Annotated in this window: 39 protein-coding genes and 4 pseudogenes (1 of these 43 running past the window's edge); 18 read left to right on the plus strand and 25 right to left on the minus strand. The window is 59.2% G+C overall.

Going from position 1 to position 57,671, the window contains the following annotated elements; genetic code table 11:
- Nucleotides 1-112 precede the first annotated feature (112 nt).
- From NKI20_RS16570 to NKI20_RS16585, 4 genes are all read left to right on the plus strand, one after another.
- On the plus strand, nt 113-526 hold the full coding sequence (locus NKI20_RS16570) for a hypothetical protein (protein ID WP_352832005.1): 414 nt from the start codon (nt 113-115) through the stop codon (nt 524-526).
- Nucleotides 527-963: 437 nt separating this feature from the next.
- Nucleotides 964-4,545 (plus strand): TerB N-terminal domain-containing protein, encoded by a 3,582-nt coding sequence (locus NKI20_RS16575; RefSeq protein ID WP_352832095.1) that lies wholly within the window; start codon nt 964-966, stop codon nt 4,543-4,545.
- Complete coding sequence (locus tag NKI20_RS16580) at nt 4,542-5,864, plus strand: ATP-binding protein (protein WP_352832007.1); 1,323 nt, start codon at nt 4,542-4,544, stop codon at nt 5,862-5,864. The genes NKI20_RS16575 and NKI20_RS16580 overlap by 4 nt, the downstream gene beginning before the upstream one ends.
- On the plus strand, nt 5,845-8,103 hold the full coding sequence (locus NKI20_RS16585) for a DEAD/DEAH box helicase (RefSeq protein ID WP_352832009.1): 2,259 nt from the start codon (nt 5,845-5,847) through the stop codon (nt 8,101-8,103). Before NKI20_RS16580 ends, NKI20_RS16585 begins: the two co-directional genes overlap by 20 nt.
- Before the next feature lie 273 nt (nt 8,104-8,376).
- Here the strand turns inward: NKI20_RS16585 and NKI20_RS16590 are convergent, their stop codons facing one another.
- Both NKI20_RS16590 and NKI20_RS16595 read right to left on the minus strand, forming a co-directional pair.
- Complete coding sequence (locus NKI20_RS16590; RefSeq protein ID WP_352832011.1) at nt 8,377-8,838, minus strand: hypothetical protein; 462 nt, start codon at nt 8,836-8,838, stop codon at nt 8,377-8,379.
- Complete coding sequence (locus tag NKI20_RS16595; RefSeq protein ID WP_352832013.1) at nt 8,835-10,985, minus strand: AAA family ATPase; 2,151 nt, start codon at nt 10,983-10,985, stop codon at nt 8,835-8,837. Before NKI20_RS16595 ends, NKI20_RS16590 begins: the two co-directional genes overlap by 4 nt.
- Before the next feature lie 448 nt (nt 10,986-11,433).
- Between NKI20_RS16595 and NKI20_RS16600 the strand changes: the two genes are divergently transcribed.
- The 10 genes and pseudogenes from NKI20_RS16600 (at nt 11,434) to NKI20_RS16645 (ending at nt 26,047) form a co-directional block, all read left to right on the plus strand.
- On the plus strand, nt 11,434-12,693 hold the full coding sequence (locus NKI20_RS16600; RefSeq protein ID WP_352832015.1) for a metallophosphoesterase family protein: 1,260 nt from the start codon (nt 11,434-11,436) through the stop codon (nt 12,691-12,693).
- Nucleotides 12,690-16,160, plus strand: a complete 3,471-nt coding sequence (locus tag NKI20_RS16605; protein ID WP_352832017.1) for an AAA family ATPase — start codon at nt 12,690-12,692, stop codon at nt 16,158-16,160. The genes NKI20_RS16600 and NKI20_RS16605 overlap by 4 nt, the downstream gene beginning before the upstream one ends.
- A gap of 539 nt (nt 16,161-16,699) precedes the next feature.
- Nucleotides 16,700-16,801: pseudogene (locus NKI20_RS16610) on the plus strand (hypothetical protein); the annotation flags it as partial.
- Between the two features lie 173 nt (nt 16,802-16,974).
- The gene (locus NKI20_RS16615) at nt 16,975-17,943 is read left to right on the plus strand and encodes an AAA family ATPase (RefSeq protein ID WP_352576281.1); all 969 of its coding nucleotides are present in this window, start codon (nt 16,975-16,977) and stop codon (nt 17,941-17,943) included.
- A gap of 278 nt (nt 17,944-18,221) precedes the next feature.
- Nucleotides 18,222-20,468: a S8 family peptidase gene (locus NKI20_RS16620; protein ID WP_352832020.1), complete on the plus strand. Its 2,247-nt coding sequence runs from the start codon at nt 18,222-18,224 to the stop codon at nt 20,466-20,468.
- Between the two features lie 25 nt (nt 20,469-20,493).
- Nucleotides 20,494-21,678 carry a caspase family protein gene (locus NKI20_RS16625; protein WP_352832023.1) on the plus strand — a complete coding sequence of 395 codons (1,185 nt, stop codon included), beginning with the start codon at nt 20,494-20,496 and terminating at the stop codon, nt 21,676-21,678.
- Complete coding sequence (locus NKI20_RS16630) at nt 21,675-22,901, plus strand: hypothetical protein (RefSeq protein ID WP_352832025.1); 1,227 nt, start codon at nt 21,675-21,677, stop codon at nt 22,899-22,901. The genes NKI20_RS16625 and NKI20_RS16630 overlap by 4 nt, the downstream gene beginning before the upstream one ends.
- A 10-nt stretch (nt 22,902-22,911) precedes the next feature.
- Complete coding sequence (locus NKI20_RS16635) at nt 22,912-23,955, plus strand: ComEC/Rec2 family competence protein (RefSeq protein ID WP_352832028.1); 1,044 nt, start codon at nt 22,912-22,914, stop codon at nt 23,953-23,955.
- 472 nt (nt 23,956-24,427) lie between these two features.
- Entirely contained in the window at nt 24,428-24,724 is a 297-nt protein-coding gene (locus tag NKI20_RS16640) for a helix-turn-helix domain-containing protein (protein WP_352576291.1), read from the plus strand.
- A 6-nt stretch (nt 24,725-24,730) separates the two neighbouring features.
- Nucleotides 24,731-26,047 (plus strand): type II toxin-antitoxin system HipA family toxin, encoded by a 1,317-nt coding sequence (locus NKI20_RS16645; protein ID WP_352832097.1) that lies wholly within the window; start codon nt 24,731-24,733, stop codon nt 26,045-26,047.
- Between the two features lie 265 nt (nt 26,048-26,312).
- Here NKI20_RS16645 and NKI20_RS16650 read toward each other — a convergent pair whose 3' ends face one another.
- The 14 genes and pseudogenes from NKI20_RS16650 to NKI20_RS16715 form a co-directional block, all read right to left on the minus strand.
- The gene (locus NKI20_RS16650) at nt 26,313-27,623 is read right to left on the minus strand and encodes a tyrosine-type recombinase/integrase (protein ID WP_352832031.1); all 1,311 of its coding nucleotides are present in this window, start codon (nt 27,621-27,623) and stop codon (nt 26,313-26,315) included.
- 331 nt (nt 27,624-27,954) lie between these two features.
- A complete protein-coding gene (locus tag NKI20_RS16655) occupies nt 27,955-29,268 on the minus strand; it encodes an HlyD family type I secretion periplasmic adaptor subunit (protein ID WP_352832033.1) in 1,314 nt (437 codons plus the stop codon).
- Nucleotides 29,243-31,018 (minus strand): type I secretion system permease/ATPase, encoded by a 1,776-nt coding sequence (locus tag NKI20_RS16660; protein WP_352774569.1) that lies wholly within the window; start codon nt 31,016-31,018, stop codon nt 29,243-29,245. The genes NKI20_RS16655 and NKI20_RS16660 overlap by 26 nt, the downstream gene beginning before the upstream one ends.
- A 397-nt stretch (nt 31,019-31,415) precedes the next feature.
- Nucleotides 31,416-32,216 (minus strand): calcium-binding protein, encoded by an 801-nt coding sequence (locus tag NKI20_RS16665; RefSeq protein WP_352632591.1) that lies wholly within the window; start codon nt 32,214-32,216, stop codon nt 31,416-31,418.
- 693 nt (nt 32,217-32,909) lie between these two features.
- Nucleotides 32,910-33,447: pseudogene (locus NKI20_RS16670) on the minus strand (beta-barrel domain-containing protein); the annotation flags it as partial.
- 612 nt (nt 33,448-34,059) lie between these two features.
- Nucleotides 34,060-34,327, minus strand: a pseudogene (locus NKI20_RS16675) (hypothetical protein); the annotation flags it as partial.
- Between the two features lie 30 nt (nt 34,328-34,357).
- A complete protein-coding gene (locus NKI20_RS16680; protein ID WP_023736274.1) occupies nt 34,358-35,308 on the minus strand; it encodes a LysR family transcriptional regulator in 951 nt (316 codons plus the stop codon).
- A 66-nt stretch (nt 35,309-35,374) separates the two neighbouring features.
- Nucleotides 35,375-36,163, minus strand: a complete 789-nt coding sequence (locus tag NKI20_RS16685) for an ABC transporter permease (RefSeq protein WP_023736275.1) — start codon at nt 36,161-36,163, stop codon at nt 35,375-35,377.
- A gap of 3 nt (nt 36,164-36,166) precedes the next feature.
- Nucleotides 36,167-37,078, minus strand: a complete 912-nt coding sequence (nodI, locus tag NKI20_RS16690) for a nodulation factor ABC transporter ATP-binding protein NodI (RefSeq protein ID WP_023736276.1) — start codon at nt 37,076-37,078, stop codon at nt 36,167-36,169.
- A gap of 43 nt (nt 37,079-37,121) precedes the next feature.
- Nucleotides 37,122-37,367 (minus strand): annotated as a pseudogene (locus tag NKI20_RS16695) (carbamoyltransferase N-terminal domain-containing protein); the annotation flags it as partial.
- 35 nt (nt 37,368-37,402) lie between these two features.
- Nucleotides 37,403-38,011: a nodulation methyltransferase NodS gene (gene nodS, locus NKI20_RS16700; RefSeq protein ID WP_023770905.1), complete on the minus strand. Its 609-nt coding sequence runs from the start codon at nt 38,009-38,011 to the stop codon at nt 37,403-37,405.
- A gap of 35 nt (nt 38,012-38,046) precedes the next feature.
- The gene (nodC, locus tag NKI20_RS16705; protein ID WP_352832040.1) at nt 38,047-39,405 is read right to left on the minus strand and encodes a chitooligosaccharide synthase NodC; all 1,359 of its coding nucleotides are present in this window, start codon (nt 39,403-39,405) and stop codon (nt 38,047-38,049) included.
- Nucleotides 39,406-39,419: 14 nt separating this feature from the next.
- Nucleotides 39,420-40,079 carry a chitooligosaccharide deacetylase NodB gene (gene nodB, locus NKI20_RS16710; protein WP_023766912.1) on the minus strand — a complete coding sequence of 220 codons (660 nt, stop codon included), beginning with the start codon at nt 40,077-40,079 and terminating at the stop codon, nt 39,420-39,422.
- Nucleotides 40,076-40,669: a NodA family N-acyltransferase gene (locus NKI20_RS16715; RefSeq protein WP_023736281.1), complete on the minus strand. Its 594-nt coding sequence runs from the start codon at nt 40,667-40,669 to the stop codon at nt 40,076-40,078. Before NKI20_RS16715 ends, nodB begins: the two co-directional genes overlap by 4 nt.
- A 238-nt stretch (nt 40,670-40,907) precedes the next feature.
- Here NKI20_RS16715 and NKI20_RS16720 point away from each other — a divergent pair, with 238 nt between their 5' ends.
- Nucleotides 40,908-41,933, plus strand: a complete 1,026-nt coding sequence (locus NKI20_RS16720; RefSeq protein WP_023736282.1) for a LysR family transcriptional regulator — start codon at nt 40,908-40,910, stop codon at nt 41,931-41,933.
- Nucleotides 41,934-42,438: 505 nt separating this feature from the next.
- Here NKI20_RS16720 and NKI20_RS16725 read toward each other — a convergent pair.
- Both NKI20_RS16725 and NKI20_RS16730 read right to left on the minus strand, forming a co-directional pair.
- The gene (locus NKI20_RS16725; protein ID WP_352832044.1) at nt 42,439-43,470 is read right to left on the minus strand and encodes a LacI family DNA-binding transcriptional regulator; all 1,032 of its coding nucleotides are present in this window, start codon (nt 43,468-43,470) and stop codon (nt 42,439-42,441) included.
- A gap of 290 nt (nt 43,471-43,760) precedes the next feature.
- A complete protein-coding gene (locus tag NKI20_RS16730) occupies nt 43,761-45,089 on the minus strand; it encodes a dicarboxylate/amino acid:cation symporter (protein ID WP_032923201.1) in 1,329 nt (442 codons plus the stop codon).
- A gap of 1,279 nt (nt 45,090-46,368) precedes the next feature.
- Between NKI20_RS16730 and nifA the strand changes: the two genes are divergently transcribed.
- The 3 genes from nifA to NKI20_RS16745 all read left to right on the plus strand — a co-directional run bounded on the left by nifA (nt 46,369) and on the right by NKI20_RS16745 (nt 50,621).
- Complete coding sequence (gene nifA / locus NKI20_RS16735) at nt 46,369-48,132, plus strand: nif-specific transcriptional activator NifA (RefSeq protein WP_352832048.1); 1,764 nt, start codon at nt 46,369-46,371, stop codon at nt 48,130-48,132.
- 218 nt (nt 48,133-48,350) lie between these two features.
- Entirely contained in the window at nt 48,351-49,490 is a 1,140-nt protein-coding gene (gene hisC / locus NKI20_RS16740; RefSeq protein WP_352657238.1) for a histidinol-phosphate transaminase, read from the plus strand.
- Between the two features lie 90 nt (nt 49,491-49,580).
- Nucleotides 49,581-50,621 (plus strand): LLM class flavin-dependent oxidoreductase, encoded by a 1,041-nt coding sequence (locus tag NKI20_RS16745; protein ID WP_352832052.1) that lies wholly within the window; start codon nt 49,581-49,583, stop codon nt 50,619-50,621.
- Between the two features lie 601 nt (nt 50,622-51,222).
- Here NKI20_RS16745 and NKI20_RS16750 read toward each other — a convergent pair.
- The 7 genes from NKI20_RS16750 to nifB all read right to left on the minus strand — a co-directional run.
- Entirely contained in the window at nt 51,223-53,115 is a 1,893-nt protein-coding gene (locus NKI20_RS16750; protein WP_023736290.1) for an ABC transporter ATP-binding protein, read from the minus strand.
- A gap of 22 nt (nt 53,116-53,137) precedes the next feature.
- On the minus strand, nt 53,138-54,982 hold the full coding sequence (locus NKI20_RS16755) for an ABC transporter ATP-binding protein (RefSeq protein WP_352832055.1): 1,845 nt from the start codon (nt 54,980-54,982) through the stop codon (nt 53,138-53,140).
- 72 nt (nt 54,983-55,054) lie between these two features.
- On the minus strand, nt 55,055-55,960 hold the full coding sequence (locus NKI20_RS16760) for an SIR2 family NAD-dependent protein deacylase (protein WP_352832058.1): 906 nt from the start codon (nt 55,958-55,960) through the stop codon (nt 55,055-55,057).
- 33 nt (nt 55,961-55,993) lie between these two features.
- Complete coding sequence (gene nifT, locus NKI20_RS16765) at nt 55,994-56,206, minus strand: putative nitrogen fixation protein NifT (protein ID WP_023813715.1); 213 nt, start codon at nt 56,204-56,206, stop codon at nt 55,994-55,996.
- Nucleotides 56,203-56,523, minus strand: coding sequence for a nitrogen fixation protein NifZ (locus NKI20_RS16770; protein ID WP_352832061.1), 321 nt, complete (start codon nt 56,521-56,523; stop codon nt 56,203-56,205). Before NKI20_RS16770 ends, nifT begins: the two co-directional genes overlap by 4 nt.
- An 88-nt stretch (nt 56,524-56,611) precedes the next feature.
- The gene (locus tag NKI20_RS16775) at nt 56,612-56,806 is read right to left on the minus strand and encodes a 4Fe-4S dicluster domain-containing protein (RefSeq protein WP_023672218.1); all 195 of its coding nucleotides are present in this window, start codon (nt 56,804-56,806) and stop codon (nt 56,612-56,614) included.
- 31 nt (nt 56,807-56,837) lie between these two features.
- Nucleotides 56,838-57,671: the 3' portion of a nitrogenase cofactor biosynthesis protein NifB gene (gene nifB, locus NKI20_RS16780; RefSeq protein WP_352832064.1), read on the minus strand. It continues 642 nt past the right edge of the window; 834 of the gene's 1,476 nt are visible here — the last part of the coding sequence; its start codon lies off the right edge, out of view; it ends in the stop codon at nt 56,838-56,840.

Here is a 57,671-nt window from a genome sequence, read left to right on the forward strand (position 1 = left end):
GAGAAGCGAGTGACCCGCGGGGCGACATGGTCCGGAAAAAAGACAGGAAACGCTTGACCTCACCGACCCCAATCAGAGAAGCCTGCTAGAGCAGGTCAAGGCGCTCCAGGCAATGCGACCGCGTGAACTCCACGGGGAAGCGACGCAATTCCCTGTCTCGATCGCTCGGCTCCAGGCGAAGTCCAACGATCATTTCGCGGAGGGGCCACTTCTCATCGATCCCACGCGAACCGATCCGGAGCCGGAACTGAAATGGCGCTCGGATTGTGTCTTCAGTGTTGCGGAGCCTGCCGACACCGCCGTTGGACCGAGCGCAATCGGCGCTGCAACGATCAAGTGCGTCGCGCTGAACCGGATAGATCTGGTCGAAAACCGCACTCAGATTCTAGAACGTCTGCGGACGCAGCGAATCCAAATCATGGACGCGCTAGAGAAGAAGGCAAATAAAGGCGTCCCGCCGCAGGTGATGGCTTCCCCCATTGACACTGCATTGCTGCGCATCGGTGACATGAAGCTATCCGGTTAGTCGAATCAGCCCTATGCAGGGATGGTCCGTGCGCTCATACGCGGTTTCGCTGCCGAGTTCAAAAATTGGGCCGTCGCAAGGGGCATCCAATTGGATGAAACCCACAAAGAGTATGGATATTCCGAATCCGCTGTCACCATTGAGCAAGCCATGCCGTGGGTCTTGAGGAAGAACGTAGCCATGAAGCTCGTCATCTGATTGGCAGGTTCCTGGCTTCTCCCCCGGTAGCGCAGGCGGCTTCGACCTCAAAGGCACCCGTCATCGCAAGTGATTGCTTGGGCAGGGTTCGCCCACAAACGTCCGCTCCCGCTCGAACCGGAAATACTTCTGCGTGAGTTCTCAAAAGAACTCATCCCAGTTATGCTCAGAACCGGAGGGCGGGGCAAACGGGAATGAGGTTGCCATTTCATTGGACTGTGGCTGTCGCCTTGGCGACAGTGCTGAGTGTTGCAAACACCGCAACTGCCCAGGAATCCCGATATTCTGCGCGGCAGGTTCAACAAGCCCTTGCTGAACATGGGTACGATCTCGGGACCGCAGACGGAATCTGGGGACGTCGGTCCCTTAGCGCGCTGAAGGCTTTCCAGAAAGCGAGCAACCTCCCTCAGACCGGTATTTTGGACGAAGCGACGTCAGCTGCGCTTTTTCCGCAGCTCAAGGTGACACATCACCCCTTGACGCCCATAGCCACGGATGCACGCCCGTCGACTTTGGAGCAGCCTAATGTTCCAACGAAGACAACTCCAGAGACAAGCAACGTGGAAGCCGGCAAAGCTGGTGGCGATGTCCGCCAGGCGCCGCCTTTGCCGGCGCACACCGACGGGGCTTCAGCCAAATCCGATCGTTTAGCGCCGGAGCCCAACAAGGTCAGAGAGGGGCCAACCACCCCAACGCCGCGTTTGATCTATTTGGGCCTGCTAGGGATCGCCGCCGCGTTCTTCTTCCTGCGGAGACGAAATCCAGCCGCGGAGTCGGCTCCAACGGCATCCGAAAGCAAGCGCAGCGAACCTGATCGCACTCCGAACCGGTCGGCCAGAACCGATAGGCATCGCCTCCATGTCCCGACCATTCGCATGGTTCCAGCCAACAATGCTGCTGGAGAGCAGCCAGTCGACCAAAAGCCGGTCCTGCCGGCGGATATTGCGGCTTCTCTCGCGGTACACAACGCCGCCGTCCACGATTTCATCCGTCAGAGAGGAGCGATCCGACGGCTCAAATCAGGCGCCAAACCTTCAGCCGGGCAGCCGTTCGTTCCCGCAAAAACGGGTTGGCAAAGCATTGAAACCACCAAGGTCATTCCGGTAGCGACCACAAACGAGGGATCGCTCGCATCGTACAATGCTCAGACAACGGAATCCATTCGACAAGGCGGTCGTGTTCTCATTCCCCCTACGGCCGCAACGGATCAGACGCAGCCGTCGGATTCCGAAAGCAAGGACAGCCAACTTGATAGCGGTCTCGACCAATCGGCCAGAAGCAACAGGCACCTCTTGGTTCGGAACGATCCGATCGTTCCAGCCAATATTGTAGTTGGAAGACAACCGGTCGAACAGAAACAGGCCTTACCATCAGATATTGCGACTTCCGTTGCGGCACATAATAGAGCTGTCCACGACTTCATCAGACAACGCGGAGCCATTAGACCACCCAAACCAGTGCCCAATCCTTCAGCCGCTCCCGCAGAAGCGGGTTGGCAAAGCGTTGAGGACACCAAGGTCGCGCCCGCAACGCCAACAACCGAAGGATCGCCCGCATCGGATAATGCTCAGGTTTCGGATCCCATTCGGCAGCGCGGCCCTATTCTTGTTCCCAACACGGCCCGGACGGACCAGCCGCGGTGGTTCGACCGGCTACCCGCAGTGCGAGCGAGCCCCGTCGCGCGCCAGTCGGCACATTGGATTCCTGCGAATACAGCAGCAATGGTGGGAAGCCATGACATTCCCGTGGGCATGATCTATTTAGGCGAGCACCTGCCGAGGCAGGGCAGTTCAACCGACCCGGAGAACTGCCTGATCGACCCGAGATTGACCGTGGGCGCTCACGGCGATCCGCTAGGTCAGACGATCGGCTACTGGCCATCCTACTCGAGCATTTCGCCCGCGGCGCGAAAATCCTATCTGGACTGGCTTGCCGGATCGCGATCCGATCCCGGCGCCTATATCGGATACGTGTTCCTCTACTTCTACGGTCTCGAACGCCGCCTCATGTTGGAGGAAAGTCCACCCGACGCCGATGGTGTCGTTGCCGAGGTTTGCCGGCTATTGCAGGTGTATGGAGGGAATGGCTCCTTCAAGCGTTATGCTGGTGAGTTGCTTTCGGCTTACCAGCTAAAATCGGCTCAGTTGCCGGAAAAGTTTGATCTGGAGGTCGAGGAAAATAGCTACGAGATTCCGATAATGCTGAAAGTCGCCCTCGGCATGCGGGTGCGCAGCGGAGAGGCGATTGAGCCGGACCTTTTGTTGGCTTACGTCCTTGCCGACCCCGAAACGAGGGTGCGAACGCCGGCGCGACGGGCACAGACTCTCTTGCGAGAGCTGTTCGCGGATGCGGTGGAGAAGCAATATCCAAATGGCGTGCGCGTTCCGGCCGCCGGAGTGCGAAAACTGAAGGTCAACTACCGTGCCTGCAGCGGGACGTTCGATCTTGCAATCCGCCCCTTTGGCGGTGACCTGCCGGACATCACAAACCGCAGCGAACCGATAGGCGGTGCACGCCGCATCTTCGACGACTGCACGGATCGGCTCGACAACTACAGCCGCGTGCTCGGCCGTTCGGAGGGACTGAGGCCTAGCCTTGCGGCTGTGGCTCAGCTGCCTTTGGGTTTGCGCGTGAAAAATTGTGAAAAGCTCGCTGGCAGCCCATTGAGGCGACTCCAGGAACTGGCGAGTAGTGACGCCCCAATATCCATCCAGAAACTGGCTGAATTGGCTGGGATGGATCCCGACAAAATCACCGCGCGGGCAAAGCAGAAGGAACTGTCCGTAGTTCTGGCTGCCTTTGGCTATGGCAATACCTCCGACCCTTCCTTTTCCCTGAAGTCGGCAAAACCAGACGAGCCGGCGATGGTCTTTGCTCTGGAACGTGAAGGCGAAGCTGCTCCCGAGCCGGGCGACCACTACCGCCCCATGCAACTGTCAATCATGCTCGGTATGGTGATTGCTTTCGCCGACGGTGTCCTCCACCCCTTGGAGGAACGCAGGCTCTTCGACAAGATTGACGAGGCGCCCGGCCTGTCGATGAACGAACGTGTACGCCTCAAAGCCGAACTCAAGGTCTGCGCAGCCGATGCCAGCCGCGTAGTGGATTGGACCAAACGCATAGGAGACGTGCCAGAGGACCGCCGCGAAGACCTTGCCGATGAATTGGTGGCTGTCGCCGCGGCAGACGGAACCCTTCACACACGAGAAGTGTCGCAGCTCGAGAAACTGTTCCGGCTGATGGATCTGGATAAAAACTCCCTGTATTTGCGACTGCATGGGAGTGTTGCGCCGCAGAACAAGCCGCGAGATAGGGATGACGATCTTTTCCTGGTTATTCCCGCCGGGATCCAACCGTCGGGCGTTCCCGTGTCGGCGGCGCCTCCTAGCGCACCTGCGATGCGTGTCGACATCTCGCGTCTCGAAGCGATCCGACGCGAGACGCGGACAATGTCAAGCGTCCTGGCCGATATCTTTGTGGAGGAAGGGGAGCCGTCCATCGAGCTGCAGCCCGCGATTGAGGAAATCGAGACGTCCAATGGAGATGTGCGCTTCGACGGACTGGAGCGACGCTATGCGTGGCTTCTGTCGCAACTCATCGAGCAGGAAACCTGGACGGCTTCGGATTTTGAGCGTTTGGTGCGCGGTGCCGATCTGATGCCGGGCGCGGCGAAGCAAGCACTAAACGATTGGTCCCTCGACCGCTTCGACGAACTGATCCTCGACGGCGAGAACCCTGTCATCGTCAACGCCAGCCTGTTTTCCGAGGCTACTCCCCAGTCTCCGTCGCTCACCGTCTCTGTCGAAGGAATATCAGCATGACGACAAAAACCCCACCTATCAAACCAAGAGATCGAGACACCATTATCAGCGCCTTGCGTGCCGGTGTCGTGCCGCGCATCGGTCTGCAGCATATTCAGGTGGGTCGCCAGCGCGAGATCGAAGCGCTGATCCAGGACATCGAGCGGATCGGCAACGGCGGGTCGAGTATCCGTCTCGTCATCGGCGCCTATGGTGCCGGCAAGACCTTCTTCCTGTTTCTCATCAGGCAAATCGCTCTTCAGCGCAAGCTTGCCGTCTGCCAGGCCGACCTTTCTCCGGATCGCCGCATCCACGCCACCGGTGGGCAGGCGCGTACGCTCTATGCCGAGCTCGCCACCAGTCTTGCGACCCGTACCGCTCCGGACGGAGGCGCGCTCCGAAACATTCTGGAAAGCTACATACAAAAAGCATCCGAACGCGCTTCCTCAAGCGGGACGACTATTGAAACTGCCATCAAGGAAGGCCTTGGCGATCTTCGCGAGATGGTCGGTGGCTATGATTTCGCAACCGTCATCGTTGCCTATGCGCGGGCCTACGAGGAAGGAAACAGCAATTTGCAGGACGCCGCGCTGCGTTGGTTGCGCGGCGAATACACGACCAAGACAGAGGCGCGAGGCGATCTGGGCGTGCGTACCATCATCGACGACGCGTCCTTCTACGATGGCCTGAGACTGCTCGCCCGTTTCACAAGGCTGGCTGGCCTCGGCGGCCTGTTGGTCTGCCTCGACGAACTCGTCAATCTCTACAAGCTGCAGAGCGCCCAGGCCCGCAAACAGAATTACGAGCAGATCCTGCGCATCTTCAACGATGTCTTGCAGGGTACGACGCAGGGTATCGGCTTCATTCTGGGCGGCACGCCGGAATTTCTGCTCGACACGCGGCGCGGCCTTTACTCCTACGAGGCCTTGCAGTCCCGCCTTGCGGGAAACAGTTTTGCCGGCAACGGCCTGGCCGATTACTCCGGTCCGGTGGTCAACCTGCCGAACCTGACGCCGGAGGAACTCTACCATCTCCTAGAGCGGTTGCGCGACGTCTTCGCGGCGGGCGATCAGGAAAAATGGCTGGTGCCGGATGAGGCACTCCACGCATTCATGGACCATTGCGCCAACCGTATCGGCGAGGCCTATTTTCGTACCCCGCGCAACACGGTGAAGGCCTTCGTCGATCTGCTCGCGATTCTCCAGCAAAACCCCGGCACAGATTGGAAAGACATGCTCGGCGCAGTGGACGTCGCGGAAGATCGAGGCGGTGCAGGCGACCAGCCCATCGACGACGTCGAAGGGGGAGCGGACGACGAACTTGCAACCCTCCGCATTTGACACGCTTTCCGAGCCCGTCAAGCGGTGGATTTGGCAGCGGAAATGGCGGTCGCTAAGGGATGTCCAGGAAAAGGCTATTCCGGCCATCTTCGCGGGCGGCGACGTCGTGATTTCCGCGCGCACTGCCGCCGGCAAGACCGAAGCCGCCTTCCTGCCATTGTTGACCCGGCATGCCGAACACGCAGGGAACGCCGACGGGTTCGCAATCCTCTATGTCAGTCCGCTAAAGGCGCTGATCAACGATCAGCACCGGCGGCTGGAAAGCCTGTGCGAAGGCAGCGGTGTACTCCTGCACAAATGGCATGGCGACGTGTCGGCGGACGCCAAAACCCGTGCACGAAAACGACCTTCGGGTATCGTGCTGATCACTCCGGAATCGCTTGAGGCGTTGCTCGTCCGCAGAGGCGGTGAGGTAGCGCGAATGTTTTCACGCCTCGATGCGGTGGTCATCGATGAGTTGCATGCCTTCATCGGCACCGAGCGCGGTATGCAGTTGCAGTCGATCCTCAACAGGATCGAGGTAGCGACCGCGCGAGACCGCATCGATCGAATTGGGCTTTCAGCAACACTCGGCGACATGAGCCTGGCTGCCGAAGCGCTGCGGCCCGGCAAAGGGGCCAGCGTCACGGTCGTGGAAGGCAAAGACGAGGGGAACGGGGTCCGTTTGCAGATCCGGGGTTATCTGCTGGACGGCACCGCCCCAGGCGATCTCACGGCCACCACGGACGATAGCGATCCGCCGGCAAAGCCGGCCGAACCTTTTGAACAATCGACGGTGCCAGCGGCGCTTGCGGCCGACTTGTTTCGTCTGCTGCGCGGCCAGAGCAACCTGCTGTTTGCTGGATCTCGCGCCAATGTCGAGGTTTATGCCGACATGCTGCGTTCGATGTGCGACCAAGCGAGCTTTCCAAATGAGTTCTTCCCGCATCATGGCAATCTCGCAAGGGCCATGCGCGAGGAGGTCGAAGCGCGGCTTCGAGACGATCCGGGCCCGACTACGGCGGTCGCGACCACCACCCTGGAACTCGGAATCGACATTGGCGAGGTGGAGACAATCGCGCAGATCGGACCGGGCTTTTCGGTCGCGTCACTTCGCCAGCGCCTCGGCCGATCCGGCCGCAGGCCCGGAAAGCCGGCAATGCTGCGTATGTTCGTCATCGAGCCTCCCATTGGTGAGGGACGACACCCAATTGACCGGCTTCGCCTGGATCTGGTTCAGTCGATTGCGATGGTTGAGTGCCTGAGAGCGGGATGGTGTGAGCCGCCATTGCCAGCTGGGCTGCATCTTTCAACGCTCCTCCATCAAGTGATGGCACTGATCGTGCAGACCGGGGGCATAAGCCCGACGGTCGCCTGGAAATTGTTGTGCGAGCGCGGCCCCTTCCGGGCCGTGGACAAGACGCTGTTTGCCGAATTGCTTCGGTGCATGGCCACGCCTGAAAACCAGTTGCTTGAGCAGTCGCCGGAAGGCTTGCTCATGATCGGAGAGACCGGGGAAAAGATCACGGAATCGTACGAATTCTATGCTGTTTTCGCCACGGAACGGGAATATCGGATCATTCACGATGCACGCACGCTCGGCACCTATCCGCTGAGCTCTCCGCTTGCACGTGGCGAGACGATCATTTTTGCGGGGCGCCGCTGGCAAGTCATCGAAATTGATGATCGCGCTCGGGTTATCATGGTAAAGCCGACACGGGCTGGAAAGCCACCGCATTTCAATGGCAAGGGGGCGGCCATCCACGATCACGTGGTGGCAGCGATGCGCGCGGTTCTCGTATCCGATGAGGCCTACCCCTATCTCGATCCTGCCGCGAAGCTACTGCTGGATGAAGCGCGCAGTTCGCACCTGGACCTGCAACTGGATCGCCGTTCAATCATTGCGCATGGAGAGGGGGTCCTGATTTTCCCCTGGGTCGGAACCAGGAAGCTGCAGACCCTAACCCTGGCATTGCTGGCCCGCGAGTTCAAAGCATCGCATTTCGGGCATGCCATTGAGCTTCAGGAATGCGAGGCAGCGAAGGTTATGGAAGCTCTGCAGGATATAGCTGGCTCGCCGGCACCAAGCGGGCAAGAACTTGCTGCACGACTAGCACAGCCCGCGTTGGCCAAGTTCGACACGTTCCTGAGCGATCACTTGATGACATTGGTCACAATGGTGGAAAGAATCAGCGCCAAGGACTTGCCCCTGATCGCCGCCAACGCGCTGGGAAATCATACGACGCATGAAGTCGCATGACCGCCGGGACCGGTTGCCCGCACTCGCCTCTGGCAGCCTTTCGCACATGTCCGAGCCTGTTATAACGGGCACGTCGACTCGCACCTGCGCTCACCAGACTTGATCAAGTGTAAACCAGCATCGATCATCTGCCGGAGCACAAGCAGGAGCAACTGGCCGTTTGGTCGAAAGGAGGCTCTCGTCTGGTCGTCCGAGCGCATGGTCCATCCGCTCTCGCCAGTCAGCGGCTCGACACAAGGCGCGAACCCGTTCGCGCCCATTCCGTTGTAATTTCTAGTTCTTAGGCTTATCCGGTTTCGCCTTGGTGATGATCGCTTTGGCACGCTCGACAAGCTGCCCCAGCTTTTCGATGGTCGGAGGAGCTTCTGTGCCGGCCTCCGTATGGCTATGGCCTTCCATCATGGCCGAACACATCTCGAATACGTCGATGATTTCTTCGATCAGGATCTGATCCCACATGACGCGACGAAGTGCTGTCACCATGATGCGGTCGTCCCAACGTCTCACAACTTGCTTGAGCAACAGGTGCGGCACCACTTCCTCGATTGTGCGCCGTAGCTGCCCGGCGCCCTTGCGCACCAGATCTACCCGAGCCGAGCCGAGGAGCTGTTGCGCTTGGGCCAACGTTTCTTCCGCCAGCTTGGTTTTGAGATACTGGGGCGTGGAAATTGGGGCGTCGTTAAGGCTGACGAATCCAGGTTTATCGTTGGCGCCTCTTTGAACCCAGTGCATCATTGGTTCGATCTGGGCTTTTCCGCTGCGCCGCAAACCTTGGTGAAAAATAAGAGATCGTGTGTGAATATGATGACCTGCCGGCTCTTTGCCTCCTCAACCAGTCGGCCAGCGATACGTTCCTTGCGCTGATGGTCCTGGGAATTTACCGGATCATCAAAAATTACCCCGGCATTGAGCTCATTGAGAGCGGCCTCAGTCAGAAAGTCCGCCAAGGCAACGGCCCTTTGCTCACCCTCACTCAGGATTTGATCCAAAGCGAATTCCTTGATGGCAAGCGAGCGGATCGTTTGCCCCTTTTGGCCCTTGGTGCGAAACTCAACCGGGATGGCACATTCGAGTCCGGAGCATTCTTGTCCGAGTCGCGATCTGTAGGTTTCTGCAATGACCCTTGAAAACAGTTCCCCCTCTTTCTCGGTGAGGCGGCGGGGGCTCAAAGCCGGCTTGGCCTTAGAGTCAGCGACCTCACACCATTTGAGATCCGATACGTATTTTTCGATGTCATCGAGATTTTTGCTTAGAACTTCGCGATGACGAAGCTCCACCCTCTCTGCGTCGAGCTTGGCGATGGCATCCGCGACACTGAGAAGCTTCAAATCTGCTATATCCGCGTCAATCTTTGTAATCACAGCCTCAAATGCTGGCGTCAAATCCATGGTGCCGTCGCCTGGAAATGTCTCTCCTGCCTTTTGCAAGGCTACAACGATGGCATCCCGGTCAAGCTTGAGGATGGCAAGGAGCTGAAGAATCTGCTCATCGAGCGAGGGATGCGCAGCCTTGAGATATGTTCGCGCAACCGTGTCTTCGCCGAAAATATCGAGGGTTAGGCTCTCGAAACCTTTGATCTTGGCCTTGATCTGGGTGTCCAAGGCCATCAGCGCCGTTCGGTCCGTACTGGTGAGGAATTCCCAATATCGCCCGAAGAGTTCAACGGCCTGGTCGCCTAACGGCTGCTGGCAAAGCAAACAACTGTCACCGTCGTTTGGATAATGATCGTGTTCAACGGCAGCCGACTTGTAAGCGGCTGTAATGAGTTTTTCCCATTCCGGCCCACCGGCACCCTTCAGCTTTTCCGACTTGAACGATGCCGTACCGGTTGCCGCTACTTTCTTGGCAGTGTCGTTGAATTCCCTAAGTAGGCTTTTTGCCCCATCCCGCTCAGTCTGCGAAAGACCTGCGCGTACCTGCTTTAACGTGTCACGCAGAACCTCGACCGGCATACGCGCTTCCGTGAGCCGTCGAATGCTCTCCTCCGGCGAGGTGGACTGCAATTCCAACGTCAAACGCTGGATTTCCTCAAGTCGGGCATCTTCGTCCTTGCCGTACTCGGCTAGCTTCCGTAGAGCCACCAGGTCGGTCTTTGGCCCCAGTGCAGCAACCGCCGCCGAAGCGGCCGTTACGTTTCCGATGAAAGCGTTTACGAAGCGATTTTGCTTTGGTCGCACATCGATGGCGGCGGCCAGCTTCTGAGCCAACAGACCATACACCCTCGCCATCTCGGGAAATACGTCAAAACCTGCCGGCTTGAAGCCAAGAGGTCCTGAGTCAGACAAATGCTTTCCCGCCACCGAACTGTCGAAAACTGCAAAAGACCTCTTCAGCTCGGCATGCTCCGTCGTTCCATCGAAGACGAGTGGGATTTCGTTGCCAGCGTGATCGACCAAGACAATGGTGGCCGAGGCTTTTCTTGGAGCGGTATCGTCATAAATGTCGGGAATGATCGCGTGCCGAGTTCTGCTGAAACACACATTCGTCAGGATGCGCGCAAAGCCGCTTTTTCCAGCACCATTTCCACCATAGATGAGCGTCAGTTGGGGCGAAAAAGCCAACTCGGCAGATGGGGTCAGCGCATTTACGCCGCTGACGTCATGAATTCGCAAGAGCCGGGGTTTTTGGGAGGCGAGCCCGCTCGCTTTGCCGGTTATTGTTGCCGGAATCTCGAGCTTTGGACTTGGTTCGTCCGCCAGTCCGAATCCATGCAGGAAGACACTATAGACCTGCCCGATCTGCTCAGCAGTAAGAACGCCATAGCGCACCGCCCAAGCAAGTGTCAGCTTTTGCCAGGGCGAGAAATCCTTCGCCCAAATCTCCAGCTCATCCCAAACCGTCACCTGAGAGGGCGGGGCCGCCTGCACGTCCTGAACTGTCAATTTGTCTCCCCCGATCAGCCGTCACTCCGATAAGTAATCGGGCATAAAGTCAATATCCAACCGGATCAGGCGATACTATTTCTTGTATCCAACACTTGAACGTCCAGTACATGCCGACTGTGGTTTTTGTGACGCCATGAACCTAAGCCTCAGGTTTCTCCCTTGGCACATCGTGCTCGAACTGGCGTCGCTCGCAGGCATGCAAGAACGGCTTCGGTCGAGCGGTCGAAAGCATGACTGACGATCAACGAAAGCCGAGCGGCGTGAACCCATGCTCGGCAATGATGTGGTGGAGCAGGCAACGATACCGTCACCCGTTGTGGCCGGACGCCAAGCTCGGCCAGTTTCAACTCCATCCAGCGCGATAGAAAGCCAATACAGCGTACCTTGAAATTCTTCTATCGGACCACGATCGAACATCGGTATGTTTGTGATCGGAGACCGCGCAATGGCATTTCGATTCGTACACACGGCCGACATTCATCTCGACTCGCCGCTGCGTTCGCTGGCGATGCGAAACACCGACCTTGCCCAACTCGTCGGAGACGCCAGCCGTCAGGCGTTTGTCTCGATCGTGGATCTCTGCCTTGCGGAATTTGTCGATACCCTGGTCATTGCCGGCGATCTCTATGACGGCGATCAGACCTCGATGAAAACGGCGCGGTTCCTAGCGTCACAGATGACACGACTTCACCAGGCCGGCATCAAGGTTTTCAAGATCCGTGGCAATCATGACGCCATGTCGCGGATATCGAAGCAGTTGGTGTTCCCGGACACGGTCACGATCTTCGGCGGCCGTCCCCAGTCAGTGCTGCAGACAGCCGGCGGGCTCGACATTGCGTTCCATGGCTTGAGCTTTGCCAGCCCCAAGGCGCCGGACAGTCTGCTTCCCAAGTATTCAGCTCCGCGTGAAGGTACGGTCAATGTCGGCATCATGCATACGAGCCTGGCCGGATCGCCGGGCCACGACGTCTACGCTCCCTGCAGCGTCGCTGACCTTCATGGCCATGGCTTCGACTACTGGGCGCTTGGGCACATCCATGTCCGCCAAGTCCACGCCGGGGCGAGCACCGTGGTGATGCCAGGAATTCCACAGGGCAGGGACATCAACGAGGCCGGCGAGAAATCCGTCACCCTGGTGACGATACGAGACGATCGCACCGTCGAGATCGAGGAAAGGCTGACCAGTATCGCGCAGTTCGAGCGGTTGAGCGTCGACCTGACCGGAACGGTGGAATGGTCCGAAGTCGTCGGGCGGCTGCGCTCCGCGCTCGAAGATGTGCGCGCCTCCGTCAGATCCCGTCATCTTGTGGTCCGTCTCGGTTTGACCGGGGCGTCACCCTTATCCTGGGCGCTGATACGTGACCGCGACCTGCTGCTCGCAGAAGCCGAGCAGGTCGCGGAACACACGGGGGACACCTGGGTGGAGAAGCTCGAGCTCAATGTCTCTCCATCCGCGGGCGAAACATCGGAGGGCGTCGCTGATCCGATTTTCGAACTCGCTCAATCCATGCGCGCCGATGCCAGCTCAGAAGCTTTCCGTGCCGAGGCGAGGGCGTTGGTCCAGAAGGTGATCGCGGATCTTTCGCCCGACGGGCGAGATTTCGCCGGAAAGGATGAGGCTGGGCTGGAGTTGTTCCTCGATAGGATGCTTGCCAACGGCGCCGACCTGGTCACCGCCCGCCTCAAGGCCGGTGGATCACAATGAGGCTCCGGCGACTTGATCTCATCCGTTACGGCAAGTTCACCGACAGGACGATCGACTTCGGACAGAAACCGGAATCCGGACCCGACCTGCATATTGTCTTCGGCCTGAACGAGGCCGGCAAATCGACGGCGCTTTCCGGGTATCTCGACCTGCTGTTCGGAATCGAGGAACGCAGCCGCTACAATTTCCTGCACGAGTACAGCGCAATGCGCATCGGCGGTGTGGTCGAACTCGGCGGCGCGGAGCACTCGTTCACACGCACGAAACAGCGCACCAACTCATTGCTGAACGAGACGGGCCAACCGGTCAGCGAAATGGCGATATCAGCACATCTCGCGGGGCTGTCTCGCGACGCATACGAGACCATGTTCTCGCTGGACGACGAAACGCTGGAAGCAGGTGGAAAATCAATCCTGGAATCCCGCGGCGACCTGGGCAAGCTGCTGTTTACGGCCAGCGCCGGCCTCGGGCACGCAAGTGATACATTGAGCGTACTCGAGGCCGAAGCGGACAGGCTCTATCGCAAGCAGGCACACGGGACCGAGCTTGCGCTGTTCAAGAAGCGGCTTGCGGAACTGAAGGCCGGTAAGGACGCGATCGACACCTTGGCGTCGACTTATGAGAGCCTTGAAGCCGAGCGTCTCGACGCGACAGAAAAATACGACCGCAGCATCGCCGAACGGTCGGTGCTGTCGGCTCGGCTCGATACCATCGCGAAGTATCTACGCGCGATCCCGATCCTTGCCGATATCCGACGTAAGGAAGCCCAACTGGCTGACTTGCCTGAGATCGCTTCACCGTCACGGACCTGGACGGGCAGCGTCGCCTACATGATCGAGACCGACGCCAGTCTGAGAACACGGCTATCTGCGAGTGTGGACGAGCTCGAGCGGGTGACGACCAAAATCGCCTCGGTCGATGTGGACGCGGTGATCCTGGCGATTTCCGAACGGGTTCGCGGTCTGGCCGACCGCAAGGTGCGCTACGTCTCGGCCGGTCTGGACCTGCCAAGTCGCAGGACCGAGCTGCAGATCCTCAACAATGCCGTGACGAGCTGCCTTGCTGCCCTCGGACGATCCTGCGAGCCAGAACCTGCCAGACTGCTCTTGCCTGCTGCAACCATCGGGGCTGTCCGCACCATGGTCGAGCAGCGATCCGGGATCGTTACTAGCATGCGCGTCGCGCGCGACGAGGCTGCGGCAGCCGCTGATGCGCTTCAGGCGGCACGCGAGCGGGTTGGCGAAGAACGGGCCGTGCCCGAGCCTGCCAGGGCAAGACTGGCCTCGGCTGTGTCAACGGCAAGGGCGAGTGGGCACTTGAGGGAAATCAAGGCGGCACGCGAGGCCGTGGATGCCGGCGCAATTCGATGGGAGGCCGCGATCGCGCGCTTGCATCCCTGGTCGGGAGATGCTCAGGCATTGGCCAGGGTCGCCATTCCGAATGCTGGACAGCTTGGCGCATGGAAGGCGCTTGCAGCAGAGCTCGGAAAGAGCAGGGGCGTCGTTTCCGAACGTCTTGCCGAGCACCAGGACAATCACGACTTGCTTTCGGTGCGGCTGGATGCCCTTCGCTCCTCGGTCGATGTCAGCGACGATGAATCCGCCGCCGTCATTCGTCGCGCCCGGGAAGAGGCCTGGGCACGGCATCGCGATGACCTCACTGGGGACACGGCGGACGAGTTCGCGGCAGCACTGGCTCGAGATGACAGTGTCGGAGCAGGCCGTCTGGCCAACGCACGGGAGCTCGTTGAGATTCGCACGGCAAGCCGCAGCCTCGCTGAAACCGCTGCCACCATCGCGCATGCGCGCGCCCAACTTGCACGCAACAGCTCGGACCGGGAGGTCGTACTCTCGGAAATTCGCGCAGCGGCAAGAGAGCTATTCGGAGAGTGCCTGGAAATTTCCTCCGAACGGCTGATTGAGCTGATCGAGAATCGCATTGCTGCCCGGATCGAAGCGCTCGTGACCTGGGACGAGATCGAGCTTGCCCGCAAGAAAGCCGAGCGGGCGGTTGATGAGAGGGACCAAATACGCCTGGAGCTGAGCGGGGCTCTGGCGAGTGTCGGCGTTGGTTCAGATCCCGCCGACAGCCTTGAGACGGTCATGGCCGTGGCAGAGTTGTTCCTTGACAGGCAATTCAAGGTGGACGCCGAGCGTACCGAGACGCTCAAAACGGTTAGCACACGGCACGAGGATCTGGCCGCCAGGCGGCGAGCCGTCGACGTTTCAGAACGACGTGAGGACGAATGGCTGGCCGGCGTTGCCGAAGCGCTCAAGGGCACCTGGCTCGAGAGCGGCATATCGGCGGCCGGCGTCGGCAGCGTCCTCGATCAATTGGCTGAACTGTCCAAGAGTCTTCAAGACCGGCACGCCATGCAGCTCCGCATCGAGAAGATGGAGGCGGACAGAGAAAATTTCCTGGTCGAGGTCAATGCCGTTGCAGCCGAGGCGGGCGACGTGGCGGACAACGAAGAACCGGAACAGCTAGCGATCCGGCTTGCCGAGCGCCTGGAGCGTGCCGATCGTACGCGCGAGGCGAAGGCAAATCTCGTCAACGACCTGCAGCGCCTGCAGGAAGCGCGTGAGATCCTCGATGGGGAGATTTCGGCAAATGAGCGCCGCAAGAGCGAGGTTCTGAGCGTCTTTGGCGTGGCCACGCTGGCGGACGTCGTGCAACGCGACGAACTCCTGCGCAACAGGGATCGCCTGCGCGCTACGGTCGCCGAACTCGAGGAACAGGTGTCGGCCGAGCTCGCGGTGGAAGGGTTCGAGCAGGCGCGTTCGATTTTGGATGTTCTCGATCTGAATAGCCTGGCCATCGAGAAGGCTGAAGGCGAGCAACGGCTTCGGGATCTTGACGAAGCGATACAGCAACAACTCATTCGGCAGACGCGAGCGGCCGACAAGCTGGACGATATCGGCGGCGACAGCGCTGTTGCCCGCATAGATGCCGAACGACGCACCGTCCTTCTGGAGATCCAAGAAAAGGCCATCCGCTACATCGAGCTGAAATTGGGCGTCATGGCCGCCAGGAACGCTCTGCGCGTCTATCGGGAGCGCCATCGATCCGGAATGATGGCGCGGGCATCCGACGCTTTCGCGCTTATGACGCGCGGCCAGTACTCAGGCCTGACAACCCAACCGGTCAAGGGTGGCGAAGTGCTCATCGCATTACAGCGCGACGGGCAGTCCAAGGTCGCGGACGCGCTGTCGAAGGGCGCGCGTTTTCAGCTTTATCTGGCCCTGCGGCTTGCAGGATATTACGAGTTCGCTCAGTTTCGGCCCTCCGTGCCCTTCATTGCCGACGACATCATGGAAACCTTCGACCATTTCCGGTCAGAGGAGGTTTTCCGGTTGTTTGGAGAGATGGCGAGTGCCGGTCAGGTAATCTACCTCACGCATCATCAGCACCTGTGCGAGATCGCCAAGACTGTTGTGCCTGGCGTAGCGATTCATAATCTCGGATGAGATTGGACTTTATTTGATGCGTTGCTGACATACCGTGCCGTTCGATGTTTTACCTTAGCTAGTCTAATCGACATTCCAAGCGCCGGCCTTCGCGTTCGCTTTGCGCCCAATGCACGAACATGAAGTAATCGCGGGAGCGGTGGCCACCAAAGCTGTGGCGGCGATGTTAGGAACTCTAGCCAGCTGGCTGTCCCCCGATAGGATGAAGAACGGGCTCACGATCGACACCGGGCCCAGGCATCGAACGGAGGACAGCCATGAAGCAGTATATCGGTCTCGACGTATCCATGAAAGAGACGGCAATATCGATCCGGCAGGACGAAGGCGAAGCTCTCCCTGTTGAAGTCTCTCTTCGAGAACCAGTATCCATGTATCCCGTCCGAAGCCAGATGCCATCTCCGGCAGCGTTTGCTATGCTGAGGGCCAGGGCTAGCTGCCGTGTGCCGCTGGCCCTCGGTCGAGATCGATCTTGATGAATTCGCCCGCGTGCCTATCCCCGCCCCGATGGATGGAAGGGTTCTACTGGCCTTTACACGTCGATGCTCAAGGAAGGCGATGAAGTCGCTTGCGCAGCAGGGGAACGCAGCCTATCGGTCAGAGACGTAAGCGCAGCAGCGGGCGTTCCCAAATCAACGCTTCATCGACTTGTATCCGAAGGCACCGTATCGCAGCCATCCCGCGAAGCAGTGGCCCGTTGGCTGAAGACCGTGGACGCGTCACCGTCGGCGATTGTAATGAAAGCCAAAAACTTAACGATCTGCTCAAGCAGCTCGATGTATTGATGCGCGAAGCCAAAACGCAGAAGGGGTAACGCATGACGACTTCTCGACAGGTATTGGGAATGGTTCAGAGCCATATCGCCGGGGATGGCGTTCGTTTTCTGTCGATCGCGGAGCAGATCGCGCTAGAGGCCGAAAAGGCCGGGCGAGGCAAATTCGCAGAGTCCCTGCATAAGTTCGTGATTGCCGCACGTAGCGAAAAGACCTCGCGCACGATCCAATTGGCGAAGCCCCGGGGCGATCTCGCCGAACTCCTCGATGTCACATATCCGGACATCCTGCTTCCGGACGTCGTTCTGCGCCGGGATTTGCGTGATGGTATCGACCGCATCGTCGACGAGCACAAGCGACTTGTCGAACTCGAAGCTTACGGCCTGAAGCCGCGCCGCAAACTTCTTTTCGTCGGCCCGCCCGGCACAGGAAAGTCGATGACCGCTCATGGGATCGCTTCCGAGCTTGGACTTCCCCTCTTCACCGTTCAACTCGATGGCGTCATCACCAAGTTTATGGGTGCCTCCGCGTCCAAGCTGCGATTGATCTTCGAATCCATGACTGGCGTTCGGGGCGTCTATTTCTTCGACGAGATCGATGCGATCGCGGCAAGTCGGGCGCACGAGAACGACATCGGGGAGGCCCGGCGTCTGCTGAATTCGTTCCTGCAACTCGTGGACCGCGACCAGTCGCACAGCATCATCATCGCAGCGACCAATCACAGTTCCCTTCTGGATCGCGCCGTCTTCCGGCGGTTCGACAGCGCTTTTCGATACGAGCTGCCCACGGGTGACGAAGCGCGCCAGGTCATTCGAAACAACATCCTGGCGTTCGATGCGGGTTCGGTCGATTGGGAATCCATCGAGAAGCATACCAGTGCTCTGTCACAGGCAGATCTCGCGGCGGCCGCTGTCGATGCAGCGCGAAAAGCCGTGCTCGAAAACGGCGGAAAGCTTACGACCAAAGAATTGGTGTGGGCGCTTGAGGGACGGATGCAAATTCACTCGAACTAAGGGTGGCATCAGGTGTATTCGTGAGGCAGGGAATCACTCCAAGGATTAGGATATAGATGCCGCTTCAGCCTCATCTTCATCTACGAAACCTTACCTTGGCTGCTACTCCGTTTCGGCCTCATCGTAGCGGACGAACAAAGAGAGATCCGGCGACTATTCCGGATAGGGCGGGCCATGCCGGTGCCCTGAAAGCGAATTTCGCAAAGATAGCGGACCGTCTTGCGGAGCATACTCCCGCGCAGGAAGAAGCCGGAATCCCCAAGAACAAGCAGGGAGTGGTGATCACCGCCACGGGGTTCGGAACACAGAAGCTATGGATCGGCGAAATGAAGGCGTCCAGCCCTGGCGTTAGCCTGCTGTCCGTCTCGGCCGCCCACGATGACGAGCCTGCGTCAGCGAAACTGTTCGTGACAAGGAACAGCCTGGAGACGATTTCGAACCAGATCGACGCGTACTCAGCTTTTGAAGCGCGCCGTTCGAACGTCAGCTCAACGAAGAAACCTGCACGCTTTCAGTTGTTCGAAAGCACGTCGGAATTCAAGCCTGCTTCGCTGGAAGACATCTGGAGCGGACCTATCGACGACATGCCCAAGAGGAAGTCCGAGTCCGTCGAAACCTGGATCCGTTCCGACAGGGCGGCTTACTTTTATAGGGTGGCAGAGCGGCTGGGGATTTCCATCATCGGGAATCCTACAAAGTTCACGGACAGCATCGTCGTCGACATGACCCTGAACGCGGTCCAGATGCAGGCACTGCTGGATTCCACGGGAGCTGTCATCGAGTTCCGTCCCTCGTCCGATTTCGTGCACGATTACCGACGCGTGGACGGCGACGCACGCAATGCTATTTCGAATGCGGTCGCTCAACGGATCGTTCCCGCCCCAGCCGGCGCGCCTCGCACCGTAATCCTCGACTCGGGCGTATATGCAGCCAACCCGTTGCTGCGAGCCTCGATATCTCGGGCCAACCTCAAAACCGTGGATGTGGATTGGGGAACGGACGACAACAGCGGCCACGGCACCGCGATGGCGGGTGTGGCATTATTCCCGAACCTCGAGGCGGCTGCTACCTCTCGCGCGCCGATCATCCTGACGACCGCGTTGGAGTCCGTCAAGGTTTTCCGACCGTTGTCTTCCACGAACCTGATCGTTCCGCGCGACGCGATCCAGGAGGCAGTCAAACTGGTGGAGCGTGATTCCGGAGTGGAGCGTGTCTTCTCGCTGTCGGCGACAATTCCTGGCGAAGACGAGAGCGGACGGCAGAGCGCCACTTCGGCTGCCGTCGACCAGCTGGCATGGAACGACGGAGTTCGGTCGAGGCTTTTCTGCGTGGCGGCCGGCAATGTTCCCGTGAGCCGGAAGACGCCTTATCAGGTAGTTCATTACGGCGGGCGCAACGCGGATTTCCCGGTTCAATCTCCCGGGCAGGCAGTCAATGCGTTGTCGGTAGGCGCCTATACCGACAAGGACATCAGCGTCGGCACGCCGGTTGCGCCGAAGGGCGACCTTTGCCCGGTCTCGCGCACCAGCCAGAAGTGGGACAACAAGTACCGCACCTCCAACAAGCCGGACGTGGTTTTCGAAGGTGGCAACCACATTTTCGATCCCGGCAAGAAGACGTCGCGTGGTTCCGCCGACACACGCGTTTTGACGACGGGTCGGGCAGCCGGGCAGGAGTTGGATCTCACAGGCGAAACCAGTGCAGCGACAGCCGGGATCGCCGGTCTCGCGACCCGTGTACTTTCCCGATATCCTCAAATGCGATCGGAAAGCGTCCGAGGCCTGATCGTGAACGGCGCGTCTTGGACACCAGCGATGCAACGGCAGGCAGAGGGCGGCTCCGAAGATCGCAAGCGGGTACTCGACACGTTCGGCTGGGGAGTTCCGGACGAGCGGCACATTCAGGAAAGCGACAGCAACTCGCTTACTCTCGTCATTGAAGACGAAATCACCCCGTTCGAAACGCGAGACGGTCGATGCGGCCTCAAGGAAATGAAGTATTTCGACCTTCCGTGGCCAAAACGTGAACTCGAACGGATCGGCAATGCCGAAGTCAGGCTTGCCTGCACCCTATCGTATTTCATCGAACCCGACCCTTTGGCGGACAAACGCGCTAGGAAGGATCGGTACGCGTCGCACAGGCTGCGGTTCCGATTCAACCAGCCCGACGACACTGCCACAACTGCACAAAGTCGATTGAATCAACTCGTCGACCTGGATGACGACGAAATTGAGGTCCCGAATCTCGATGACGGTCGTTGGTTCATGGATTGGCGCCGCAGCGACATAGGTACCGTTCATAACAACATATGGACGGGGCCTGCGCACGAGCTGGCGGTCCGCGGCGGCGTATGTGTCTATCCAGTCAAAGGCTGGTGGGCTGATCGCAGTTCGCCCGAGTGTCGACGTTCCACACCGTTCAGCCTAGTCATCTCGCTACGCACCGCGCACGCCGACGTCGACCTTTACACTGAGGCGATGGCCAACGTGCCGGCCCACGCGATCATCGTTTCGACAAACGTATGAGCGCTGCCCAAGTATGGTCTCGACCATGACCGATGCTGCACTCGTATTCGAGGGTCCCGTGCCAGACGGTCCCGGAACTCACGTCCTGCTGATCGGCGTCTCCGCTTACGATCATCTGCTGGGAGGCACCGACGAGAAACCGCACCTCGCCAACGACATGGGGCAGCTGGCGTCGCCTGCCAAGTCGGCGCGCGCCCTCGCCGAATGGTTTCTGACGGAGTTCGAGAACGCCGACACTCCCCTTCAAAGCCTCTCGCTTTTGATCTCGGATCCTTCGCCTACGCCGTTCAGCTTTCCCGGGAACCTGAGCGAGCCGAAGGTACCTCCGACCGCGACGATCGGGAGCGTCACCGCTGCGATCGACGGCTGGCTCGGCCGTTCTGCGAAGTCTCCTGACAATATGGTGGTATTCTTCTTCGCAGGGCATGGTGTATCTTCATCGGACCCCCTGCTTTTCCTCCAGGATTTCGGGGCCCGGTCATTCGATAAATACGCGACTTCCGTAAATCTTGAAGACTTCCTCGGTGGAATGCGAACGATGGTCCCCGGAAAGCAGCTGTTCCTTATCGACGCCTGCCGGACAACGGAGAAGACATCCGTCGAACTCGCCGGCGAGCACCGGGGTGTAGGGCTGGTTTCCGCCGTTGACCCCACCGGAACCGGGCGAAAGCTGGCTCTCCAAAGCGTCCATCATGCTTCCACCGAATTCGCCGTGGCTTATGGGGCGACGGATGGGGTTAGTCTGTTCACCGAAGCGTTGCTTCGCGCCCTGCGCGGCGGAGGTGCGCAACCTCATCTGCAATGGCATGTTGGCACGAGTGGCCTGGAACAGGCGTTGGGAGCATATGTGTCACGGGCCGCGCAAAAGCACTCCGTGATACAGGTCCCGGAGAGATCGCGTGGCCAGTTCTTCAAGATTTCCAAACCCGCGAAAGTGGACGTACCGCTCCATATCTCTCTCGATCTCGCCGAAGCCTGGGGACACCTGGACAACATGGAGGCGCGCTGTGCGACGGGCATCTCGGCGAGCTTGACCCACGATCCCGCGAATCCGATCGAGGAATGGTCGTGTGTCGTGCCTCTGCGCGAGCACATGGTCGCAGCCGCCTTCAAGCAGGGTGCTGCCTACAATCACGCAGCCGAAGTGGTGATGGTCGCTCCGCCGGAGACGGTCTACACCCTGACGATACAAGCCGGGGCCGTGCCATGAAGGGCACGTTGAAACTCTACTTCGCCCGTGGTGAAGGTATCCGGGATTTGCCGTCGGGTATCGCTGTCCGGATCGAGAGAGCGGTCTCCGAAAGCGATGGCGAAGCGACCGCTTGGTCAGTCCTCGTCCCTACGTCTCCTCACGGCCTCTCCGTTGAAGTCGATGCGGGAACCTACAGGCTACAGGCCTGGCTCCCATCCGGACAAATCCTGCAATACAGGGCAAACGTGGAAGAAGCCTCCGAAACTCCGGTGGAATTGAGGCCGCCAATGTCGCGCGCGACCGCCGACACCCGGCACCGCCTCGGAATGTACAGGGTAGATCTCAGCAAAGAGTACGACCCCTTCGAGTTGCAGCCCGCGTTCACTTCCGGATTCGACGACGAACCGATGGAGACGTTGGATATATGCACAGAAACCCCGTCCTTCGTGTCCTGGACCGACGTACATGACCGCATTGTCGAAGTTGACGGAGAAATCGGGCACGGCTTGGACGTGAGTTTCGATGCTGGCACCAATGCCTTGTCCATCAGTGCCGGCGACGGCCATGACTACTTCGGGTCGCAGTTCGAACGTTGGTGGGTTCGTGTGCGTCACGATCGCGGGGAGAGCCTCGGAATTCTGCCGCTGGCCTGGTTGGCCGGCGCGACCCAATCTCCCGGGGCTTCGGTTGAAGTCAGGTTCGAGCGGGTAAGTAATCATCTCGGCGTCACCGTACGCGACTCCAGACTGGATGCGTTGCTCGAGTATCTCAAAGCGGGCAGGCTTTCGGCCGCAGCGGCATCGGTCGCAATGTTCTCGGATGACAACACGATGGTTCATGCCATCCGGGACAAGCGTTCCAATCCCCTGGCGGCATGCGCGGCCGCCTATGTGAGCCTGGCGACGGCGGACAGGAAGCAGATCGAACACTGGCGGAACTGGGCGCCTAACTTGATGAATTTCTTTCCGTGGATGCCGGACGGTGCGATCATCCGAGCCTGCACGCTGATGGATGGCCCGGTCTCCAGCGATACGCGGTCCGAAATCCTTCAACTTGCCAAGGAAGCCTTTAACCGCGGGCTGCCGTTCTTCACTGTCGGGTTCAGTCACCTGCGCGACATCTTCACGATCTTCTCGGCTGACGATGCCGAAGCAAAGCAGATGTTGGGCCGCGTCCGCTCGATGAGTTCTCGATGCGAGATCAGCGAGGCCTTCACGACACTTCAGTTCCCACGTCATTGAAAGGGATGTCATGTTCCGCGTCAGGATGCTGCCTGCCGATGACGGCGACTGTCTTCTTCTGGATTACGGGACGGAGGATCGACAGCATCATATCCTGATCGATGGTGGACGTGGGTCCAGCTACGCCGCATCGATCGTCCTGGCGCTGAAGGATATACACGCGCGCGGTGAACGCATCGATCTCCTCGTCCTCAGTCACATCGACGCCGACCATATCGAAGGACTACTGCCCCTGATCGAGGATCCTGACCTGCCAGGATCCGTGGCGCAGGTCTGGTTCAACGGTTTCGACCAGCTATCGGATCTGGAAATCTTGGGGCCCAGACAAGGAGACGCCTTCTCGGACGGTCTTCTTAAACGAGCATGGCCCTGGAATGCCGACTTCAATGGCAAGGCGGTGGCAATCCGCGAAGCGAAACTGCCAGTTATTAATGTAGTAGGCGGGATGAAGATAACCCTCCTGACACCGACGATGAAAGCGCTATCCCGGCTACGCTCGGACTGGATCGAGTATCGTCAGTCCAAGACCCTGCCTGTCGATCCCGATCCAGTCCCAGCCGGGCTTGAGATCCTTGGCCCGAAGCTCGCGACCGTCCCTGGAAACGTCGCGGCGCTGGCGGACGCGCCGGATGTGGAGGACAGAACCGTCCCGAACGGATCGAGCATTGCATTCGTCGCCGAATTCGAGGGCCGACGAGTCCTGTTGGCTGCGGATGCCCACCCGTCGGATCTCTTGGAAGGGTTGCGGAAGCTCGACACCGAGGAACTTCACCTGGTGAAGCTCTCGCATCACGGAAGCAAGGCGAACACGACCATCCCGCTGGTAAGGGCCATGGCAGCTAAGCGCATCGCGATTTCGACCAGTGGCGCTCGAAACCGACACCCGAACCCGGAAGCGGTCGCGAGGCTGATCAAATACGGTCCAAAGGAACTGCATTTTTATTTCAACTATCGGACACCATATACTGAGGTCTGGGATTCACAGGCCATGCGCGATGCCTTCGGCCACGAATGCTTCTTCGGCGAAGGATTCGAGATGAAGATCGACGTATGAGATCAAGAGGCGAGGCGACGCTCAGCCCTGATTCTTCAAGTTTTCAAACGCGGGATGTCCTGCGAGAGCGATGTCGCAGGCCCCCGTTCCGACCGCACGAACCATCCGTAAACATTCCTGCGAAGGATTTTCTCGACATTCGGCATCTTAGCCTTCAGATCCTGCAAACGCTGGAACGGCGTCGGCTGCCGAATGGCAGCTACCCGCTCAGTGCTGCCCAACAGCAGACAGTCCGGTCACGGCACCAACAACGTCGTTCCAGTTCTCGACCAGCGCGCGGTCTTGGTACCGTGTCGAAAGGTTTGATCGCACATGCCGAAAATGTTTGCATGGCGCAATAAGTTTATATCGGGTCGTATATGGGGACTGCCGATATGGCAACCTATATAGCGGTAATTGATATATAAACGTATATTGACACCCGTCATATACGGTCCTATATCGGGCTAGCTCATGCAGAATGGTATAGGCCATGAAGATCAGAACAGCTCGCGACATTGGTATCCTGATCAAGGAGGCCCGCACCCGGCGCGGCCTGTCCCAGGCTGCCTTGGCCAAGATGATCAACACCACGCAGACGTGGGTGTCGTGGATCGAGAACGGCAAGCCCAGCGCCGAGATCGGCAACGTGCTGCTGGCGCTGACCACGCTTGGTGTGGAGCTGGACTTTCAGATCCCGCCGGCGCCGACGTCGGCTGCTGATCATCATCATAATGCCGATGAACGGCATGTCGACGATGACGACGACGAGATTCCCTACAAGCTCTAGGTGACGATGATCATGGTGAACCCCATCGACACCCTCGACGTCTATATCGCTGGCAGACCGGTTGGGTGGCTCCACCACCTGCAGGGCGGCAAGCTTTCGTTCTCCTATCACGAGGCATGGATGGAGGGCCGGGTGGCGATCCCGCTCTCCCTGTCCATGCCGACGATCACCAGGACCTACGAGGGCAAGGTCGTTGAGGCATTCCTCTGGGGTCTGCTGCCGGATAATGAGCAGACCCTCGCCAGATGGGCGCAGAGGTTCCAGGTCTCCGCGCGAAACCCGTTTGCCCTGCTCAAGAATGTCGGCCGCGACTGCGCCGGCGCCGTCCAGTTCCTTCGTCGTGGCGACCAGGTTTCCCGCGGCGAGAACGTGGAGTTGCTCACCGAGGCGCAGATCGGCGACCGCCTGCGCGACCTGCGCAAGGATGGTGCAGCGACCCGGCGAATCGGCGATCCTGGTCAGTTCAGTCTCGCTGGTGCGCAGGCAAAGACGGCGTTCCATTTCGACAAGGGCAGCAATCGCTGGGGGATCCCTCTAGGCGACACGCCCACGACACACATCTTCAAGCCGCCTTTGCCGCACTTGCACGGGCATACCGAGAACGAGCATTTCTGCCTGCAGCTTGCATCCAAGCTCGGCATGGACGCTGCACATAGCCAGGTTCTCGACTTCGCAGGCGAAAAGGCGATCGTTATCGAGCGCTACGACCGCCGCAACATCGACGGCAAGACCATCCGCATCCATCAGGAGGACATGTGCCAGGCCCTGTCGGTGATGCCGACGCTCAAGTACGAGAACCAGGGTGGGCCAGGTATCACGACGATCTCCAGAAAGGTGCTGTCGGCCTCCCTCGACCCCGTCCAAGACCGTCAGATCTTCATGGCCGCGAACGTCTTCAACTGGATCATCGCCGGCACGGACGCGCACGCAAAGAACTACTCGATGCTGCTCGGTGCCCAGGGCGAGGCCCGCCTAGCTCCGCTCTACGACATCTCCTCCATTCTGCCGCACCTCGGGGGAGAGATCCAATCTGAGATGCGCGACCTTAAACTGGCGATGAAGATCGACAGAGTCTATCCCATCGAGGAGATCATGCCGCGCCACTGGGGGCGCTGTGCGTCCTCAGCAAAGGTTGGCAGCGAGTACACGGTGCGGACGATCCGCCATCAGCTCGCGGTGATGCCCGATATGGCATCGGAGTGCGCCCAAGAGCTTCGCCAGGAGGGGATCATCCATGAGATCGTTGGTCGCCTCGTCGACGCGATCGCGACGCGCATCAAGGGCTTGTCCCGGATCTATGGAGAGGAAGGTTGTGGAGGTTAAAGTCGGGCGGGGATAGCGGATCCACGGACTAATGCCGGCGAAATGGACGGACCGCACACTGCCCACGGGATTCTCGCTCTAATAGCGCCCCGGCTCCGGGCCGGGTAGATGGCCGGTTTCGGAACCGGCCATCGGCAGCTTGAATGACGGAAATGGGGTCGGCTGCAGAACGGCAGCTTCCCGCCGAACGCGGTCAACTTTCTCTCCAGGAAATCTGACAATGCGGGCCTACGATTTGGCGTCGAGTTGTGGCGTTTTTCGACGGTCAGTATGATTTCCGGCGGTTGGAGATTTGTATCGGCGTTTGATGAACGGCCGCTGTTGGGTTCAAAGTGGATGGTCGCGTTGGTGTGTGGACAGCAGGCTTGCGGCGTCCCTCGATTGAGATCACCCGCAGGTTTTTGCTCTTGAGTTCATCCAGATAATCGGCCCACCACTGCATCATCTTGACGCGCTCGTCCCAATGCTCTGCCCGGGCGTAGGCGCGCCGAACGTCGTTGTTCTCAATGTGGGCCAGCTGCCGCTCTATCGCGTCCGGATGCCACTTGCCGCATTCGTTCAGCAGAGTTGATGCCGTTGCTCGAAAACCATGCGCGGTAGCTTCTTCCTTGCTATAACCCATACGACGCAGTGCGGCGTTAAGCGTATTGTCGGAAATCGGACGCGAAGCCGATCGAACACTGGGAAACAGCAGCGATCCATCACCAGAGATTCCTCTCAGTGAAGTCAGGACGCTGATCGCTTGCTTTGATAGGGGTATGCGGTGCGGCCGTCGCATTTTCATGCGTGCTTCAGGGATCGTCCACACCGAGCTTTCAAAATCGAACTCTTCCCATTCAGCGGCGCGAAGCTCGCCGGGGCGGGGAAACAGCAGCGCTATCAGCTTCAGACCGGCTCGGGTTGTAGGCTGTCCGTCAAATGCATGGATCGCCCTCAGCAAACCGCCCAAGGCCTTCGGATCGGTAATCGCGGCGCGAGACGTTACCTTCGGACTGATGAGTGCGCCTCTGAGGGCGAAGGTCGGATCTGTCTCGGCGCGTGCGGTCGCGATCGCGTATCGAAACACGCTGCCGATGGTGGAGCGCAGTCGCCTGGCCGACTCATATCGACCGCGAACCTCGACGCGACGGAGGGCGGTAAGGATGCTGGCCGTATCGATCTCCCGAATGCACTTGTCGCCGATTATCGGGTAGGCAAAATCGAGCAGCCATTTGACCTTGCTGATCGTCCGGTCGGCACGTCCCTCCTTCTTTAGCTTGTCGACATATTCCTCCGCGATTGAGCGAAAGGAGTCCTTTGCCGAATCGGCCTTCCGCAAGCTGCGTTCCTTTCCAGGGTCGACGCCAGCTAGCAGGAGCCTTTTAGCATCATCGCGCGCCTCCCGTGCCTCGGCGAGAGAGATAAGGGGATAGCTGCCCAGCGCGAGCAGTTTCTGCTTGCCGTCAAAGCGGTAGGCGAGCCGCCAGAGGCGAGAGCCCGTGGGCTGTACCCATAGCTGCAGCCCGCCCCCGTCAGACAATTTCACGAGTTTGGAAGCAGCGCGGGCGTTTCGACATTTCACGTCGGAGAGGGGCATTCGTCAGGTCTCCCTAGGCTGTTTCGATACCATCAGGATGTCCAATACCAACGGAAATACCATCCCCCCGCCCCGTTGGACCAAATGCGCCCTAAGCGCTCCCTGTCCCGCTTAATTGCGCAATGCGACTGCAAAAGATCAACAATTCCACGGGCTTGCAGAAACTGCAGCATAGAAGGTTCGGCGAAAAGGAATGTCGGGAGAAGGGGGAATGGTGCCCAGAGGCGGAATCCAAGTGAGGAAAGTATGCCAGTACTTTCAGGATGTTGCTACCCACGTAGCCTGCGAACAACCAACATAAATACCAACAATATATTTCCGTGGATTACTTTCATTCCTCGTGGAATGCCCGACTGATTTGGTCCGACAGCGGCTTCACAAAATAGGAAAGCGCCGTACGCTCGCCCGTCTGGACCATCGCTTCGGCCGGCATGCCGGGCACGAGCGTCAGGTCGTTGAGCTTCGTCAGTTCCGCATGCGGAACCGATAGACGCACCAGGTAATACGAAATGCCGTTTTTTTCGTCCGTCGCCAGATCGGCTGCGATCCGGCTGACATATCCGTTCAATTCCGGCGTGGTTCTCAGATTGAAGGCTGACATCCGCAGCACGGCCTTGTGACCAAGCTGGATTTGGTCGATGTCCTTCGGGGTGATCCGTACTTCCAGCGCAAGATCGTCGCCTTCCGGCACGATTAGCATGATCGGATCGGCGGGCGTAATCACTCCGCCGAGCGTATGAACTGCGAGTTGTTGAATGGTGCCTGACTGCGGCGCGACGATATCGATCCGTCGCAGTTCCTGTTCAGCCGCCACCTTGCGCTCACCATACTCCCCGATCTGCGCCTGAACCTCTCTGAGCTCCTGGCCGACTTCGGTCTTGAAATCCTGATCGATCTGCGGGATCTGCAGGCGCGTTTCGGCTATGCGGGCTGCTGTCTGTGCCTGATGTGCGATCTTCTCACCGCGTTCGCCACCGAAAGTGGCAACCTGGATCTTCAGGCTGTTCAACCGTTGGTCCGAGACAATGCCTTGGTCGCGCAGCCCACTCAGAACAGCAATTTCCTTAAGGAGAACCTCGATCCTTTTTTCACAGGCAATTTCCTGCGCCTCGAATCCTTCGATCTCGTGGTGATATTGAGTAATGTGTTCCGCCAGTTGCGCCTGCTTTCCGTCGCGGGATTGTCTGCGGAATTCGAACAGCAGCGTCTCGCTATGTATTGCCGAAGCTACGTCCGGAACATCTCTTCGGACGAGCAGCCAGTCCGGGAAGGCGATCTCCGCGAGATCGTCACGTTCAGCATCGAGTCTTGCCTGGTAGGCGGCGAGCTCATCGAGCCGCTTGGTGACTATGGCGAGATTGGCGCGCGTCTGGGTGGCATCGAGCCGCATGAGGATGTCGCCGGCTTTCACTTTATCGCCTTCGCGCACCAGGATTTCTCCCACCACCCCGCCGGTCGGGTGCTGCACCTTCTTGACATAGGAATCGACGACAAAGTGTCCGGACGCGACAACCGCACCGGAGAGATTCGTGAAGGCCGCCCAGGCTCCGGCTCCTCCCACAAAGATTACGCTCGCCAGAAGGCCCGCCACCAGGTGGCGGCGAATGGAGCTGGAAACGTCATTGTTCTGATGAATGCCGGACACCGGGATCCTCCATGTCAGCGCGCTCTCCCACATGATCCTGTGTAGATTCGATGGCCTTGACGCCAGCGCCTCGTGCCATCGCTGTCCCCTTCAGGACTTTGGAAAGTGCTTCATCACGCGCACCGAATGCTCGCTGCCGTCCACCTTCCATCACCAACACCAAATCCACGGCGCGGATGGCGCTCGGCCGATGGGCGACGACAACCGCAATGCCCTTGCGCTCGCGCACGGAGGCGATCGCCTTAACGACCGCAGCCTCGCCTTCCGCATCGAGATTGGCATTGGGTTCATCCAGCACAACAAGGAAAGGGTCTCGATAAAGAGCACGGGCAAGACCGATACGCTGGCGCTGCCCGGCGGAAAGTGCCGATCCGGCCTCACCGATCGGAGTTTCGTAGCCGTGCTCAAATCGGAGGATCAGTTCGTGCGTGCCCGCTGCTTTCGCCGCGGCGACAATAGCCTCAGGGTCAGGATTATCTTCAAAACGAGCAATGTTTTCGGCAATGGTGCCGTCGAACAGTTCAACACCTTGCGGCAGATAGCCGATATGACGGCCTAGTGCTTCCCGGTCCCATTGATCGAGGCTTGCGCTGTCGATGCGAACCTTTCCGGCGACCGGCGCCCATGCGCCGACGATGGCGCGCGAGAGTGTCGACTTGCCCGAGCCCGATGCACCGATGATCCCGAGTGCGCTTCCCGCCTGAATGGCAAACGCAAGGCCGGTCACGGTCGGCTTCCTTTCGCCGGGCGGAACGATTGTCACGCTTTCGAGGCGCAGTTCGCGTTCAGGTGCAGGCATTGGCATAACAGGAGCGGATTCAGGAACCTTTTCCAAGAGGTCCTCCAGCCGCGCCCAACCCTGGCGCGCCATGAGGAAAGGTTTCCAGCTTGAAATGGCCAGATCGACCGGAGCCAGCGCACGCCCCATCATGATCGAACTGGCAATCATAACCCCGGCCGTAGCCTCCTGTCTGATGACAAGGTACGCGCCGACGGCAAGAATGGCCGATTGCAGCAGCACGCGCAGCGATTTTGAAATGGCACCCAGCCCACCTGCCACGTCCCCAGCTTTCCGGTTGGCGGCCAGACACTTGGCATTGGCCTTTTGCCATCGGGCAGCGATCCGCTTTCCAAGGCCGAGAGCTTGCACGACCTCGGCATTGCAACGCGCTGCTTGCAGCAGACCATTGCGTGCCATGTTGTGGGCAACGGTATCGCTTATCGGCCGTTGCGAGAGAGTGTTGGCAAGGAGTGTCAGAGATGTGAGGCCGACCGCCCCGATAAGTGCCGTCATGCCGATCCAGAAATGAAGGAGGAAGCAAATGCCAAGATAAAACAGCATCCATGGCAGATCGAAGAACGCTGTCGGACCGTTTCCACCCAAGAAGCCGCGAACATTGTCGAGATCGCGAAGCGGCTGCAAGCCGTCGCCCGGCATGCGCGTTGAAAGCGGAAGGCGAACGATCGCATCGTGAACGCGTCCGGAAAACTCTCCATCGAAACGCTCGCCAATCCGCAGCAGCACGCGGGCGCGCAAAATGTCGAGCAAGCATTGGAACGCATAAAGCCCCGCAGCAAGCACGACGAGCCCCACCAGCGTCGATACGCTGCCACTTGCCAGAACGCGGTCATAGACCTGAAGCATGAACAGCGGCGAGATCAGCGCAAGCACGTTGACCGCGCCGCTGATCAACACAACGCCCCAAATAGCGGAACTCAGAGGGAAAGGTCTCAAAGCTGAATCCTTCAAGGAATGGCTTCTCACGTAAGTTCCGGAGGCTGGCGACTCAGCCCCATATTGCTCCCCGACCGGCGACCGACTGCATCCGCTCGCTGGTTCAGGATCAGTGCTCCCGCCGAATATGTTTGGTCCCGGCATTTAATGGAGCGGGTCAACAAACCGTCCGGCTGAAGGTTTGGAAGGGCAACGTCATCGTGGCCGGCCGCAAGGGCCCGGACAGGCTTCCGCCTCCACACTTTCAGGAGATTTAGGTGCACGACCAGCGCGACGCGCAGGGCTTCGTCAAGCTATCCACGCTGCAACTGCTCCCGGGCGCCCCTCGGCCGCCCCGGCCCATGGCAAGTAGCGGAAACGGGAAAGCGCCCGCCCAGGGGGGCGGGGCGCGGTTCCGTATCGGTTTTCTGGATCAAACGAAGGTGAAGTCCGACGCGGTCAGGCCTAGGTCGGCCACGGTGACCACACCGCCCAGGTGGGCGAACTCGTGCGCGCTGCCGTCGGCGGTGACATAGGCCAGAGTTGCGACTCTGTCGGTGTAGCTGCTTTGGTAGACAATGATGTCGCCGGCGTGCTCGCCGGAGATCGCACGCGCTGCCTCATTAGCAGAGTTGAAAGATTCGCCAGTGATTACCACGACATGTTCGCCGTTCGCACCCGAGGCCGCGCCACTGTAGAAGCTGCTCACCGGGTAGCCGGACTGTATACTGGCGTTGTTGACGAAGTTCGCGCCAAAACCGTCGTTGTAGAGGCCCACCGCATCGAAGGCGAACTTGTCCTCCGCCGGGTTGAAATCGGTGATAGTGGTAATGTCCGGCTTCGACCCGACACTCGGATCGACCCCAGGCACCGGATTGTGGAACTGGAACACGAACGTGTCATTGTCGGTGCCCCCGGTCAACGTATCCTGGCCGTCACCCACGTAGAGGACATCCTGGCCGGGACCGCCGCTGAGCCTGTCATTGTCCTCACCGGAGATGCGCGCGTTGAAGCGGCCGTTGTCGCCGGAGAGATCGTCCCAGCCATCTCCGCCGAAGATGCGGTCGTTACCCTCGCCGCCAAGGGCTCGGTCACTGCCCGGGCCAGCCGAGATCTCGTCGTTGCCGCCACGACCGTCAATCCAGTCACCGCCCTGGAAACCCTCCATCCAATCTTCACCCTTGGTGCCGAGGAGTGTTTCGGCATCCGGGCTACCCTTGATAATGTTTGCCATCGAAAAATACTCCTGATGATGCACCCTGCCTGACGCGTTCATATTGCTCATCGGGTAATTAGAGAAATCGATTGCTTGGATAGACACACATTTACGAAATGGATGCATTCACGTTCACTTCGCCCTTCCGCTGAGCAGTAGCGGGCTCGCAGGCGGCGGGGACGCGCCCAGACGATCGACCCGAACATTCACACTCAAGCGGACGAGGAAAACTTGGTAACCGGCCGCCCTGGTTGGGCCCAAATCTCTCTCTGTTTGCTCGACGCCGGCATACCCGGCCGTAAGCGCTGGACGTGGACAAGTTCCGGTGGCGGCGGGTACGGCGCGGCCTCAGCGATGAATGGGGGCCGGAGACGGTTCCTTCCCCGACACGCATGCTGCTACCGCGCAACAAGGGGAGGGCAATTTGCCGCCAATGGCCTCGTGATAGCGCCTTTCGCCGACAGGCTGTCGAAGTTGACGAAGCCGAGCTGAAACGACAACTGACGGGTCCTCACAGCTGCGTTACGCATTCGCTCACCGTCAAGCCGGCCTCGGAAGAACAGGCATAGGGCTGTGTTGCCGAGTATCTCGCCAGCACTGCCCATTGCGAGCAATGGAACATTAGGGAGCGCGTTCGCGCGAGCCGCGAGTTCAAGGATCTCGGAACGACAGCTTCCGCACGTCGGCCGCACGGGCTCTACGCGACGCGGCCTACGCCAAGCTAATAGAATTACTTTCATGCTCGTGGAATGCCCGACTGATTTGGTCCGACAGCGGCTTCACAAAATAGGAAAGCGCCGTACGCTCGCCCGTCTGGACCATCGCTTCGGCCGGCATGCCGGGCACGAGCGTCAGGTCGTTGAGCTTCGTCAGTTCCGCATGCGGAACCGATAGACGCACCAGGTAATACGAAATGCCGTTTTTTTCGTCCGTCGCCAGATCGGCTGCGATCCGGCTGACATATCCGTTCAATTCCGGCGTGGTTCTCAGATTGAAGGCTGACATCCGCAGCACGGCCTTGTGACCAAGCTGGATTTGGTCGATGTCCTTCGGGGTGATCCGTACTTCCAGCGCAAGATCGTCGCCTTCCGGCACGATTAGCATGATCGGATCGGCGGGCGTAATCACTCCGCCGAGCGTATGAACTGCGAGTTGTTGAATGCTGCCTGACTGCGGCGACGATATCGATCCGTCGCAGTTCCTGTTCAGCCGCCACCTTGCGCTCACCATACTCCCCGACCTGCGCCTCGCTGGACGAGGACAAGTTCCGCTGGCCGCGGGTGGAGAACGGCGTGATCCGGCTTGCCGCGCCCAACTGATGGCGCTCGTCGAAGGCATGGACTGGCGCGCTTAAGCCGAACGGAGACGGCGTCCGACGTTGGCCGGATAGGCCGTGGCGAAGTGACTCAGGCGCAAAAGGCGGGCCTCTGGCCGTGCAAAATAAGCTTTTGTCGGCGTCATGAAGAGAAGCGCTTTGGCCCGTCTCCACGAAATCGTTCCGCTCAAGGCGATATTCGTCCCCATGGCGGCGGAGAAGGCCGAACTGCAACAACTCCGGAGCGAACACTCAAGGCCGAGATCGTCCGGATGGCGACACTCAACGAGCGTGCCCAGGAGAGGCTCGCCGACCTTCAGGGATCGTCAAGCAGCTGGAGCGCGGCGCTTCGGTCGCAGCTCCGAGAAGCTCGAACGTGCCCAGCAGGCCTTCGCCTTCGAATCCAGACCGGGCTCGGCGCGATTGAGTCCGAACTCGAGGCCGCAAGGCCGCAAGACCGACAGGCGAGCCGCGACGTGCTGCGCGACCGCGCAAGGCGTTCCCGGTGCATCTGGAGCGGGTCGAGATCGTCATCCGGCTCGACCCATGGGGCAAGAAGCGCTCCCGCAGCCAATCGTCCAGTCCGTCAAACGCCGTCGGCCGCACGGGCTTGCGAAACGGAACAGTCCCGCCCTCGCTTAGATGCCGATGCACGGTGTTGCGCGCGCACCCGAATTCCTTCGCCCGTCGGTTCCCCGCCAACCTCATGCCGCCGCAGCATCGCTGCCACCTCTTCAGGCTGAAGGATCTGCTCTCCCTGCATCGTTCTCGACAATGCAGGAATCGCCCAATCCCAATCCCAATCGCGATCCATGCCTCCTCTCATAACCGAGGGGTCAGTTTCTCAATTCGGCCGACAACTGAGACGTCCGGTGCTCTTAGGCAGGGCAATCATACGAGATGCCTCCTGCAACATCATTTCCCGCATCCATAGGCTTGCCGGATCATTATTGTGAAGCGCAGGCCATTGGACGGCCTCCGTGAATGCGGCAGGAAGTGGCGGCGGAAGTTCGACAATCCGCAAGGGTGTTAATTTCGCGAAATGCTGCGCCAGCCGCAACGGCATGGTCCCGATGCGGCTGGTGCCTGATAGAAGGGGCGGGATCATGCTAAAGCCGTGTACGACGACCTCGATACGTCTCTCGAAACCGTTCTCGAGCAAATACCATTCCTCGATGGAGGGCTGCCGGGTGTCCCCGAATTTAAGCACAACCTGCCCCATCGACAAGTATCGGTCGAATGTAAGTGGCTCTGACAGCTGCTTGTTCGTGCCGCAGCCTACGCATACGAGCATATCTTCGAACAGGGCTGCGCGAGGATGTTTCGACATGAACACTTCCGGCATAATCAGAAAATCAACGTCGCCGCGCCGGAGAAGCTCCTCGGGGTCGTCGGAAATAGGCAGACATTCGAAGCGGACGGCGGGAGCTTCCCGCGCAGCACGCTTTACGATTTTCTTAAAAAATACGAGTGTGAGGTAATCGGAAAGGATGATGCGGAAGCGACGATCCGATCCGACCGGGTTAAAGGGGTCCCAGGAAATAATCGACAGCTGGATGTGCAGCAATGCCTCCCGGACTGCTGTGGCGAGCCCCTCCGCGCGCGGTGTCAAAATGAGTTCGCGGCCGTTCATCGTAAATAGCTCATCGCTGAAATAGGCGCGTAACCGACCGACGGCGGCGCTCATGGCCGGCTGACTCAGGTTAATACTGCGGGCTGCGGCGGTGACTTTACGCTCCCTGATCAAAGCGTCCAGCACAACGAGGAGATTTAGATCGAGTCCCTTAAAACGCATGCATTGACCTATCCGGCGCGTGGATGGGTATCGCCCAAACAATCAATTTCACGAATGGTGAGAGCGTCAACGCATCAGCCGACGACGAAACAGAGCAACCGATAGGAAGAACGGCAAAACCGTGTATATGCAAAGCGCGCCGATATGCAGGCCCATGCTGCCGGCGGGACGGCCAAGCATCGCCGGACGAATGAGGTCAATTGCATGTGCGAGCGGCAACAAGGAGGCGACGTCCTGAAAAGCGCCGGGCAATTGGTTGACCGGAAACATCGCGCCGCAAAGGAACAGCATGGGTGTTATAACAAGCGTATTATAAAATATGAAATATTCATAACTGGGCGCAAGCGCCGTGACGACCATCGCTAGACTCGCGAAGGCGAGGCCACTGAGAGCGATGACTGGCAGCAAGCAGAGGATGGATGGCCACGATGCGTAGCCTAGCGTGGTCGCAACAATAGTGATTGCTGTGCCCGCCATCAGGGCCTTGGTGGCTGCCCACGCCAATTCGCCGAGTAAGATATCGCCGAGCGTCAGCTGAGTGCATAGCATTCCTTCCCAGGTGCGCTGGTCGCCCATGCGGCCGAAACTCCCGTAAACCGTTTCAGCGGTCGCCGATGCCATCGCGCTTGTGGCAACCATGCCAGCCGCGAGAAACGCAATGTACGAAGTGCCCTCAACAGGACCTATCATTGTTCCGATTCCAAAGCCGAGACCGAACAGATAGATCATCGGATCGGCAAGGTTGCCGAGCACCGATGCAAGCCCGATTTTCTTCCATCCAAGATAGTTGCGGCGCCAAACCGCGACCCAATTCCACGCATTGGCGGGCATGCCCGCCGCATAACGTTCGCCCATTGTTCAGTCCTCCATCTCGCGCCCGGTTAGCCGCAAAAACACATCCTCGAGATTGGGAGGACGCTGCAGAAGGCGTAGACCCGCGCGCCCGCGTAGCTGCGCCAGCACCTGCTCCGGATCGGGTGCATAGCAAAAAAGCGTCTCACCGCTCACCTCAATGCGCTGTGCGTACGGCCGGATCAGCGCACCCAGTTCATGCGGATTGCCGCCGTAGACCTCGACCACGTCACAGCCGATCTGCTCGTCAATGAGTGCGGACGGGCGGCCTTCGGCGATCTTGCGCCCCTCCTCCATAACGCACAGCCGATCGCACAGCCGCTCGGCCTCTTCCATGAAATGGGTAGTCAAAAGAATAGTCTTGCCCCGCGCCAGCAGCGATCGCAGCCGTTCCCAGATCAGGTGGCGGGCCTGCGGATCGAGGCCGGTGGTCGGCTCGTCCATCACCAGCAAGTGCGGGTCATTGATGAGCGCACGCGCGAGCGTCAGGCGCCGCTTCATGCCGCCGGACAGTTCGGCGACGCGCGCATCCGCTTTGTTCTCGAGGCGGGCGAACTCAAGCAGCGATGGTATGACCGCATCGATCTGGCGTCTGCTCATTCGGAAGTAGCGCCCGAACACCAACAGGTTCTCGCGTACAGTGAACGCGGTATCAAGATTGTCGAACTGCGGGACCACGCCGATGCGCATACGTGCCAAACGCGCGCGCGCCGGCACTGGAACGCCGAGCACAGTAATCTTCCCCGCATCGGGCGATGTCATGCCGAGGACCATACGCGCAATCGTGCTTTTGCCCGCGCCGTTCGGTCCCAAGAGCCCGAAGCATTCCCCCGCCGCAACGCGGAACGACAGTCTGTCGACAACGAGCTTGTCATAAGTTTTGCTTACGTCAGTAAGATCGATCGCTACCATGGACATGGGTTCATTTTACCGAGAGGGACGCCAAGACTGGCGGTTGCTTGGTTGCCTGCCGGACCTGAAACTGTGACTCGTGTTCGCCATCCCAGCCGTCGATAACGAACTGATCGACATCACAAGGATTTAGCCCCTGTTCCGGTAAAGCGGCGACAATTGCGTATAGATTATCGATGGCTTGGTAACGCGGATCGTTGTGCCGCTTTTCCTGGTCAACGCAGAAGACGAGCCGTCCATCCTCGACCAGGGCGATCGCCCCATCATGGGTCAGCTTGATACCAAAGATGCGCATAGTGTCTCCAGGTTAACGGCGATAGATTCGATTCATCAGGAAGCGGAAAGCGGGTTTCGGAAACGGACGAGCAAGCAGTCTTCGTTGACCGACTCGCCCCGACACTCAAGACGCTCTACCTCGATCAACGTTTCGTTCAGCATGGCGATGACCGGCTCAGCACCAGCGGCGTGGCCCCAGCGACGGCAATTAGCATCCCTTGCCGATCCGAAGATCAGATGCCCGCCAGGCGCAAGCACCCGCACCAGGTTTTTGACGGCCGCGCGCATCTCGGCTATGTCTTCGAGATAGTAGAGGACCTCCGCCACAACGATCAGGTCAAACAACTCGTCGGTCGAAAACTGTTGAACATCGGAGACTATCCAGTTGATGCGCGACGGCTCGTTTATCCGTTGACGTGCTCGAGCAATCGCTTGCGCCACGACATCGATGACGGTGAGCCCTTGGCAGTAGGGGGCTAGTTTTTCCGTGAATGCGCCGGCAGCGCACCCGACTTCGAGGGCATTTGAAATGGAGCCTTGGGCAAGCGCCAGCTGGAGCATTTGCGTGTGGCGCTTCCGCTCGAACGGATTGCCGTCGAGAAGCCACGGATCGTCTGCGGCCAATTCCCGATCAAGCAACTGATGATTCACGTTCTGGGTCAAACTCGTGCACCTCTCGTCCACTAGGTAATTAGCGATCACTCGTCGCCGCAAATGTTGCCCGACAGCACTAATTCCGAAGAATCCCGCGCAAGATTGAGCCTGCGAAGCGGAGCCGCATGCGGCGAGAATTCTGCCCTGCTGGAACCAGTGATCGGAGTTTGGGTGGGGGCCTGTTTTCCCCCAGTGTTCGATGTAGCGACAGCAGAGCCTCGCGACAGCCAATCGCTATTGCTCAATGTACACAGCGCGTAGGCTTTCAACGGAAGCAAGAGAAAGATGTTGATGAACGTGTGCAGCGAAAAGCCCAGAAATCGAAACTGTCGGGCACGAAATGCTACCACGCTGCATCGGAGCAGGGTCATGGACACAATCATCAGTCCTGTCCACCAAGGCACAGAGCCTGTCAGTGCGAAATGTGCGAGGCCCGTTAATACCGATATGGCGAGGAGTAGCGCGCCGAGATTCTGTCCGACCACGTCCAACGTGAGATAGCTATTCAGGCTGGGCAGCAAGCGCAGCCCAAGCAGCGTGTCCCGGAATGTGCTTCGTGCCCAACGGAGTTGTTGGCGCAGATACGGTCCTAGTCTGTTCGGGACGACTGTGGCCGCGATGGCGCTCGGAACGTACTCGGTTCGAAAGCCTGCTTTCAGCATCAGGATAGTAAGATGGCGATCCTCACCGAAGTCGCTTGGCTTGCCCCGAAAAAACTGCGACTCGTACTGGTCCAGTAACAAAAGGAGCGCAGACCGGCGGTACATGGCACATGGGCCGCAACAGCACATAACGGCACCGAAGCGAGCCTGCGCCGCGCGCTCCTCGTTGCAAGCCAGCCAGTACTCCATGTCTATCAGCCTGGTCAGCCAGCTCTCGGTCCGGTTACTGGCCGTCAACTGACCCATGACTGCGCCGACCGCTGAATCTCGCATCTTCGGTACAAGCTTGGCAATGACGTCGGATGCGAGTAACGTGTCTGAATCAACGTTAAGCACCAGATCCCCTGATGAGCGGCGTATCGCGGCGATCTGCGCCTTGCGCTTTCCAACATTCTCGGGAAGCAAAATGATGTCGAACCTAGGGTCGCGCGCGTAGGCTTCGTGGACAGTTCCTAAGGCTTCGCGGTTTCCAGAACCGTCATCAACCACATAGACCCGAAGTCTTCCGGCGTATTCTTGGTCGGCAATGGAAGCCAGGCACTCTGAAAGCGTGCGCGGATCCTCGTTGAAGCAGGGGACGATGACATCCACGCTGGGCAGTTGATCGGAGCCGACGAGAACCTCCAACGCCGATGAGTCGTTTGTCGGCAGAGCATAAAGCCCCTGCATGCTCTTATAAGCAGTCGAGAGCAGCGCATAAAGCGATATGGCCACAGTGCTGGTTGTACCAAGAAGAGTCATGGGATCTCGTTTGTTCAGTGATGTTGAGGAAGTGAGCGGATTACAAATCCGCGCTCACGCAATGCTGGAATCAGCCGGGACAGCGCCGTGACCGTCTGGTCGCGCAGACCGGCGTGAGCGCCCCGGCCCAACTCGCCGGGAGGGCATCCGTCGTGCAAGAGTACGATTGCGCCCGGCCGGACAGAGGCGAGCACTTTATCGATAATCGCGTCGACCCCAGGGCGAGACCAATCTCGAGGGTCGACGGACCAATGGAGGGCCGCCAGCCCGGCGATCTGTGACGCTGTGAAGACTTCTTCACTCCAGGCGCCGTAGGGCGCGCGAACATAGCGCACCGAGGCCTGCGGGCACGCTCTCATGATGGCGTCGTTCGCTTCAAAGACCTCACGTTGCACTTCGCCGAAACCGCATTGGTACAGATCCGGATGAGACATCGTGTGGTTGCCTACCTCGTGCCCTTCTGCGATCATCCGTTGGATTAGATCTGGGTGCTCTAAGGCGTAGGCGCCGATGACGAAGAAAGTCGCCGGCACCCGCTGCTCTGCCAGCACATCGAGAATCTCCGGTGTGAAAAGTCGATTGGGACCGTCGTCAAACGTCAGATAAACGCTGCGACGGCCGGTGCCGTCAGAGCACTCACGGCGCACTTCGTACAAGCAATCGGGACGGCTCATAGCTCTGGTCCGTTCCGATCTATCATCGTGCCCGTGGGCCATTCGCTGATCGGCCGTCCAACCGGCAGAACAATGGTGAGTGCGTCATCGATGCGTGTGGGCGGCAGGTCGAGGCGGGCCTCTGGTCGGGTCGAGCGCACGCGAATTCCCGACAAAACGGCCAAAGGCCTGTATCGCCGCCCGAACCTCTCAACATGATTCCGCAGCGCGTCCCGGACCGTTCCGAAAGCGAATGGAACGCCAAGCTCCTGCAGTATTGGAAGCATGACATGGATTGAATGGGCGATTCCGAGACCCTCAAGGTCCGGGCGTACCCCGTACAGGCCCAGCTCAGCCACCAACAGGTCGACCGCGTCAACCTTGATGAAACGGCGCAGTATGCCCATGTGAGCCGCTACACCACTTGAATCATAGGCGATCACGCGGAGTTCAGGCCTGGCTCCGGCCCAGCTTCGACTACCTTCGAACGGTTCTGCGTTGGACGCCCCAGTCGGCCCGTACGTATCACGAAAGAACTCGGCGAGCTCAACGTGATCGGAGAGCTGCAATTCGTTTTCCCAGCACAACTTCCACTGCACCTGATGGCGCATTCAGGACCTCTCTTCATATTAGTTTTTTGCGGCCGCATTACCCGACCAAAGCGGCGCTGTTGGCTGCATTCAGCCGTTGTCGTTGGCGAAGGTGAGCCAGACGCTCTCTCGAAGTTCCGGCCCGTGTCGTCGATTTGAGCTTGACGTCGCTCATTAACGTTCCTCTAATGCATGGCTCGTAAATTCGTAAAATTGATTGTTTGAATGATACGCATCCACGCGTTGGATAGAACATGACATGCGTTTCAAGGGACTCGATCTAAATCTCCTCGTTGTGCTGGACGCTCTGATGAGGGAGCGTAAAGTCACTGCCGCGGCTCGCAGTATCAACCTGAGCCAGCCGGCCATGAGCGCCGCCGTTGCTCGGTTACGCGCCTATTTCAACGATGAGCTATTTACGATGAACGGCCGCGAGCTCATTTTGACACCGCGCGCCGACGGGCTCGCCACAGCAGTCCGGGAGGCATTGCTGCACATCCAGCTATCGATTATTTCCTCCGACGCTTTCAACCCAGCCCAATCGGATCGTCTCTTCCGAATGATGCTTTCCGATTACATCACGCTCGTATTTTTTAAGAAGATCGTAGAGCGTGCTGCGCGGGAAGCTCCCGCCGTTCGCTTTGAATGTCTGCCTATTTGCGACGACCCCGAGGAGCTTCTCCGGCGCGGCGACCTTGATTTTCTGATTATGCCGGAAGTGTTCATGTCGAAACATCCTCGCGCAGTCCTGTTCGAAGATATGCTCGTATGCGTAGGCTGCGGCACGAACAAGCAGCTGTCAGAGCCACTTACATTCGAGCGATACTTGTCCATGGGGCATGTCGTGCTCAAATTCAGGCACACCCGGCAGCCCACCATGGAGGAATGGTATTTGCTCGAGCACGGTTTCGAGAGACGTGTCGAGGTCGTCGTACAGGGCTTTAGCCTGATCGCGCCCGTCCTGTCAGGCAGCAACCGCATCGGGACCATGCCCTTACGGCTGGCGCAGCATTTCGCAAAAACAACACCCCTGCGGATTGTCCAACTTCCGCCGCCACTTCCTCCTCCCGCATTCACGGAGGCCGTCCAGTGGCCTGAGCTTCACAATACTGATCCGGCAAGCATGTGGATGCGGGAAATGATGTTGCAGGAGGCATCTAGCCTGGCGCCTTTGCCTGAAATCAATGAGCGTCTCGGGCACGCCGATCCGACCTTGCGGTTGTTGGTACCGACTGCCACCTCGATTTCGCGTGCGAAGTCCCGGAAGATGTTAAGCCCCACTTAAACACCGGGCCTTGCCCAGCAGAGCGGCGCAGTTGATTGTCAAGTACGAGGGCCAGGAACGAGCAGAACACACGCCCGGGGTTGCTACTGAATTGACTGCCGCCTCCGATTTTGCTTGCGGAGTCCCAGAAGATGCTCAGCCCCACTTAAATGCCAACGTCGCAGGCCTTGCCGCGGCTTTTCACGCGCGGCCAGGCGAGGAGATGGCGGTCGACGTGGTCGATCCAATCTGTGCCAGCCTCGCTCGGCTACTGGCGTCGACGACAGTCCCCTGCACCGAGAAAGTCGGGCACTTGGCAATGAAGCCGGTCGAGCTTGACGCTGCGGACCCAGGCAATTGACCCCGCGCTTCTGCCTGAACGCGTGGCCGATCCGTTCATCTAATCGGCGCTACATTCTGCCCGGCTGAGGTCCGTGGGTGCGGCCACCCCGCGGGATGGGATCATCATTCAACTTTCTCTCGTTTATGAAAGGAAACTCCCCGCTCACGATAGAGTCCATGAGTTTCATATATTTTCCGGCAGATGGATGTCGAACGGGAGAAATGTCTGTCCGGGTGTTTCAGCGGTGCCGGTCTCGATAGCCCGCGTCATCAGCGTTATCAGCTCCCGGCAAAGTCGGTGCATTGGCGTGGCGACCGCCATCGTGACGATATTATCTGCGAGCGCCGCCCGAGACTCCGGTGTGATTTCATTCACGATCGCGACGAGATCGCGACTTTTGCCCTCTTCTCGGAGCGCGGAGATGGCGCCCTCCATGCCGCCGCCGGCGACATAGAAGCCGACGAGCTCGGGCTCTCGCTGCATGAGATCAAGCGTTGCCTCGTAGGTGATCTGCCGTTTCTCGAGGTTCATGACAGGATCCAGCACCTCGAACGTGGGCGCGTTCTCACGGCAATAGGAGCGAAAGCCGACGTCACGGAGCTCGTGCCCCTGGAAACGATGGCTGCCGACAAAAACCGCCACTTTGCCGGGCCGTTTTGCGACCTTCGACACCATCCAAGCGGCCGTGCGCCCCACCTTGCGGTTGTTAAGGCCGATATACCCCTGTCGCACGCCGGCGGCGAAGTCGGAAAGCAGCGAGAAAACCGGAATGCCTTTGGCCTTGAGGTCCTCAACCGCTGCTGTAATTTTCGGGTGGTCCGGTGCCACCATCGCGATCGCATGGCAGCGTGCGCCCAAATCCTTGAGCCGCGCGATCAGGTCGCTCGGCATATGTGACGGGGCGAATTCGACGAGCGGAATGCCGTGGAAGGACTGGGCCAAATTGACCGATGCTTCGACCTCGCGCGCAAAATCTTGGTAGAAATGCTGGGCCGGTTTTCTCAAGATGAAGCCCAGACGGTAGTGCGGTAGGTCTCGCCGCAAGCGCTGCTTGATTAGCCCGGCAGCATGATAGCCGATCGCGTGGGCGGCGTCGTGGACCCGCCGCGCGGTCTCCTCGCGCACCGGATGGCGGGCGTTCAGAACCCGATCGATCGTTGCTACGCTGACTCGGGCTTCGCGGGCGAGATCGGCAATTGTGGGGCGCTTGGTCATAGGTCCTATTCTGATCGGTTTTTGACGCGGGCCGGATCTCTGTCGCCTAACGCGTTTCGGTTTCGGGTGGCAAAGTGAAAACGTCCCATACGAATGGCCAACAGCGTGTTGGACGAACATCATTCCAGACGTAAACCGCCCGGGTATACTGAAAGGCTCATTCGCTTAAAGGGCGGTGACGGTTTGCACTCACACATTTAGCGCTTCGGCTACATGGTCCGTGAGCTGCGGGTCGGTCGTTCAGTTCATGTGACCAGCTAGGCGACTTAACAGGTCGTGGGCCGCCCACCTTACTTGGAGGAGGGTAGCCGGTTTGATGCCTCGGCAAGCTGATGACCGCAGAAGGCGGCTTTCATCTGTGCTCGGTCCAATTCTCCTTCCCAGCGGGCGACGACGAGGGATGCCACTGCGTTGCCGACGCAATTCGTCAGCGCCCGGCATTCGGACATGAAGCGGTCGATGCCGAGTATCAGTGCCATCCCAGCAACGGGAACACTCGGAACTACGGCGAGCGTAGCCGCCAGGGTGATGAAGCCCGCGCCTGTGACACCTGCAGCGCCCTTGGAGGAAAGCATTGCTACGAGCAGCAGCAGCACCTGATCGCCGATGGACAGATCCGTGTTCGTCGCCTGCGCGATGAAGAGGGCCGCCAGCGTCATGTAGATATTCGTGCCGTCCAGATTGAATGAGTATCCGGCCGGGATGACGAGACCCACAACCGAACGCCTGGCGCCCGCCTTCTCCATTTTCTGCATCAGCGAAGGGAGCGCCGCCTCCGAGGAGGACGTTGCGAGGACAAGCAGCAGCTCTTCCTTGATGTAGCGAATGAGAGAACAGATCGAGAAGCCGTTGTAGCGACAGACCGCGCCGAGAACCCCGAACACGAAGAGGAAGGCGGTGAAATAGAACGTCGCGACCAGCATCGCGAGGTTGACCACCGAGCCGATGCCATATCTGCCGATGGTGAAGGCCATTGCGCCAAAAGCGCCGATCGGCGCGGCCTTCATCAGAATTCCAACGAGCTTGAAGACAGGCGCGATGAGCGCCTGAAGGAAGCAAACGACAGGCTTGCCCGGCTCTCCGGCCATCGCAAGCGCCATGCCGAACAGAACCGAGAAGAACAGCACCTGCAGGATGTCGCCTTCCGCGAAGGCACCGACGATCGTTGGCGGGATGATGTTCATCAGAAAGCCGGTGACCGACTGCTCGCTAGCTTTTGCGGCATAGGTATTCACGGCCTGGACATCGAGCGAGGCCGGATCAATGTTGAGGCCGGCGCCAGGCTGGACGACATTGGCGACGATGAGGCCGACGATCAGCGCGAGCGTCGAGAAGGTGAGGAAATAGACCATTGCTTTACCGGCGACCCGGCCGACCTTATGAAGATCGTTCATGCCGGCAATGCCGGTGGCAATTGTCAGGAAGATGACAGGCGCGATGATCATCTTGACCAGCTTGATGAAGGCATCACCCAGCGGCTTCAGGCTCTCGCCGGTCTCCGGATAAAAATAGCCAATTGCGACGCCGAGCGCGATGGCGGCAAGCACCTGGGCGTAGAGCTTGGTGTAGAAGGGTTTGCGGGGCGCGGGACTCGCGCCGCGGACTTGCGCAGCTGACACTGTTTCTCTCTCCCTGACCGGATCGAGGTGGCGTGACTTCTCCCGGGCTTCTCCCTATCGCGGCGCTCCGGTCGAACGCTGCACCAACGCCGCCGCAATACCCATGCCAGATGAATCCGCATGACCTGAACTGACGTGGGCTCGCCAATGATGGAGGAATGCGGTGTCAGACCAGCGGGATGGCCGCGGTCCGGCACGCCCTTGATGGTCTCTGGCAGAGTGCTGCCGGTCGATCCCTCTGGCTAGCGGTTTTGCTGCACAGAGCGTGGTGGGTTCCTCGTTTTAGCCGGCTTTGGACCGGGCCGCATCGCTGGCGCCAGCGCGTACCAAATAGGTGGCCTGTTCATAAGCCCGTCCAGATGACAGACTAACTTACCCCTGTTCGGAAGCGCTGTGAGAGGCGAGTTCCTCTCGCCGGAACGCCTGCGCCACATGACGAAATCCGTTGGCCTAGAGGAGGCCGAGAGCTTCGCTCTCCCTGACTAGCCGTGGCACCCATGATGGAATGAATGCGCTGGCACAAGGCGGGAACGACGAGGGTCCAGCACGACCCGTTGATGTTCACTGACAGAGTGCTGCCAGTCGATCCCTCTGGCTCGCGGTTCATCGGTGGCATCAGAGCCGAGAATGCTGTGCTCTTTGCAGCGCTCCCGCTGCATGAAAGCCACGTCGAGACGTAGAGATTGACGCCGTTGGCGCTGACCACGACGATGCGATCTGGAAATTGCGAGCACCGCCTACCAAGCCGTACTCGACGCCAGCTTCGCGCCTTCACACGCGACACCGCCGCCGCATGATCAACTCGAGCAAAATGGCGGTTGCCGCAAACGACCAGTGCCGTTGGCGGTTATTATCACTTCCGCCCCTCCTTCGCGGGCGCTGGTGAATGGCACGGCCCGGCTTTTACACTCGGCGCGGTCAGCCGCTCGGGCACCGCATCGCCGGCGCAAGTATTTCCGTCGTTCAACGGCAAAAACAGAATTGATGAATTCTATCATATGCCGCGAGGTTTCCTTTCACGAATGAAAGAAAGCTCGATTGACTATCCCGCCTCGCTCCAGTCTGTTGAAAACAACGTGTGGTTGCCTTGGTGCAAGCCGAGACCATGGCCAAGCTTCGTGGAGGGGAGAGCCAAGCGATGCATCAGGGTTCGATCCGCTTTGCACTCGACCAAACGGCGGCGGCACGAGTTCACGTCGGAGTATTTTCGCGCTTGCTCGCGACGTCGCGGGCGCACATGCCGCCGGCCTACGTTTGATGGCGCGAGATCGAGGATCACATGCACCACAACATTCGCAAATCAGAACAAAATGCCAGCGAGTGCGGCATATCGCTGCCGGATGCGATAAGGGGTTGTCCAACGTCCGAGACGAATCCTGCGAATGGGGCATTGCACGAGCGCGCCCTCACCGGAATCTTCGAAATATCGAAAATACTCACCGGTCCCGCCCGGCTCGAACTCACGTTGGCCAAGGTCGTTGATCTCCTGCACTTAGTGCAGATGCGGCACGGCATCATCACTCTCTGCGATGCCGAGGCCGGACTGGACATCACCGTGGCCAGCGACTGCGACACGAACAGCAATGAGCCCTCCCGGTCGCGCGTGCCGCGCAACGCCATCGATCAGATTGTGACGACGGACACGCCACTCATCGCCGAGGACATAGCGATGCATCCGGCCTTCACTGCCGCTGACATCGAGGTGCTTGGGGCCTCCGACACCGTGTCCTTCATCGGCGTTCCCATTCGTGTTGATGGAAACGCCGTAGGCGCGCTGACTGTGGACAGGGCTTTGGAAAGCAGGTCAAGCTATCGGCTCGATTACGATGTCCGACTGCTCACCATGATTGCCAACATGGTGGGACAGACAGTCAAGTTGCACCGCTTCTCCGCCGGGGACCGCGAGCGACCGCCGGAGTTGGAAGATCGGCTGCAAACGAAATTTTCAGATGTTAAGCACCCTGCACCCCGGCGCAAAAAGGTTCATGTCGAGGGGATGATTGGTGACAGTCCGGCGATAAGCGCGCTGCTGGAGAAGATCGCGATCGTAGCCAAGGCAAAAACCACCGTTCTGTTGCGAGGCGAGTCCGGTACCGGAAAGGAGCTGGCTGCCAAGGCAATTCACGAGTTGTCGCCGCGCGCCAAGCGGCCCTTCGTTAAACTCAATTGTGCAGCGCTCCCAGAGACAGTCCTGGAATCCGAATTGTTCGGTCATGAGAAGGGTGCCTTCACAAGCGCATTCAATTCCCGCAAGGGGCGCTTTGAGCTCGCTGACAAGGGGACGTTGTTTCTGGATGAGATTGGCGAGATCTCGGCCTCGTTCCAGGCAAAGCTACTGCGCGTGCTGCAGGAGCAGGAGTTTGAGCGCGTCGGCAGCAATCAGACCATCAAGGTCGATGTTCGCGTGATTGCCGCCACGAACAGGAACCTGGAAGAGGCGGTTGCAAGGAATGAGTTCCGCGCCGACCTATACTACCGCATCAACGTGGTTCCCTTGCTGGTACCAGCATTGCGCCAGAGGCGCAGCGATATTCCGCTGCTCGCAGCTGAGTTTCTCAAGAAGTTCAACGACGAGAACGGCTGTACGCTTACCTTCGATCCGTGTGCGATTGAAGTGCTGATGAAATGTGAGTTTCCCGGCAACATTCGCGAGCTTGAAAATTGCGTGCATCGGACAGCGATCCTGGCCGAGGGACTATCAATCGGGAGAAACGACTTTGCCTGCTCCCAAGGCCAATGCTTTGCCGAGGCGCTGTGGAAGTGCAGATCGGGCATGGCCGCGCTGCAACCAGCGCCGATCCTGCCGGAGTCAGTGAATCCGACCACGCCGCCGGATGCGGCAGCCTCTTCGGCCGCGACCACAGTCCCGCGTGCCGGCGCAACACACCCAATTGGTGCGAGGACCCCCGACATAGAGCGCGTCATTGCTGCCATGGAAAGATGTGGCTGGGTGCAGGCAAAGGCAGCGCGCCTCCTTGGACTGACCCCGCGCCAGATTGGCTACGTGCTGAGGAAATACGGCGTCGAGATCAAGCGTATCTGAAACCGAGCAGATGAGCTGAGCTGCTTAGCGCCTTGCGGCAGCGATGCAGGTCCGCGTCCGCTTCCACTCGATTCATCGAGGACAGCCTGGCCGAATTCCCGTGTCTGCGTTGCGACCATCGTGTGAGAGGCAACGCTTCCATCGTCAATCCTGTCCGCCATGTTGCTCTCGTTGCGAGCTCATACGGATGCCCCTGGTGAATGAAACGGAGTTAAAATATGTCCGATGCAAAACTGCAAACTGTGCTTTCGGCTCTTCCGCCAGTGACGCGACAGTTAGATGCTCTGCCGTCCAACGGACCGGCGCCGGACGGAAATTTTGTCAAGCTGAATACGAATGAAAACCCGTTTCCGTTGCCGCCAATCATAATGCAAAGTGCAGTGGCGGCTCTCAAGTGCCAGTATCTATATCCGGATGACGATAACATCAGCTTGAGGGAAGCGGCGTCCAGCACCTATGGCGTTTCCAGGGATCAGGTCATCGCAGGCAACGGGTCGTCTGAACTGCTCGGACTCATCTACAGAGCTTTCCTCGCGCCTGGCGATAAGGTTGCGATGATGTCGCCAGGGTTTTCGTTCAACCGCAAACTTGCCATGATTCAGGGCGCCGAGTTTCTCGAAGTCGGATGTCAAGCTCATTCCCTGCCAATGGAGCAATTGCTTTCCGGTCCGGCAAAAGACGCCAAGTTCATTATGTTGGCCAATCCAAACAATCCGACCGGAACATTCCTCCCGATAAGCGATATCGAACGCCTCGTAGCACAATCGGACCGCTTGGTTGTCCTTGATGAAGCCTACGTCGACTTTGCACCCGATCATGGCCTGCGCCTCATCAACCAGTATCCGAACGTTCTGATCTTGAGGTCATTCTCGAAAAGCTATGCCGCCGCCGGCATTCGCGTCGGTTTCGGTTTCGGTCACCCTGAAATTATTGGCAGGCTGCGAAACATCCAGAACGTCTTCAACATGAACGTCATCGGGCATGCCGTTGGTATCAGCGTGCTTGCGCATCGCGGCGCCTACGCAGAGAACCACAAGCACATCAAGGATGAACGAGAGCGAGTGACAGTCGCGCTGTCGCAACTCGGATTTTCCGTAACGCCCTCCCGCGCAAATTTCTTGCTGGCCCGTGTGCCCGCGGGACAGGACGGCTCATGGTGGCAAGCAGCATTGGAAAGGCAAAAGATACTTGTCGCGTTTTTTCCGGACAAAGGCTTGGAACACTGCATCCGCGTCAGCATCGGCACAAAAGAGCAGATGGATGCATTTCTTGCTGCCGCTGGCGACATTGCTGGAAGCTTAATGGTGCCAAGCTCCAAGGGCAGGGAAGCGTCAGGCTCTGCTTCTTCGTTACGCTGACGCAAATCGGCGATCACACACATCTCTTCCGACTTGCTTGGTCATCCCAGCAAGAGAACAGCCTGCCTTTTAAAATCGGGGACTTATCGAGTGACAAACGTCTTTCCTTCAAACCTAGCGTTCGGCATCTTCGATCATCTGGACGAGGATGGCCGCGACATCGGTCGGCAATACGAAGATCGCCTGATATTAGCAGAGGCGTGCGATCAGCTAGGGTTCTATGCCTATCATCTCGCAGAACATCACTGTACTCCCCATGGGAGAGGTCCATCGCCGAATCTGTTCTTATCGAGCGTCGCCCAGCGCACCCGGCGCTTGCGTCTCGGACCCTTGGTGATGCTGCTTGCGCTTTATCATCCGCTGCGTGCGTTCGAAGAGATCTGTATGCTGGACCAGTTGAGCGGTGGCAGGCTCGAACTGGGCATAGGGCGCGGTGCTCTCCCGATCGAATTGGGCTACTTCGGGATTGGTGCGGACGCGGTGCCGGGCCGTTATGCCGAAGCCAGCGAAATCCTCATGGAAATACTTGTTAATCCGATGAAGGTCGGCACGCTATGCTATCAAGGCCGCCATTTTGATCTCAATGACGTTCCTTTGACGTTAAGACCTCATCAGCGTCCACATCCGCCGACATGGGTTGCTGCCAATCGACCCGAGTCCGCAGCTTGGGCGGCTGCGAATGGAACCAATATCGCGTGTGTAGGACCTTCCTCTTCTGTTCGCAAAACTACTGATGCGTTCCGCGCCTATCGAGAGGACAACGCTGGCGCGGGGGATCAGGCGCAATTTATCGGATTGCTCCGCATGGTCGTGGTTGGGCGTTGTGACACACATGCCTATTCGCTCGCGGCACCTGCTTACGAACGCTGGCTCAAGAGCTTCCAATTCCTTTACGAGCTTAACGCTATCCCCACTCCACCAAACCTGCCGCTGACCTTCGATGCGGCAGTCGAGAGTGAATTGTGCGTGGTAGGATCAGCAGAATCTGTGCGAAAAGCTCTGTTAGGTCAGTTGGAAGTGGCAGGTGCCAACTACCTGCTTTGTCAACTGGCATTTGGAAATCTGCCGCTAGATGCTTCCCTGTACACCGCGACGACCATTCAATCCGAAATCATGGCTCGATTTGGCTGACCATGAAATTCGCGGTCTGAGGTTGAATCGTTGTACAGCGCTCCCTCACATCCACGTGCTCGAGCGTGCACGTGATGGGGACGGGCAATCGGGAGGGAGGCCAAACTGACGACGAGCCGGCGGCACAGAATACCAGCTTTGTGCGTTGGCTGGCGTCCGGGCCATCGTGTGAACCTGGATGATCCTAAGGAGATGATGGCCGAGCGCGTCACGATGCAGGCACGCGTCTGCTCGTCGCGCTCGCGCTACCCGTTGCCCATAGCCCGCCGCAGAGGTTCTTCTCGCCCGGGGCGGCGTCGGTGCGGCGCCTCCAGCTTCATCAGCGGCCTTGCGGTAGCAAAGCCGCCACTCGCTACGGCGCTGTTGAGGGCGCGCTCGCGAGCGGCTTTGCTACGCCCAGCCACCAACGGGAGCGAGCTCGCCCGATGATGGGGTGCACCGCGGTCGGGATACGATGCTGAAGGAAATCGTTCGCAGCCGGTCTTCACGAACTGCGAGGAGTGCTTGTCCTTGAATGCTGCCTGCTGGCCGTCTGCGGTGGCCTGAGTGGTCCGCCGACACGCCCGAAAGTCAACGCCACTACCACAAGGCCGCCAAAAACTCAGGTCTGGGAGCCAGCTTGGACGGTGGTCTCGTGTTCGGGGATGTCGTCGAAGGAGGCGTAGTTGAGATAGTAGAGTTTGGAATACAGGCCGCCCATAGCTATTAGCTCATCGTGGTTGCCAGTCGCAACAACTTGGCCATTCTGAAGCACGATGATGCGGTCGGCCCCCCGGATCGTGGCGAGACGGTGGGCGATGACGAGGCCGGTCCGCCCTTCAAGCAGCTTGATCAGAGCCTTCTGAATCTGCAATTCCGTATAGCTGTCGATGTTGGCGGTCGCTTCGTCGAGCACGAGGATCTTGGCGTCAGCGACGAGGGCGCGGGCGAAACTGATAAGCTGGCGCTGGCCGAGAGATAAGTTGTCGCCGCGTTCGCCAAGTTGGGTCTCATACCCGTCGGCGAGGCTCATGACGAAGTCATGCGCGCCGACCGCCTTCGCCGCCTCGATCACCTTGTCGCGCGTGGCTTCCGTCTTCTGGTATCGAATGTTCTCGAAGACCGTCCCGGTGAACAGGAATGGCTCCTGCAGCACCATGGCGACCTGGCGGCCGAGCGATTCCTGGGTGAGGTCGCGCACATCATGCCCGCCGACCAGCACCTGACCCTGCTGAACATCATAGAAGCGGTGGACCAGGGCCATCGCACTCGATTTGCCAGAACCGCTCGGTCCGACCAGTGCGACCGTCTCGCCGGGATTGACCCTGAAGGAGACATTTTTCAGAACCGAACGGTTCGGATCGTAGCCGAATGTGACGTCCCTAAACTCGACCGAGCCGTCCATTTCGGGCGAAAGTACCTCGGCATTGGGTTTGTCCTGAACATCGATCTTGACATCGAGCACATCGGTCAGGCGCTTGCCTGAGGCCATGGCGCGCTGCATGATCGAATATTGCAAGGTGAGTGAGCGGATCGGGTCAAAGAAGCGCTGGATGTAAAACAGGTAGGCTACCAACACGCCCACATCTATACGGCTATTCACGACCATCGAGCCGCCGACCACAATAACGGCGGCCAAGGCGAGGCCCGTGAGGCCATCGACGATAGGCACCATGACCAGTGCATATCTGGCAGCGATCAGTTGGGTCCTGAGGTTGGCATGGGCCCGGTCGTCGAAAAGAATGAAATTCACCTGCTGGCGATCCATCGACTGTATGGTCCGCACGCCGTGAATGGCTTCGGCCAGCGCGCCATTGACGACTGAATTGGTTTCGTGTGCAGCCATGAAGGCGTCGCGGGCACGCGGCAGCCAGACAATGCGGACGATCACCAGGATCGGCAGAACCGACAGCGTCAGGAGGCCGAGGCGAAAGTCGAGCCACAGCATTACGAAAACGATACCGAAGAGAAGCGCAACATCACCTAGGGAATATACCGAGGTTTCCAGGAACTCCTGTATGGAGTTAACGTCGCCTTGCAGCCGCGACATCAGGCGTCCGACCTCAGTCTTGTCCATGAAAGAGAGCGAAACCTTTTGCAGATGGCCAAACATGGCGCGGCGGATGTCGAACAGGACAGTTTCGGCAATTTTCCCATCCAAGGTTTCCTGCATGTAACCGGCGGCGAAATTGACCAAAATCGCCGAAAGGAACGCGCCGACGGCCGCAAGCTGGGCTGAGCGATCGCTCGCTGCCGGGTTCATGCCCTGGTCGATCGCGTAGCGGATGATCAAGGGGATGAGAAGCTGCGTCCCGGTGAAGATCAACATCGCGACAATCGTGACAACTACCTTTGCCCGATAGGGATGGACGAAGCCCCAGATCCGGCGGAGGATGCTCTTGTCGAAAGCCCGGCCGAACATCTCCTCCTCGATCCGGTGCGAGCCGACGACCGCGCGCGGAGGGCGTCTGCCGTCGTCACGTTCGGCTTCGAGTTCGCCGGGGCCCTGGTCCATCAGCGGGCGCCCCCATACTGGGTCATATGCTATCACCTGGGCGCGTCTGGAGATCGTAAAGGGCCCTGTAGCGTCCCCGCTTCGCCAGAAGCTCTTCATGCGTGCCGCGTTCTACGATTTCGCCGTTATCGACAAAAAGGATCTGATCGGCATGCATAAGCGCACTCAGCCGGTGCGCGATGATGATCGTCACCCGATCCTTGGCGAAGCGCCGCGTCGCCGCGCGAATGCGCTGCTCGGTGCCGGCATCGATCGCGGCCATCGAGTCGTCGAAAACGACGACAGAGGGGCGCAGCATCATGGTGCGAGCAATCGTGAGACGCTGGCGCTGGCCGCCAGAGAGAGAGACGCCGCGTTCGCCCACGACCGTCTCATACCCTGCTGGGAGCCCGAGGATGTAGTTGTGGAGCTGGGCGAATTCGCCAGCGCGTTCAATTCGCTGTCTCTTCGCCCAGGGGTCGCCATAAGCGATGTTGTTCTCAATCGTGGTGGTGAACAGGAACGCATCCTGCTGTACAACGGCAACCGCCTTGCGAAGGCTCTCGAGGGTGACATTGCGTATGTCCTGGCCGTCCAACGTGATGGCGCCACCGGTCACGTCGTAAAAGCGGGGGATCAGATGAGCCATCGTCGATTTGCCGGAACCCTGCGGACCGACGATCGCGATCGTCTCGCCTCTCCGGGCCTCAAAGCTGAGGTTCTTCAGAATGGCGCGGTTTTCGACATTGGGGTACGCAAATGAGACATTGTGGAAGCGCAGAGTGCCGTCGCTTATCTCAAGCGGTCTGGCCTCGAGAGCATCCCTGATCGTGATCTCCTGATCGAGGAGACCGAAAAGCCGCGAACCGCAGCTGGAAGCGCGGGCAAAGGCATTGACCATGAGGCCGATCTGGCGGACTGGCATTTGCAGGATGGTCATGAAGGTCAGGAAGGTCGCCATCGTTCCGACGCTGATCTCGCCAGCGATGAGCTTGTTGCCACCGATCCAAAGGACCAATCCCATTGCGAAAAAGAAGGACAAGGTCATCGCCGACGTGCTGGGTACGTAGATGTCAACGAGATCGTTGGCGAGGCCGAGCGCGGTCTTGGAAGCGCGGTCGAACTTCAGCATCTCATAGGATTGAGCCGCAAAAGCGCGGACCACGCGGATGCCTGCGAGATTTTCCTTCATCACGCGGCTTAGTACCGAAAGGCGCTCATAGAGGTCGAGCCAGGTGGCGCGCAGCCTAAGCTGTGTGGTCGATGAGCGCCAGGCGACAAAAGGCACGAAGCTCAGCGCGACCAGGCCGAGCATGAGATCGATCGAGATCATCATGTAGGCGCCGATCCCGATCAGCATGGTGAGCAGGACCACGCGAACGAGCGCGGTGGAAAAATACATCCGCACGCCTTGGAGATCGAGCATTCCTATGGTGATCAGATCGCCTGAATGGACCTGATCGTGAAAGGAAAAGCTGAGACGCTGGATCTTGTCGTAGTAGGCGAGCCGCAGTTCGTACGCGACATGATGCCCGACGGCTTCGGCAAAATAGTTCTGCGCCATCGTGAAAAGGCCGCGTAGCGCGGTGACGGCGAGCAGCAGGAGAGCCGGGGTCCAGAGCGCTTGTCCTGCCGCGCTTCCGGCGACACCGCCCCCGATGGCTGTCTGGGCCTGGTCGACAGCCCGGCCGAGAAGCTGGGGAATGAGCAACTGGAGGATTGCCGCCATGATCGTCGAGCCCATAGCGAAGGCGACCTGCCAGGGATGCCGAAAATTCATGCGCGTTATGCGCAACAGCGTACTCAAATCCCGGCCCCAGCGCGCCGCTTCAACATGGGTCAACGAATTCAGAGCGTTCGTTGTGCTGCCGACAGCATCACTGTTCACGGGTGTATTCCCGACTGCATTTTGCGCCTTCGAGGAAAGCCGAAGGACGCATCATCAAAGGCGACCGCCATTTTAATCCTGTCCACAACCTGCAGCCTTGCCCGTTCCCAGAAGCCGAGCCGCCGCTTGACTAAGTGGCATGTCGATCACCGTGATTCCGCTTGCCGCAAGGAAACGCGCTTCGTTTCTGGTCAGGGTTTCCGCGTCCATTACGGTGCAATAGGGACCGCGGGAGCGCTTCATGATCTGTCTGGCGTAGGTGCGCAGCATCTGATCGTTGAAGCGGCAGCCAACGAAGAAAAATCCACGGGTGATGCGCCGTTCCTTCACCACGTCTGGGATCGGTGTCTGGATATCAATTTCGGTCAGGACTTCGACATAGTCGGAATCTGCGACGAGAAAGTTTTGCGAGGGCCTACTACTCCCGTGAGGTGCATAGAGGACCGTCTTTGCCCCCGATTGAGCGTCGAGCTCCCTCCCGGACAAATCGTAGGTTTTTGTCCAAATGTTGCCGATCTCGTTCGCGCGCGTGACGCCTTGTATCTCAACGACGTCCGTTCGGCCGGTCTCCACGAGAGCCGTGCGCATCGCGCTGTCATACCAGCTGTCGATGATGAGGGAGAGCGGCAGCCTTGCGAGCCAGGCGTGGAGGAGGGTTGGCCTCACCGGCGCTGCGAATATCTCCGTCATCCAAGCTTGAAGCGTCCGGCGATGCCGGCGCTGTTCGATGAACTGCGCAACCGACCACATATTGGTGCGGATCCTGGAAGGGGCGGGCGCCCGTGCATTGAGTGCCGCGGCAACGACCTCCGGAGTATGCGGCACAGGCGGTTCCGCACAGTTGAACCCAAGAAGGCCCGGACCGAGATAAGGGATCACCTCATCGGCGGCGAGCGCTGCCTTCGCCAAGTCAAGCAGCTTATCGGCAAAACTGTCCCGCACGATGACGAGGTGGTCCGATGTCAGGATCGTGTTCATGCTCGTTTCCTCGCGACGCACCTAGGAGCAGCATCAGTCCTCTTCGGAAACTTTCCTTGCCTCGACAGTGATCGGCAGACGCGTATCCCGTGGGAGATCGGGTAAGACGAGCCGCCACCCGTTCCGGAGCGTGATAGTTCCGCCCCACAACTCTTCCTTCTCGAGCTTGATGATCGGCTCTTCGAGGTCCTTTTTGGGGACATAGGCCGACAAGCCAGCATCGGTCCTGCGGATCATGACTTTCATCTGGCCGTCCCTTCATTGGAATTGCTTTCAGCACTGTAGGACGCCTCGGCTTTGTCGAGGCTCATCAGTTCACGCGCTCGCATGCCGACGACGGTGCCACGGTCGATCCACTCGACCGCATAGATGAAGAACTGCTGGAGAAAGGTGCCGATGTCGCGCACATATCCCTCGTCGCCCTTCCGCACGAGATTTTCGCCGATCTCCCTGCCAGGATAGGTGCCGTCATTCTTTATGTGGCGAGTAGCACGTACCCGCTCTCCCGGCATGAAGCGTGGCGGCCTGCGGATTTCGATCTCCTCTTCGCGTCCGAGCGACATGTCCGTTCCCTGATTTCTCTTGCGGCTGCAGGTTGTGCGTTCCAGGCGTCCTGCGTAGGCAGCCCCAACCATGTCGGCAGCCATGTGGTCACGCAGGAACGCAGGTCTTCGGCACCGGACATACCGAGGCACATTGCTGCGCATCGAAGACCCCCTCGCATTCGGTGCACTTCTGTGACTCGATCACGTAGCTCTCGCCTTTGAACTTGATCGCGCCGGAAGGACATTCGAATTCGCAGGCGCCGCATTGGGTGCATTGGGATGCGATGATCTTGAAAGCCATTTTAACTCCTGGTCCGAATGGATGAGACAGCTCAGGCCGTCGCCGCGAGTGCGGGGGCCCCTGACGTGGCGGTGTAAATCGCGCTGATTGCCGTCTCGATATAGTCATGGGCAAAAGCATCGGTCGCTTGGATTCCAGCCTCCGCGAGCTGATCCTGCGGGCAAGTTCCAATCCTGGCGCACAGCACGATATCTATGCCTTGAAGGGCTGCGATGATGCCATCGAGGGCGGCTTCCTTGCCCAAGCCGCCGAGGCAATACTTCTCCACCTTCCGATGCCCGACAAAGCTGATCCCTCTCGGCGAGGCTTCGTAAACCTGGAATTCCTTCGCATGGCCGAAATGTTCGTTGACGCGGCCGCCGCCCTTGGTCGCCACCGCGAAGAGGACGGCTTTGCCGGGCCTGGCTGCCTTGACCAATCCGATCGCTTCACTTCTGGCCGCCACGTGATCACGGCGCTCCTGCGCGACCAGCTCCCGATAGGCGTTACGCTTGCTGGCATCGTAGGTGACCTCGCCGGGAATCCGGTCGGCCCTGAATTCCTGGCCACGATCCTCGCCAAGCATGCCGACGGCATCTGCCCGGCACTGCCGGCAGTGGCGCATCAACTGGGCGCCGCCTTCGAGACGATCCTGAAGAGCCTTCAGCTCCATTGCGTTTGGGCCGCGCTGCCCGCTCAGTCCGTAATGCGTGCCGTGTGCCGGGTCCGAAATCAGCGGCATGAGGTTGTGCAGGAACGCGCCTCGCTCCTTGACGCATCTATTCACCTCGATCAGATGCTCATCGTTCACGCCAGGAATCATCACCGAGTTGATTTTGGTGAGGATGCCGCGCGCGGTAAGCATCTCCAGGCCCAACATCTGCCG

The organism is Mesorhizobium sp. M0830, from assembly GCF_040319965.1.
Lineage (GTDB): Bacteria > Pseudomonadota > Alphaproteobacteria > Rhizobiales > Rhizobiaceae > Mesorhizobium.

What these genes read in the sequence shown, in the direction of transcription:
- NKI20_RS16770 (WP_352832061.1), bottom strand. Translation starts at nt 56,523, where the DNA reads ATGTCGCTCGGACGCGAAGAGGAGATCGAAATCCGCAGGCCGCCACGC.
- NKI20_RS16715 (WP_023736281.1), bottom strand. Translation starts at nt 40,669, where the DNA reads ATGCGCCATCAGGTGCAGTGGAAGTTGTGCTGGGAAAACGAATTGCAG.
- NKI20_RS16625 (WP_352832023.1), top strand. Translation starts at nt 20,494, where the DNA reads ATGACCGATGCTGCACTCGTATTCGAGGGTCCCGTGCCAGACGGTCCC.
- nifT (WP_023813715.1), bottom strand. Translation starts at nt 56,206, where the DNA reads ATGAAAGTCATGATCCGCAGGACCGATGCTGGCTTGTCGGCCTATGTC.
- nodI (WP_023736276.1), bottom strand. Translation starts at nt 37,078, where the DNA reads ATGTCCATGGTAGCGATCGATCTTACTGACGTAAGCAAAACTTATGAC.
- NKI20_RS16680 (WP_023736274.1), bottom strand. Translation starts at nt 35,308, where the DNA reads ATGCGTTTTAAGGGACTCGATCTAAATCTCCTCGTTGTGCTGGACGCT.
- NKI20_RS16650 (WP_352832031.1), bottom strand. Translation starts at nt 27,623, where the DNA reads ATGCCCCTCTCCGACGTGAAATGTCGAAACGCCCGCGCTGCTTCCAAA.
- NKI20_RS16760 (WP_352832058.1), bottom strand. Translation starts at nt 55,960, where the DNA reads ATGAACACGATCCTGACATCGGACCACCTCGTCATCGTGCGGGACAGT.
- NKI20_RS16640 (WP_352576291.1), top strand. Translation starts at nt 24,428, where the DNA reads ATGAAGATCAGAACAGCTCGCGACATTGGTATCCTGATCAAGGAGGCC.
- NKI20_RS16665 (WP_352632591.1), bottom strand. Translation starts at nt 32,216, where the DNA reads ATGGCAAACATTATCAAGGGTAGCCCGGATGCCGAAACACTCCTCGGC.
- nodB (WP_023766912.1), bottom strand. Translation starts at nt 40,079, where the DNA reads ATGAGCCGTCCCGATTGCTTGTACGAAGTGCGCCGTGAGTGCTCTGAC.
- nifA (WP_352832048.1), top strand. Translation starts at nt 46,369, where the DNA reads ATGCACCACAACATTCGCAAATCAGAACAAAATGCCAGCGAGTGCGGC.
- NKI20_RS16600 (WP_352832015.1), top strand. Translation starts at nt 11,434, where the DNA reads ATGGCATTTCGATTCGTACACACGGCCGACATTCATCTCGACTCGCCG.
- NKI20_RS16685 (WP_023736275.1), bottom strand. Translation starts at nt 36,163, where the DNA reads ATGGGCGAACGTTATGCGGCGGGCATGCCCGCCAATGCGTGGAATTGG.
- NKI20_RS16570 (WP_352832005.1), top strand. Translation starts at nt 113, where the DNA reads ATGCGACCGCGTGAACTCCACGGGGAAGCGACGCAATTCCCTGTCTCG.
- NKI20_RS16615 (WP_352576281.1), top strand. Translation starts at nt 16,975, where the DNA reads ATGACGACTTCTCGACAGGTATTGGGAATGGTTCAGAGCCATATCGCC.
- NKI20_RS16605 (WP_352832017.1), top strand. Translation starts at nt 12,690, where the DNA reads ATGAGGCTCCGGCGACTTGATCTCATCCGTTACGGCAAGTTCACCGAC.
- NKI20_RS16580 (WP_352832007.1), top strand. Translation starts at nt 4,542, where the DNA reads ATGACGACAAAAACCCCACCTATCAAACCAAGAGATCGAGACACCATT.
- NKI20_RS16590 (WP_352832011.1), bottom strand. Translation starts at nt 8,838, where the DNA reads ATGATGCACTGGGTTCAAAGAGGCGCCAACGATAAACCTGGATTCGTC.
- NKI20_RS16775 (WP_023672218.1), bottom strand. Translation starts at nt 56,806, where the DNA reads ATGGCTTTCAAGATCATCGCATCCCAATGCACCCAATGCGGCGCCTGC.
- hisC (WP_352657238.1), top strand. Translation starts at nt 48,351, where the DNA reads ATGTCCGATGCAAAACTGCAAACTGTGCTTTCGGCTCTTCCGCCAGTG.
- NKI20_RS16725 (WP_352832044.1), bottom strand. Translation starts at nt 43,470, where the DNA reads ATGACCAAGCGCCCCACAATTGCCGATCTCGCCCGCGAAGCCCGAGTC.
- NKI20_RS16635 (WP_352832028.1), top strand. Translation starts at nt 22,912, where the DNA reads ATGTTCCGCGTCAGGATGCTGCCTGCCGATGACGGCGACTGTCTTCTT.
- NKI20_RS16630 (WP_352832025.1), top strand. Translation starts at nt 21,675, where the DNA reads ATGAAGGGCACGTTGAAACTCTACTTCGCCCGTGGTGAAGGTATCCGG.
- nodC (WP_352832040.1), bottom strand. Translation starts at nt 39,405, where the DNA reads ATGACTCTTCTTGGTACAACCAGCACTGTGGCCATATCGCTTTATGCG.
- NKI20_RS16720 (WP_023736282.1), top strand. Translation starts at nt 40,908, where the DNA reads ATGCGTTTCAAGGGACTCGATCTAAATCTCCTCGTTGTGCTGGACGCT.
- NKI20_RS16750 (WP_023736290.1), bottom strand. Translation starts at nt 53,115, where the DNA reads ATGGACCAGGGCCCCGGCGAACTCGAAGCCGAACGTGACGACGGCAGA.
- NKI20_RS16645 (WP_352832097.1), top strand. Translation starts at nt 24,731, where the DNA reads ATGATCATGGTGAACCCCATCGACACCCTCGACGTCTATATCGCTGGC.